A 56,001-nucleotide genomic window follows, 5' to 3' on the forward strand; every position below is an offset into this window, starting at 1 on the left:
GACCTGCGGCTCGGCGACCACGCGGCGCTGCTGGCGGCCGCGGAGGCCGGCGAGCCGGTGCTGGCGTTGTACGTGCTCGACGAGAAGCTGCTGAAGCCGTCGGGCGCGCCGCGACGGGCGTTTCTGTTGGGGTGTCTGGAATCGCTGGACGCCGCGCTGGACGGCCGGCTGATGGTGGTCCACGGCGATCCGGTGCGGGAAGTCGTGCGGGTGGCGCGGTCGGTGGGTGCTTCGGCGGTGCACGTCAGCGCCGATGCCGGTCCTTATGGCCGGCGCCGTGACACTGCCGTGGCGGAAGCCTTGGCGGAGCACGATATTTCGTGGGTGGTCACCGGGTCGCCCTACGCGGTGGCGCCGGGGCGGGTGACCAAACCGGACGGTGATCCGTACCGGGTTTTCACGCCGTTTCACCGCGCGTGGACCCGGCACGGCTGGCGGCGGCCGGCGGACACGGGTGCGTCCCTTGTGGACTGGGTGACGCCTGCTGAGTCGCGGAAGCTCCCTTCACTTCCGGATCTCGGGGAGATGGCGTTGCCTGCGCCCGGCGAACCGGCGGCACTCACGGCTTGGCACGATTTCCTGGACGCGGGCGTGCGTTCCTACGCCACCGACCGCGACCGCCCCGACCGTCCGGGCACCACGCGGATGTCGCCCTACCTGCGCTGGGGTGCCATCCACCCGCGCACGATGCTCGCCGACCTGTCGGGTGATTCCAGCGACGGCGCCCAGGCGCTGCGCTCGGAGCTGTGCTGGCGCGAGTTCCACGCAGACGTTCTCTGGCACCGCCCGGAAACCGCCCGCGAGAACTACGACTCCCGGTTCGACCGCATGGACCACGACTCCGATTCGGACGCGTTCGACGCGTGGTGCGCCGGCCGCACCGGTTACCCGATCGTCGACGCCGGCATGCGCCAGTTGCTGGCCGAGGGCTGGATGCACAACCGGGTGCGGATGGTCGTCGCGAGCTTCCTCGTGAAGGACTTGCACTTGCCCTGGTGGTGGGGCGCGCGGCACTTCATGCGTCATCTGGTGGACGGCGACCTCGCGTCCAACCAGCTGAACTGGCAGTGGGTCGCGGGCTCGGGTACCGACGCGGCGCCTTACTTCCGCGTCTTCAACCCGACCACGCAGGGGGAGAAGTTCGATCCCGACGGGGATTATGTGCGGCGTTATGTGCCGGAGCTGCGTGGAGTGGCGGGGAAAGCGGTGCACAAGCTGAAGGAGCGGCCGCCGGGCTATCCGGAGCCGTTGGTGGATCACGCGCACGAGCGGCAGGTGGCGTTGCAGCGCTACGGAGCCATCACCGGGTCCTGAGGTGCTGAGGTCCTCAGTGGACGGCCCGGCCCCCTGGACCGGGCCGTCCACTCGGATCACAGGCCCGCGATGGCGAGCGCGAGCTTCTGCACGATCTCCGGCTGGCCGTCGAAGTCCTTGTCGGTCGTGTTGATCGAGTAGACGACGCGGCGCTGCAGATCGCGGGTGGCCCAGATGCCGTTGGTGTAGCCGTAGCGGCTGCCGGTCTTGCCCCAGACGGTGACGCCGTTGACGGTTTCGGTCATGAGGCCCTGGCTGTAGATCGCGGGGTCGTCGGTACCGAAGGTGGTCACGGCCGGCACGGTGAACATGCGCTGCAGTACCGGTTTCGGCACGAGCCGGCCCTGGAAGAGGGCGATCAGGAACTTGTCGAGGTCGCCGGTGGTGGAGATCATCTCGCCCGCGGCCCAGGGGATGGACTGGTTCATGCGGGTCAGGTCCACGAGCTGCCCGTTCACGAGCTGGTAGCCGTGGGCGTAGGGCGCGGGCAGGTTCGGGTCGTTGCCGGGCACGGAGGTGTCGCGCAGGCCGAGCGGGCGCAGGATGCGGTCGCGCACCTCGTCGCCGTAAGAGTGGTGCGTGAGCTTCTCGACGAGCAGCCCGGCGACGAGGTAGTTGGTGTTCGTGTACTGCTGGCTCGTACCGGGTGCGAAGACCAGGCCGTGCTGGAACGCCGTGGCCAGCACCTGCTGCGGGGTGAAGACGGTGTAGCGGTGGTCGACGATCCACTGTGGATTCTCGGGCAGGTCGACTCCGGGCAGGCCGCTGGTGTGGTTGAGCAGCTGCGCCACGGTGATCCGCGGGTAGCTCGCGGGTAGCAGGCCCGGCAGGTAGCGCTGCACGGGCGCGTCGAGGTCGAGGCGGTGCTCGGCGGCGAGTTGCAGCACGACGACGGCCGTGAACGTCTTGGTGATGCTGCCGATGCGGAAGTGCGCGTTCGCCGGGACGGGTGCCCCGGTGCTCAGGTCGGCTGTCCCGGAGACGCCGCTCCACGCGCCGGCCGAGCCGCGGACCTGCACGAGCGCGCCGGTGGCCTGGGCGTTGGGCAGGCCGGCGATGGCGCCCGCCAGCGAGGCCGGGTTCATCGGCGGCAGCGTGGACCGCGCCGGCGCTGAATGTCCCGGCGCTGAATGTCCCGGCGCGGCGGGCTCGGCGAGCGCGGCCGGGGTCACGGCGGCGGTGAGCAGGAGGGCGGCGCTCGCGGCCGCGGCGATGCGGATCAGCGGGTTTCTCTTCATGACAGCGAGTCTTTCGACTCGCGAACGACCTGCCATCGGGGAGAAACCCGGGCTCGGCTACCTAAGGGTCAGCTGCGCAGGGTCATTCGTGCACTGTCAGCCGCGCAGGGCCTCGAGCAGCTTCAGCCGGCTGCCCACGCGCAGCACACCGTTGCGGTAGATCCGCGCCCCGACCCACGTCACGAGGGCGATCAGCACCGCCGTCAGCACCAGTGACAGCACGATCTCCCACAGCTGGGCCGAACCCGTGGCAATACGAGCCGGCATCAGGACCGGCGACAGCAACGGAATGAGCGAGAGGATCTTCGTCGCCGCGCCGTCGGGCGACTGAGTGAGGAGGTTGATGCCCGCGATGAACCCGATGACGAGCGCGATGTTCACCGGCGCCACCACCGTCTGCGTGTCTTCCTGGCGCGAGACGAGCGAGCCCGCTGCGCCGTAGATCATGGCGTAGAGCAGGAAACCGAGCAGGTACCACACGACGCCCCACACCACGGCGCCCACGGCGATGCCCGAGATCGACCCCAGGACACCCGTTCCCAGCGCCGCGAGGAGCCCGACCACGGCGAGGATCCCGAGCTGCGCCAGCCCGACCAGCCCGAGGCCGATCACCTTGCCCAGCAACAGGTGCCACGGCCGCACGGCCGCCAGCAGGATCTCCACGACCCGGCTCGACTTCTCCTCGACCACGCCCTGAGCCACGAGCATCCCGTACGTGATGATGCTCAGGTACAGCAGCACCGCCACGACCACGCCGACCACGAGCTTCTGCCCGGCCCGCGGATCGCGTTGCTCCAGCGGCAACACGTCGACGTGGGCCGCGGACACCGCCTGGTGCACGGCGACCGGGTCGAGGTGCGCGGCCGACAGCTGCGCGTCGAGCACCTGCTGCTGCACGATCCCGTCGAGGGTGTGCTGCAGCGTCGGGTCCGCTGTGGACTTCACGGTGACCCGCAGCCTCGAGGCGCTGCCGGACACGAGCGCGTCGACGTCGCCGCTGCGCACCTGCGCGAGCCCGTCCTGTTCGGACGCGACGGTGACCACGTCGATCGTCTCGCCGCCGGCCTTCCCGGCGAGCTGCAGCTGCTGCGCGATCCCTTGTGCCTGACCGGTCAGCGCGACCTTGGTCGTGGTGGCGGACCCGAGGAGAAACGCCTGCAGTGCCACATATCCGACAAGCAGCAGCAACAACACCGCCGTGCTGACCACGAACGCTCGCGTGCGCAGCCGCGTGTTCACCTCGCGTTTTGCCACGAGCCGCACGGCCCGCGCGGCGCTGATGCGGCTCACGTCGGGCCTCCCTGGGCGACGGCGTCGCGGAACAGTTCGGTCAGCGATCGCCGCTGCCGGCTGAACTCCGTGACCGGCCCGGTGGCCAGCGCGGCGGCGAGCACGGCCTGGTCATCGGCGCTCGACGCCAGCTCCAGCACCGTCGTGGCGCCGGAAGACTCGACCACGCGCGCGCCGGGCACGGTCGACGCCCAGCCGGGCCGTGCGCCCGGCGCCGTGACCACGAGCCGGCTGCCGGCGCCGCGCGTGAGGTCCTCGACCGTGCCGACGGCGACCATGCGCCCGTCGCGGATGATCCCGACGCGGTCGCACAGGCGCTCGACCAGGTCGAGCTGGTGGCTGGAGAACACCACGGGCACGCCGGCGGCCGCCTTCTCGCGCAGCACCACGCTCATCACGTCGACGGCGATCGGGTCGAGGCCGGAGAACGGCTCGTCGAGCACCAGCACGCCGGGGTCGTGCACGAGTGCGGCCGCGAGCTGCACGCGCTGCTGGTTGCCGAGGCTGAGCTTCTGCACCTCGTCCTTGCGGCGCTCGCCCAGCCCGAGCCGCGCGAGCCACAGCTCGGTGGCGCGGTGGGCGTCGTTGGTGCTCAGGCCGTGGAGCTCCGCGAGGAACACGAGCTGGTCGAGCACCTTCATCTTCGGGTACAAACCGCGCTCCTCGGGCATGTACCCGATGCGCGTACGGGTTTCGTGCGTCACCGGCTCGCCCGCGAACCGGACCTCGCCGGAGTCGGCCGCGAGCACGCCGAGCGCGATGCGCATGGTGGTGGTCTTGCCGGCCCCGTTGCTGCCGACGAAGCCGAACAGCTCACCCGGCCGCACGTCGAACGTCACGCCGTCGAGGGCGAGCTTGCGGCTGTAGCGCTTGGAGATCGCGTCGATCTCGAGTGCTCCTCCGGGCAAAACCGCCCCCTCTCCGAACACCTGTGTGGACAGTGGTGAGCCCGCGCCGCCAACTCTAGCGAACGGCGCGGGTCCTCTCCCGGTGTTCAGGACAGTCCGGCCAGTGCCTTCTCCACGAGCTCCGCCACGCGGGCGCGCGCGGCGTCGGCCTCGGCGGGGACGAGCGACAGGCGGGTGCGGCGTTCGAGCACGTCTTCGACGTCCAGCGCGCCCTCGTGGCGGACGGCCCAGACGACCTCGGCGGCGGTGATCTGGGTGCCGTCGAACAGCGGGGCGGCGAACGTCCGGTCGACCTCGCCGAGGGCGGCGACGCGGGGAGCTTCCGTGCCGTACTTGGCGATCAGGCGGGCCGGGGCGTCCACAAGGGACAGTCGGGCGCGTGGTGCGGCACCCAGCAACGGCAACCGCGAGGTGCGCGACGGCCCGGCGTGCAGGCCCGAGTGCATCAGCGCGGCGTCGACGGCATCCTCGGCCATGCGCCGGTAGGTGGTGAGCTTGCCGCCGACCACGGTGAGCGCGCCGTCGGTGCCGGTGACCACGGCGTGTTTGCGGGAGAGATCGGCGCTGCTGCCGGCGGAGCCGGCGACCAGGGGACGCAGACCGGCGTAGGAGCCGATCACGTCGGCACGGGACAGCGGCCGGGCGAGCACTGAAGACGCCACGGACAACAGGAAGTCCATATCGGACTCCGGCACCTCGGGCACCGGCGGAAGTTCACCCTCGATGGGCTCGTCGGTGAGTCCCAAGTAGACGCGGCCGTCGACCTGCGGGAGCAGGAAGACGAACCGGTTGCTCTCTCCGGGCACAGCGACGTTCACCGACGTCCCGCCCACCGCGGCGGCGGCCGGCGAGAGGACCAAGTGCGAACCGCGCGACGGCCGCAGCCGCACGGCGTCGGTGAGCGTGCCCGCCCAGACGCCGGTCGCGTTGACGACCTGGCGGGCGTGAAGGTCGTACTCGGCCGAGCCTTCACGCACGCGCACGCCGGTGCCCGAAAGCGACACGGCTTCCAGGTGCGTGAGGATCCGGGCGCCCAGCATCGCGGCCGTGCGGGCGAGGTTCACGACCAGGCGCGCGTCGTCGACGAGGGCGCCGTCGTAGGCGAGCAACGCGCCGCGCAGACCGGCGGGCGCGAGGCCCGGGGCCAGCGCGACAGCCTCGGCCACCGGGATCTGCCGGGGCCTCGGCAGCACCGACGACGGCGTGCGCGCGGCCCGGCGCAGCGCGTCACCCGCGCGCAGGCCGGTGGCGATCACGGCCTGCTGCGCGCGGGAAGTGCTGGGGTACAGGGGGAACAGCTGCGGCATCGCGCGCGTGAGGTGCGGCGCCGTGCGCGTCATCAGGATCCCGCGCTCGACAGCGCTTTCGTGCGCGAGGCCGAACTCGCCCTTCGCGAGGTAGCGCAGGCCGCCGTGCACGAGCTTGCTGGACCAGCGTGACGTGCCGAACGCCAGGTCGTGGGCCTCGACCAGTGCGACCGACAGTCCGCGGGCCGCCGCGTCGAGCGCGATGCCCGCGCCGGTGACGCCGCCGCCGACCACTATGACGTCGACTCGCTCACCGTTCGTGAGCCGGTCCAGCTCACGTTCGCGCCGGCGTGCGTTCAGCGAGCCGGTGCTCATGCCGCCTCCGCGGGAAGGAGTGCGTCGGCGGTGTTCATGCCGCCTCCGCGTTGAGGAGTACGTCGGCGGTGTTCATGGCTTGAGGGCCGCGTCGACGAGGTACCGGAACTCGTCGAGCAACGCCCGCTCGTCGAGGTCCGCGGTGGCGGGCCGCAGCGAGAACGCGAACGACTGCACGACCAGCAGGATCGAGCGCGCTTGCGCGGTGACCTCGGCCTGGCGCACGGAACCGTCGCGGTGCCCGGCTTCGAGCAGCTGGCGCAGCACCTGTTCGGCGAAGATCTGCGTGGCCCCGAGCCGCTCCACGATGTAGGGCAGCACGAGCTCAGGATCGACGTCGAGCAGCGTGCGGAACAGCGGGTCGGCGGCCAGCGCGCTGACGCCGGCCGCCGCGATGAGCACGAGACGCTCGCGGGTGTTGGCCGCGTCGTCGCCCGCGTGGCTGGCGTGTTGGAGCAGGCCGCTGAACTCGCGCGTCATCAGCGCGGCGAGCACACTGCGCACGTCGGGGAACCGGCGGTAGACGGTCATGCGGCTCACGCGCGCGGTGCGCGCGATCTCGGCGAGCGTGGTGCGCCGGACACCGACCGCGAGCACGCACTCGCGCGCGGCGTCGAGCAGCACGTCGTCGGCAACGCGCGCTGAGGTCTGGCGGCTGCGGGCCCCCGCGAGGGCCGAGGGAGTCTCTCCCGGTGGGGAGTGACGTTTGACGTCCATATGTCACACTGTAGTCGTGAGTGATCTCATAAACCACCGTATCCGGCAGTCGTGGACCGGCGACGGCGCTGGCGCCACCTCGCTGCCCGATCGGGCGGTCCGGTGGCTCGGCCAGCGTATCGGCCCGGTGGGTGCTGATCGAGGGCGAAAGCCGGATTTCGTCCCGAACCTGACCGGTTCTGCCCTTCCCGGCCAGGCTCGCGAGGACCTTTCGGCCGTGGTCGGTGCGGAGAACGTGCTGGTCGACGCCGACTCGCGCCTCGAACGCGCCGGCGGTCTGTCCTATCTGGACCTGCTGCGCCGCCGGCTCGGCGACTCGGTGCCGGCGCCCGATGCGGTGGTGCTGCCCGCTTCGCCCGAGCAGGTGCAGGCCGTGCTCGAGGTCTGCGTGCGCCACGACGTGGGGGTCGTGCCGTTCGGCGGGGGCACGTCGGTGGTCGGCGGCGTCGCGGCGCTGCGAGGGGACAAGGCGGCCGTGATCGCGCTCGACCTGGTCCGGCTCGACGCGCTGGTGTCGGTGGACGAGCAGTCGCACCTGGCCGTGCTGCAGGCCGGCGTGCGCGGGCCCGAGGCCGAGCGGCTGCTGGGTGAGCACGGGTTCACCCTCGGCCACGTGCCGCAGTCGTTCGAGCGGGCGACCATCGGCGGGTTCGCGGCGACGCGCTCGGCCGGGCAGGCGTCGGCGGGTTACGGCCGCTTCGAGGACATGGTGGCGGGCGTGCGCGTGGCGACGCCGCAGGGCGAATGGCGGCTCGGCGTCGCACCCGCGTCGGCGGCGGGGCCGGATCTGCGGCAGCTCGCGGTGGGGAGCGAAGGCACGCTGGGCGTGATCACGGAGGTCGCGCTGCGGGTGCGGCCGGTGCCTGTCGCGCGCCGGTACGAGGGCTGGGTGATCGACGGCTGGGATCTTGGCGCTGAGGCCATGCGCGCCCTCGCCCAGAACCACGCGACGGCCGACGTCACGCGACTGTCCGATGTGGACGAGACGGCGGTGTCGTTCGCGCTGAACGCCGGCCTGAAGACTTCCGTGCTGCGGGCGTACCTGGCCGCGCGGGGTGTCAAGCACCCGTGTCTGCTGATCGTCGGCTGGGAGAGCGACGTGCGGGCCCGCCGCCACCGCACGACGCGGTTCCTGCGTCGCGCGGGCGCCCTGCGCATCGGCGCCGCGCTCGGCGAGTCGTGGCGGCACGGCCGGTTCTCGGGCCCACGCCAGCGCGATGCGTTGATGGACCTCGGGGTGTGCGTCGAGACCGTGGAGACCGCCGCGTACTGGTCGAACCTGGACGACCTGCACGACGCCGTGCGGGCCGCGCTGGTGGCTTCGCTGGGCCGCGCGATCGTGATGTGCCACGTTTCGCACGTGTACGAAACGGGCGCCTCGCTGTACTTCACGGTCCTCACCTCCCGCGACGACGCGGACCCCGTCGGCCAGTGGCAGCGCGCGAAGCACGCCGCGTCGGAGGCGATCGTCGGCCTTGGAACGATCACCCACCACCACGCCGTGGGTGTCGACCACGCGCCTTACTTGGAGCCCGAGATCGGCTCGCTGGGGCTGTCCGTGTTGCGCGCCGCGAAGTCCGCTGTCGACCCGACGGGGATCTTGAACCCGGGAAAGCTGCTGGGCTGAGCGTGGTGGCGGAGACGTGGGACAACGGCCGGCACGTGCGGCTGTCCCGCGAGCCGACCGGGTTCCTCGCCGTCCGGGCGGTTCCCGACCCGCGCGTCAGGTGAAGATCTGCTCCGGCTCCACAACCGTGCACTTCAGGCCGTGCTCACCGGCCGGGTCGCCGAGGAGGAGGGCGGCTTCGGACTGGGGGACGTCGGCGACGCGCACGGGCCGGCTGTCGACCAGCAGCGGGTAGCGGACGGCCGATGCGCCGACGTAGGCGTGGACGTTCGGCACCGGGGCCCCGTCCAGCTCGATCGAATGGTCGTCCAGCTGCGCGAGGTGATACCGGGTGCCACGGCCTTCGCAGACGTCCAGCACCGCGCGTTGCTCCGGAGTGACGAACCACAGGAAGTGGTACTCGACCCCAGGCAGCATGGTGAGGGTGGCGGGGCGCTGGTCGTCGACCTTGCGCAGGCCTGACGCCCATACCGCGGCCAACCCCCTGCACCGCACGCGGGCGGCCACGACGGGACCGGTCAGGCCGAGTTCGTCACGCAACCAGGTGATCTTCGACGGGCACGCGTTGGACCCGTACGCCAAAACGGGCAGCCGGTCGCGCCAGCCGGCCGGCGCGGTGTCCAGCGACCACCCGGCGCCGTCAAGGTGGACGAACGACGTACCCGGCCGTCCCCCGGGGTAGGGGACGGCCGGGTAGTCGGCGTCGGTGAAGAGCCTCAGAACTCCACCACGCTGCGCAGGACGTCGCCGTGGTGCATGCGCTCGAAGGCCTGCTCCACGTCGCCGACGCCGATGCGCTCGGTCACGAACTTGTCCAGCGGCAGGCGGCCCTGCAGGTACAGGTCCACGAGCATGGGGAAGTCGCGCGAGGGCAGGCAGTCGCCGTACCAGGACGACTTCAGCGAGCCGCCGCGGCCGAAGAAGTCGATGAGGGGCAGGTCGTTGAGGCGCATGTCCGGCGTCGGCACGCCGACCAGCACGACGGTGCCCGCGAGGTCGCGGCCGTAGAAGGCCTGCTTCCACGTCTCGGGCCGGCCGACGGCGTCGATGACCACGTCGGGGCCGAACGAGTGCGTGGCGTCCTGCATGGCCGCCACCACCGCGTCCTGGCTGAGGCCCTTGCTGTTCACGGTGTGCGTGGCGCCGAAGCCCTTGGCCCACTCGAGCTTCCGGTCGTCGGTGTCGATGGCGATGATCGTGGTCGCGCCCGCGAGGTTGGCGCCGGCGATGGCCGCGTCGCCCACGCCGCCGCAGCCGATCACGGCCACGGAGTCACCGCGCGTCACGGCGCCGGTGTTGATGGCCGCGCCGAGGCCCGCCATCACGCCGCAGCCGAGAAGGCCCGCCACCGCGGGTTCCGCCCGCTCGTCCACCTTCGTGCACTGTCCACTGTGGACGAGTGTCTTCTCGAGAAACGCCCCGATGCCCAGCGCGGGCGACAGCTTCGTGCCGTCGGTGAGCGTCATCGGCTGCTCGGCGTTGAACGTGGAGAAGCAGTACCACGGCTTGCCCCGCTTGCACGCCCGGCAGGTGCCGCAGACGGCGCGCCAGTTGAGGATCACGTAGTCGCCCGGCGCGATGTCCGTGACCCCGGCGCCGACCTTGTCGACCCGCCCCGCGGCCTCGTGGCCGAGCAGGAACGGGAAGTCGTCGTTGATCCCGCCCTCGCGGTAGTGCAGGTCGGTGTGGCAGACCCCGCAGGCCTGCACCGACACGACCGCCTCGCCCGGACCCGGGTCCGGCACCACCACGGTCTCGAGCGCCACCGGCTCGCCCTTCGCGCGGGACACGATCCCCTGGACCTCGTACGGCATGCGCTCACCCTTTCCTGCACTCTTGCTTTGCCCGGGCAGCTAATCACGGAACATGCACACGTGGCCATACCACGATGCGTCGGTTTCCACTCCTGGAAAGCCGGCTCAGGCCGGCGTCACGATGTACACCACCCCGCCCGGCCCGCTCGCCACGCTGCCGTCGGCCGTGTAGCGCTTCGTGCGCTGCCAGATCTTCTCGAACTGGTCGCGCTTGTACACGTTGCGCACGCGGGCGTCGGTGCTGGAGGCCGGGTCGTTGACGATCACGTCGCCGGCCTGGGTGAAGCCGACGACGACCATGATGTGGCCGGAGGTGCCGTAGCCGGCGCCGTCGAGCTCGTCGGAGAGGAAGGACTGCGACGTGATCACGGGGATGCCGCGGGCGATGTAGTCCTCGAGCTCGTTGAGGTCGTGCAGGCGCGTGATGTGGCCGCGCAGGCCGAGAGAGGCGGCGTACGCGGTGTTGAACGGCCAGTTGCCGGTGCCGTCGTAGGCGTAGTCGTAGGTGTTGCGCGCGGCGTAGACGACGGACGGGTCGATGTAGTTCGAAGGGATCCAGCTCATCTGCTGCGCGGTCGGCTTCTTGCCCCAGTACTCGGCGACCATCTCGGTGGACGTCGGGCTGCACCAGGCCTCACCGCCGCCGCCGTACTGCGGGAACTGTCCTTTGTGGATGTTCTGCGCGTATGCCGGCACCTTCAGCTCGATGCCCCGCGCGCGGCCCGGTTTGGTGGCCGGCACGTCGAAGCGGTCCGGGACGTTCGAGGTCACGGCGCCGAGCGTGGACACCGTCGGCGTCACCCGCGTGCCCGCCTCACGGTAGAGGCTCACGCGCAGCTGGTACGTGCGCAGCGTGACGCCCGTCTTCGTGGCCAGCGTGTCGACGTCCACCGACGCGTTGTCGTCGCTCTGACCGTCGACGCTCGTGCGCTGGATGTCGGCGTCGCCGCTGGCCCAGCGGCCCATCACGTACCAGGTCGTCTCGACGCCGGCCGACGTGCGGCCCTTCGCCTCGACCTCCAGCCACGTCTTCGCCGGCGTCTGCGCGTTCCACGACGCGATGAGCTGCGTCGCGTCGAACCCCTGCCGGAACAGCGGCGACGTCCACGAGCCGTACTCGTAGGTCTTCGTCGTGCCCAGCCCCGGCTCGGTGTGCTCGACGGTGCCCGCGGGCCGCGTGATGCGCAGCCCGTCGCGGCCCAGCGTCAGCCCGTCGAGGTGGCCCGCGTGGAAACTCCCGCCGGACCACTCGTGGTAGTTGATCGCCTCGTCGTTCGCCGGGTGCGCCGGCGCCGCGTCCGCGACCTGCGTCGCTCCTGCCGTGACCATGGCGATGGACAATAGCGTGATCAAGCTCCGCATCCGCATGCCGTGCTCCGTCCCCGAGACCCCAGTGTCAGCGAGAGATTTTCGCCGGTTGGAGTGGGTTCGTAAAGAGCCGACCAGAGTAGGGCTGCGAAATCGGTGGCGGTCGCTGGGACGATGATCGGCGACCTCGACGCCTTTCCGGTGACCATGGGCTCCCCTGGGCCGGCTAGAGCACCGCTTGCGTCTGGGTCACCTTCGCGACCAGCTTCCCCTCGTCGTCGTGGATTTCCGTCTCGACGACGACCACGCGGCGGCCCGCGTGCAACGGCCGGGACGACGCGACCGCATGCCCCGAACGGACGGCGCGCAGGAAGTTGGTCTTCGACTCCAAGGTCGTGGTGCCCGAAGCGCCCGAAGGGAGGTTGAGGAAGGCGCACACGGCGCCCGTCGCGTCGGCCAGGGACATGAGTACGCCGCCGTGCAGGACGCCGCCGAGGGTGCACAGCGACTCGGACCACGCCAGCCGGCTGCGGACCAGGTCGGGGGCGTGCGAGAGCGCTTCGATGCCGAGCCGGGAGGCGAACGGCATGGTCTGGTGGAACAGCGAAGTGCCCTCGGCGTCGGTCATGTCCACGACCTAACCGCAGCCGGAGGCCGCTCGTCGATTACCCGCGAGGTAATCAACCGAGCGGGTTCGTGAGCAGCAGCTCCGTGTTGTGGTCCCCGTCGGAGCCGACGCGGCCCAGGTCGACGTGGATGTCGTTGTACGAAAGCTCGCGGTAGAGCGAAGCCAGGGCGGAGGGCGTCCGCGCGGAGTAGTCCACCGCATACGGCGCGGACGCCTCGATGAGGGTGGTGAAGATCGACAGGGTGCCGTCGCCGTTGTCGGCCAGTTCGAGGATGCGCGCGTGCTGCGGGAAGTCGACGTGGGAGGCGGTGTTGATCTCCCAGAAGCTCTGCGCGGGCGTCTTGCCGACGTGCGGGGTGATCTTGTTGAGGTGCGTGTGGCCGTTGACCCATGCCACCACGTTGGGGAAGCGGTTGAGCAGCCCCACGAACGTGTCACCGTTCAGGCGCGGCTCCAGCAGGTGGCGTGAGTCGGGCAGGAGGTTGCCCATGGTGTCGCTGGTGTGGTGGCTCAACAGCACGAACAGCTCGTCGGTCACCGACTGCTTCACCTTGCGGCCGAAGAAGTCGTAGTACGTCGACGAGTTCCGCTTCAAAGTCGACTCCACCCAGTTGAACTGGCCGAGCCCGATCGAACCGTCGGCGAAACCGCCCAGCGTGGTGGTGTCGAGGCTGATGCCGGTGACGCCCGGGGCGATGCGGAACGTGCAGTAGACGTTGCGCCCGTCGGCGTTGTTCGCCGAGAAGCCGTGGCCGACCGGGCCGGGGCCGGTGTTGCCGGACTCGAGGTGCGCGGTCACGAACTCCGCTGTGGTGAACGGCCGCCGACGCGCGTCGGGGGTGACCTCGCGGATCGTGCCGGTGCCGCCGAACAGCTCGGTCAGCGGCACGCTTTTGCCGCTGTTGAGGGCCGCGCCGAGCTTCTTCGCGGTGCTCTCGTCCTTGCCGATCACCTTGTACCGGCTCGTGTACCAGGCCTCGATGCCAGGGATGTCCGGCAGCGTGCCGACCACGCTGTCGTCGTGGTTGCCGAACGTGCAGAACCACGGCACGTCCAGCCCCGGCGCGGTGAACGGCGCGATACCCGCTTCGAGCAGCCCCGGCAGCTGCGGGAAACCCTTCTTCGAGTAGTCGTCGGCGAGCGGGGTCGACGGGTTCCAGAACGCGTCGCTGCCCGAGGCCTGCACGCCTTCGTACCGGCTGGGGTCGCCGGAGTTCGGGGTGACGGCGCCGCCGTTGAGGCTGGTCAGGAACCAGTCGAGCTCCAGAAGCTCGTGGTTGTCGGTGTTGTCGCCGGTGGTCACGAGGAAGTCGAACGGCCGGCCGGTGAACGGTCCCTTCGCGACGCTGTTCACCCGCTGCACCAGCGCGCTCGTCGCGGCCGTGCCGAGGGCTTCCTGCGGCCGGTGCGCCGATCCGACGTACGGGTGCAGGTACTCGAACCGCGCGGGCGACTCGGTGTCGGTGATGTGCAGGTCGGTGAACTGCACGAACGCGCCCAGCGCCGTCCGCCGGTCGTCGCGGCCGTCCTTTGGCGCGGCGAGGTCACCGCGGACCACGAGCGGCCAGCCCGGGCCGCCGGTGAGGCGGGAGTACGTGGCCGTGCCGGGGGAGACGGCGGTGGCGACCTGTTCGAGAGTCGTGCCGGCGGTGCTGACGGTGCGCGAGACCGTGCGCTTGAGCGCCCGGTCCAGCGCGTTGGCGGTCGGGGTGCACAGCAGCAACCCCACGCCCGCGGCACCCGCCGAAGTGAAAGTCCGCCTGGTCAGCTGGGCCATCGTCGCTCCCCGGTGTCGGCTGCCCAGCACGCTGCCGGACGGCGGTGGACCTCCGGTGAACGCAACATGAATCCCGCTCACATTCACCGTGACAGTGCGGCTGACTCTGTCACAGGTACCGCGGTTCGACTACCCGACGAAGGTGGGTTCAGAAGCGAAGCTTCAGCAGTAGAACGCGCACGACGTACTCGTCGCCGCGATCGCCGTGAAGAACAGCACCAGGAAGATCACCGCGGGGATCGCGGCGATGATTCCGCAGACGAGCCCGGCGATGCCCATGCCCTGTCCCGTGTAGCCGGGCTTCTGCGCCTGCACCATGCCCGCCCACGACAGCCCGATCGCGGTGAACGCCGCGATCACGTCCCAGAACGGCACCCAGAACGTGATCAGCGCGAGGATCCCGATGATCATCCCCGCGATCGCCATGCCGCTCGTCCGTAGCGGCACGTAGCCCGGGAACGGCCCGTACGGCATGGGCTGTGGTCCCGAGTACGGCGTCGGGTACGGCCCCGAATACGGCGCGGCGTACGGCACGGGCAGCGGCGCCGAGGACTGCTGCGGAGGCTGCTGGGGCGTCGGATAACCGTCGGCGCCGTAGTACTGGCCCTCTTGGCGGGGCTGCTGCTGGTACGGATCGGTCATCGAGTGCTCCAGGTTCCGGACGTCGGGTACAAGGAGCTTATGGGGGATGCGGTAGTCGTCGGGGGCGGAATCGGCGGATTGACCACCGCGATCGGGTGGCGCGTCACGGTGCTCGAACGCGCCGCCTGCGCGATCGCGAAGGCCGTGCGCCCGGCAGCCCGGTTTTCGCTGCACCTGCCGGCGTCGCTGCCGCCGCGGCTCAGCCCGTCAACCCCGACTCCGTGACCCCGCGCACGAGGTAACGCTGCAGGAACGCGAACAGCAGCACGATCGGCAGGATCGACACCGCCGCGGCCAGGAAGAGCAGGTTCAGCTGCGGGTTCTGTGAGGTCAGCAGGCCGGACAGCGCCACCTGCACCGTCCACGAGTCCGGCGACTGCGCGATGATCAGCGGCCACAGGAACGCGTTCCAGCTGCCGATCACCGAGATCACGGCGATCGCGGCGAAGAAGCCGCGTGAGTTGGGCACCACGATGCGCCGGAACACGCCCCAGCGCGTGAGCCCGTCGACGCGCCCGGCTTCCTCCAGCTCACGCGGGAAGTCCAGGAAGTACTGGCGGAACAGGAACACGCTGAACGCGCTGAACAACCCCGGGATCACCAGGCCGCGCAGGTCCGAGAGCCAGCCCAGCGTGGACACCACGACGAAGCTCGGCACGAACGTGACCGACGTCGGGATCATCAGCGTCGCGAGCACCGCGTAGAACACGGTTTTCGAGTGGAGGTAAGGGATCCGGGCGAACCCGTAGCCGGCGAGTGAGCAGATCACCAGCAGTCCCGACGTCTGCAGCGTCGCCACGATCGCGGAGTTGAGCAGGCTTCGCGCGAACGGCACGTCCTCCAAGGAGAACAGGCGCGTGAAGTTCTCCCAGTGCATCTGCCGAGGCCACAGCGTCCAGCCGGGAGCCGTGATCTCCGCGCGCGAGGCGAGACCGTTGCGCAGCAGCAGGTAGAACGGCAACAGGAACAGCACCGCCGCCACGATCAGCGACGTCCAGCGCAGCGCGGCCTTCACGACGGCGCTGTTCACGAGAGGGCACCACGGTCGAAGCGGAAGAGCCTGCCCTGCGACAATGTCACGAGCGCGATGAGCAACGCCAGCAGCACCGCGCCCGCGCTGCCGCGACCCAGATCCTGGCCGCCCGAACCCAGCGACGTGTAGTAGAGGTACACCAGCGGCGGCCGGGCGAACGGTGGATAACCGCGGGAGTCGCCCATGATGTTGTAGAACTCGTCGAACGCCTGGTACGCGTTGATCAGGTTGAGCAGCAGCACGGCCACGGACGTCGCGCGCAGCTGTGGCAGCGTGATGTGGCGGAACACCTGCCAGCCCGGCTTCGCGCCGTCGAGCCACGCGGCTTCGTAGAGCCGGCCCGGAATTCGTTGCAGTGCGGCGAGGAACAGGATCATGTAGAAGCCCAGCTGTAGCCACAGCCGCGCGGTCACCAGCACGATCCAGTACAGCGGCGGGTCCACCGTGCCCGTCCACGCCACCGGATCGGCGCCGAACAGGCCCAGCACGGTGTTCGCCAGGCCGTAGCGGACGCCGGAGAACAACGACGTCTTCCAGATCAGCGAGGCCACCACGTACGAGCAGGCGAACGGCAGGAAGAACACCGAGCGGAAGAACGCGCGCGCGAACCTCAGCTGGTGCACGCCGACCGCGAGCGCGAGCGACAGCACGAACGTGAGCGGCACGATCACCACCGCGAACACGCTGAACGTGCCGAGACTGGCCAGGAACGGCCCGTCGGTGAGCATGTGCGCGTAGTTGTCCAGCCCCACGAACACGCTCGGCGTCACTGTGTTGCGCGCGTCGAAGAACGACAGGTACACGCTCCAGCCGATCGGCAGGTACGCGAACACGGCCAGCCCGATCAGGAACGGGCCGACGAACCCCCAGAACGCCAGCGCGTCCCGGGTCTTCCGGGCTGGGGCTTTCAAAGCAGCTTCATCCGAACAGACGCTTCAGCTCGGACTGCGCGACGGTCACCGCCGCCTTCGTCTGCGCCACCGGGTCGGCGCCCTCCTTGGCGATCTTCGCGACCGCGTCGGACAGCGCGGTGTTCGCCTGCTGAGTCCACACGGGACCGCTGACGAGATGGCTGTTCTCCTTCACGAACCGCGCGACGTCGGCGGCCGGACCCGAGCGCAGCGTGTCGGCCTTGTCGATCAGGCTCTGACGCGCGGGCACGTGGAAGCCGAAGCGCGTGGCGAACTCAAGCTGGTCGGCGGTCTGGTCGATCCACAGCCACTTGACGAACGCCTTGGCCTCGGCCACGTGTTTGCTCTTCGCGTTCACCATCGCGCCGTACGCGCCCACGGGCACGGAAGGCGCGCCGCTGTTGTCCAGCTTGGGGAAGGGGAGCACGGCGAAGTCGTCGTTGAACGCGTCGCGGATCTTCGGCATGTTCCACAGCCCGGTCCACTGCATCGCGCACAGGCCGTCGATGAACGCGCCCGGGTCGGACCAGTCGGTGGGCGCACCGAGCAGCAGGGAGCTGTTGGCGTTCAACGCGCGCAGCTTGCCCAGCGCCGTGGCTGCGCGCGGGTCGTCGAAGCCGACCTCGCGGCCGCCGGGCTTGAGGTAGTCGAGCCCGGCCGACCACAGCAGCGGGCCGGTCAGCGTGGCGACGCCGCCGTCGTTGCCCACGAACAGGCCCTTCACACCGTCGCGCGAGAGCTTGCCGGCGGCGTCCACCAGCTCGTCGACGGTCTGCGGCGGCTGCACGCCGGCGGCCTGCAGCAGGCTCGGGCGGTAGAAGAGCACCTGCGTGTCGGTGGCCTGCGGGATGCCGTAGACCTTGCCTTCCACGGTCTGCGCGGCCAGTACGGCGGGGCTGAAGTCGTTCTTCACCGGACCGATGAGGTCGTCGAGGGCCACGACCTGGTTCTGCCGCACCCAGTCGATCTTCACCTGGGCCTCGAACACGTCGGGCACGGCGCTGTTCTGCAGCGCGGTCACGATCTTCGAGTCGTAGTCACCCGGGTTCCACTGCACCTTCACGGCCGCGCCCGGGTACGAGGCCGCGTAGCCGCGCACGGCGTCCTGCACGCCGTCTTCGCCGTACGCGTGGTACCACTGCTGCAGTGTCACCTTCGCGGCCGGTTTCGACGGCGGCGGTCCGGCCGACATCGCCGTGGACGGCGGCGGATCGCCCGGGCGCCCGGTGTTCGAACCACACGCGGCCGCGACCGCGCCCACTGCCGCCGTTCCCGCGAGGGTCAGGAACGACCTTCTGCTGCGTGACTGCATCCCAGTATTTCCTCCGACGCGCTCCGACGCCTGCCTTGAGAGCGCAAGACTCTCTCAAGACAGGCGCCGGACGTTCCGCGACTCGCCGGAGAATTACCCGTTAGAGCTGTGAGATGTCGAGCTTTCCCTCTGAGTAGGACGCGCGGATGCGCTTCTTGTCGAACTTGCCGACGCTGGTCTTGGGCACTTCGTCCACGAAGGTCCAGTTCTCCGGCAGCTGCCACTTCGCGACCTTGTCGGTCAGGTAGTCGCGCAGCTGTTCGGCCGTCACGCTCTGGCCTTCCTTCACCACGACGGCCACCAGCGGGCGCTCGTCCCACTTCTCGTCGGGGATGCCGACCACGGCCGCCTCGGCGACGGCCGGGTGGCCCATGACCTGGTTCTCCAGGTCGACCGACGAGATCCACTCGCCGCCGGACTTGATCACGTCCTTGGCTCGGTCGGTGAGGGTGAGGTAGCCGTCGGGGCTGATCTTGCCGACGTCACCCGTGCGCAGCCAGCCGTCGTGGAACTTGTCCGGGTCGATGGCGTCGCCGCCGTAGTAGGCGCCGGCGATCCACGGGCCCTGCACCTCGAGTTCTCCGACGGCTTCGTTGTCCCACGGCAGTTCCTCGCCGTTGTCGCCGATGAGCCGCGCGGCCACCGACGCGGGGAACCGGCCCTGCGTGTAGCGGTAGGCCCAGCGCTCCTCGCCGGTCGCACTGCCCGGCGGCCGCGCGACGCTGCCCAGCGGCGACGTCTCGGTCATGCCCCACGCGTGCAGGATCGGCACACCGTAGCGCTCCTCGAACGCGTGCATCAGCGAAGGCGGCGCGGCCGACCCGCCGACCACGACCTCGCGCACGTGGGAGATGTCCTGCGGGTTCGCGTCGAGGTGGGCGAGCAGGCCCTGCCAGATCGTGGGCACGGCCGCCGCGAACGTCGGCTTCTCGGCCGCCAGCATCGCGGCGATCGGGGCCGGCTGCAGGAAGCGGTCGGGCATGAGCAGCGACGCGCCGACCATCATCGCGGCGTAGGGCAGGCCCCACGACATCGCGTGGAACATCGGCACGATCGCCAGCGCGGTGTCCTCCTGGGCCAGCCGCATGCTGTCGGTCATGCAGACCTGCATCGAGTGCAGCCAGATCGAGCGGTGCGAGTAGACGACACCCTTCGGGTCGCCCGTCGTGCCGGACGTGTAGCACATCGCGGCGGCGGACCGCTCGTCGATCTCGGGCCAGTCGAACTCGCTCGGCTGGGCGGCCAGCAGCTCGTCGTAGGAGTGCACGGTGATGCCGTCGGGCGCCTCCAGCGTCGAGGCGTCGCCGTTGGCCACGACCACGTGTTTGACCGTGGTGAAGTGCGGCAGCTGCTTGGCCAGCAGCGGCACCAGCGTGCCGTCGACGATCACCACGTGGTCCTCGGCGTGGTTCGCGACGAAGGTGAGCTGCTCGGGGAACAGGCGGATGTTCAGGGTGTGCAGCACCGCGCCCATGGCCGGCACCGCGAGGTAGGCGGCCAGGTGCTCCGCGTTGTTCCACATGAACGTGCCGACGCGCTGGTCGCCCGTCACGCCGAGGGTGCGCAGCGCGTTGGCCAGGCGGGCGGCGTGCTGCCCGAGCTCGGCGTAGGTCTCCCGGCGGGCTTCTGAACCGGTCCAGGTGATGACTTCGCTCTTCGCGTGCACCTTCGTGCCGTGCCGCAGGAGCTTCGCCAGCGAAAGCTGCCCGTCCTGCATCGTGCTCAACATGGGTGACTCCCGTGGTGCTCGTTCGCCGGTGAACTGGGGTGCCGCCGACTCTAACGGCGGACGGGGCGCGGGGGCATGGTCAACTCGGGCAACCGTTCGGTCACGGCCATCCCCGTATCGGGTGGCGGCCTCCTGCGTCCATGATCAACTTACTACCGGACTTTTCCTTGCGGGACAACAAAAAATGGCGTCGTAACCGTCTCGAAATAGAGCCTCATTCGGGTGAGGTAATGGTGTCGAAAACGAGGGACGTCTGACGTTTCCGCAGGCCGCGAGGGGTCATCTCGTGACTTGCCCACCGGGTGGTCGGAGGGTGATAAGTGCGTGTCGGTTGAGCGCTCTTCGAGGGTGTGGCGTTTACTGGGGCCGTGGTAAGAGACGGCTGGCCAGCGCTTGCGCTTGCAAGCATCGGAGAAAAGCCGTCGGCCGCGTAAGCGGAGACCTGAGAGGAAAGGACACTACGTTGGCTCTGCCCACGTTGACTCCGGAGCAGCGCGCCGACGCCCTCGCCAAGGCGGCAGAGGCGCGTAAGGCGCGTTCGGAGCTGCTCGCGTCGATCAAGTCCGGCACCACGAGCATCGAGAAGGTGCTCAAGCAGGCCAAGGAGAACAAGACCATCGGGAAGACCAAGGTCACCCAGCTGCTCAAGGCCGTCCCCGGCCTTGGCGCGGTCAAGGTCGCCGCGCTGCTCGAGCAGGCGGGGATCGACCCCGACCGCCGGGCCGCGGGCCTCGGCGAGCGCCAGCGCGAAGCTCTTATCGACGCGCTGAAGTAAGGACCCCGGTCTCCCGCGGGGAAAGTGCGCCGAAGGTGTTCTTCTGGCAACACTTTCCCCGCGGAGCTCCCGGATCCTGGGACGCTGGAGCGGTGACGACCAGTACCGCACCGGCGACCCCGGTCGAGACAACCGTCCGCTACCAGCGTGGCGACTTCCTGTTCGCGACGGCCCGGCGAGCGCTCCTCGCCCAGGGTTCGGTCGCCGCCGTGACCGACATCGATCCACGGCGGCTGGCCAGGACCGTGGCCGAAGAGCTGACCAGCTCGGGCGTGCCGCTCGCGGTCGGGACGCTGCCGTTCGACACCGGCCCGGACACGACTACGCCGGGTCATCTCGTCCTGCCGCGCACGGTCCACCGGGCGCAGGCCGAGGGCGAAAGCAGTGCTGTCGCCGCGTCGGAAGAGCTGCCCGCCCCGAGCGTCACCTGTGAGGTGCCGTCCGAGGAGGGCCACAAGGCCAACGTGCGGGCCGCCGTGGCGGCCCTGCGCGACCGTGGCCTGCGCAAAGCCGTGCTCGCCCGGGCCCTCGAGCTCGAGTTCGCCTCGTCGGTGCCGGTCGAGAAGATCGTGCGCAACCTGGCCCGCGGCAACCCGCGCCACTTCACCTACGCCGCCGAGCTGCCCGGCGGGCGCACGCTCGTGGGCGCCACGCCCGAGCTGCTGCTCTCCCGCGCCGGCGACTCCGTGTTCACGACCCCGCACGCAGGGTCCATGCCGCGCTCGGCGGATCCTGTCGCGGACCGCGCCAACGGCGAGGCCCTCCTGGCGTCCGCGAAGGACCAGGAAGAGCACGCCGTGGTGATCGACTACGTCGTGGAGGCCCTGCGGCCGTTCTGCCGCAAGCTCGACGTGCCGCCGGCCCCGGAGCTCGTGTCGACGCCCGCCATCTGGCACCTGCGCACGGCGATCACCGGTGAGCTCGTCGACCGCGCCGTCACCGCCCTCGACCTCGCCGCGGCCCTGCACCCGACCCCCGCCATCTGCGGCACCCCGACCGCCGCCGCGCGCGACCTGGTCCAGGAGCTGGAGCCCTTCGACCGCGGCTACTACGCCGGCAGCGTCGGCTGGGTCGACGCGGTGGGTGACGGTGAGTGGGCTGTGGCGATCCGCTGTGCGGAGGTGGCGGACACGTCGATGCGGCTGTATGCGGGTGGTGGGATTGTGCCGGCGTCGGATCCGCAGGCGGAGTTCGACGAGACGATCGCGAAGTTCCGGACCCTGCTGGGCGCGATGGGTCTCGACTGACCGGTGAGGCTCAGGGGAGCCAGTGCTCCTCGGTGACGTCCAACGCCTCCGTGGTGAGGGCCGCCACGGCCGCCCGGTGGCCCTCGGCCGCCTTGAGGTCCGCCAGCCGCGTGCGAGCGGGGTCCAGCGCTGGGTCGCCGGAGGACACGAGCTCGGCCGGCGCGTCGTAGGGCGAGAACGTGATGCTCTGCAGCGGGATCTTCAGGCCCTTGCCGGTGGCCTTCATGACGGCCTCCTTGCGGGTCCAGTAAACGAAGAAGGCGGCGGATCGCGAGGCCTCGGGCAGCTCCGCCACGGCCTGCTGCTCGGCCGGGCTCAGGGCGTACTCGATGAGCGACTTGTCGGCCCGGCGCGAAGAGGTCTCGACGTCCAGGCCCACCGGCACGCCGTCCGTGGCGGCCACGCCGATGAGCTGGCCTGAGTGCGAAATCGACAACGTAAGGTCCGAACCGGGCACGCGGGGCCGGCCGTGGGGCTTGCCGCAGTCCTCGCAGGTGGCGTCGAAGACCACGGACTCCACCGGCACGCCCAGGCGCGCCGCCGTGAGCGTCTTCGCCAGCACGCGGCCGGTCAGGAAACGGCGCTTGTCCAGCTCCAGCCGGTAGGCCTCGAAGCGGCCGCGCTCGAGCTCGTCGAGCAGCCGAAGGAAGCGGTCCTCCGCCGCCAGTGGCTCCGACCACCGGACCACGATCTGCGTCACCTGGCACCCTCCTCGTCCACCCTCGATCTTCCCGGCGCCGGGGCGCGTTGTCACGGTAACCGGCCAGGTACTAGGGGGACCCCGAGGCGACGCGGTACCCTCGGCTAAGCAAGCGCTTAGCCGGACGGCTTGGAAAGGGACGACTCGATGGATTTCACCCTGAGCACCGAAGAACGCGAAGTGCGCGACTGGGTGCGCACGTTCGTGCAGCGCGAGCTGGTGCCGCGTGAGCAGGAGGTGCTCCGCCGCGAGCGCGCCGGCCAGCCGGGCGTCACGGCCGAGGAGCTGACGGAGTTGCAGCTCAAGGCCAAGGAATCCGGCTTCTGGGGCGTGCTCACGCCGGAGGAGTACGGCGGCATGGGGCTCTCGGCCGTGATGGCCGCGCTACTGGAGGCCGAGCTGGGCCGCACCTTCGTGCCGTTCCGCTTCGGCGGCGCCGCGGACAACATCCTGTTCCACGCCAACGAGGAGCAGAAGCAGACCTACCTGCTGCCGACGATCTCCGGCGAGCGCAAGTCGTGCTTCGCCATCACCGAACCCGGCGCCGGCTCCGACGCGAAGGCCATCCGCACCACCGCGCGCAAGGACGGCTCCGACTGGGTCATCAACGGCGAGAAGACCTTCATCACCGGCGGCAACGAGGCCGACTTCGTGATGGTCTTCGCCATCACCGACCCGGAAAAGGGCGCCAACGGTGGCGTCACCTGCTTCCTCGTCGACCGCGAGATGGGCTGGAAGTCCGAGTACATCGACACGATGGGCGAATGGGGCCCGGCGGCGCTGGTGTTCCAGGACGTGCGCGTGCCCGAGTCGCAGATCCTCGGTGAGGAGGGCTGCGGCTTCGAGCTGGCGATGCAGTGGATCGGCCAGGGCCGCTACCTGCTGCCCGCCCGCGCGATCGGTTCGTGCGAGCGCCTGATCTCCATGGCCATCGAGCACGCCAACACGCGCGAGACGTTCGGGCAGAAGATCGCCGAACGCCAGGCGATCCAGTGGATGATCGCCGACTCCGGGGTGGAGCTCGAAGCGTTGCGCTGGCTCGTGCTGCACGCCGCGTGGCAGGTCGACCAGAAGATGGACTCGCGCCACGCGCAGTCGATGGCGAAGCTCTACGGCGGCCAGAAGGCCAACGAGATCGTGGACCGCGTGCTGCAGATCCACGGCGGCATGGGCTACACGCGCGAGCTGCCGGTGGAGCGCTGGTACCGCGAGCTGCGGCTGCTGCGCATCTACGAGGGCACCGACGAGATCCAGCGCCGCACCATCGCGCGCAACCTGCTCAAGGGCCACGTGAAGGTCGGTGGCGCGCTCGGCTGAGCCGTAAAAGCCGAGTGTGAAAACGGCATGAAAACCGTGAAGGCCTCGTGGCGGGACGCGTGGTCCGGCCACGAGGCCTTCAGGGGATGAACGGTGATCTCAGTGAATCACTTGCTGCTGTTGCGGAGGGCGATGGGGACGCCGGCCAGGTCCTCTTCGTTGCAGAGCACCTTCACGTCGTAATACGGGGAACCCTGGCGGTCGTCGTAGTCCAAGTGGATCGCCAGGATGTCGAGCGGTTCACCGAGCCACTCCTGAGCTTGACGCAGCCACAAGGCACAGCGTTCGAGTGCGGTGGGCAGATCGTCGTCGCGGAACTCGACCGGGCGGTAAGGCACATCCTGCACCTGGTCGCGGGGATTTGCTGGAGCGGGCAGGCTAGGTGCGAGACCCGAGTCGTCCAATTCCAGGTGGATCGTTTGCTCAGTCACCCTTCGAGCGTCCCCCACGTTCGCCCAATCAGCAAGGCGTAGGTCGCTAAAACCCCGGCTGAACAGGCATGTCCCACACCTGGGCGACCACTTCCAGGCACTGTCGCAGATCGGGAACAGCTACGGCAACGGGGTGTCCGAGCGCCCCGAGCGCCAGCTCCGCGTAGTGCGTGGCCAGCCCTTCGAGCGGCAACGGCCCCCTTGGTGAGTACCAACGGGCAACTCCGCTGCACATCTCCAGCAGTGCCAGGCGCGTCACGGCCGGGTGTGGGGTGTGGAACACGCCCGCGGCGACGCCGTCGGAAATCGCCTGTGCCCACAGGCCCTCGTATTCGTCCCGCAGAGCGACGACTCGCGTACGCGCGGCATCCGAAAGCGCGTCGACCTCGTTGTCCACCACGCGGGTTTCGGCGGGCCGCGCGGCGTGGGCGAGCACGTGAAGCGCGACGAGCGAACGCAGGCGCGCCACCGGGTCGGCCGCGCCGGCGGTGGCCTTGTCCGCCGCGTCGAGCAGCCGCCGCAACGCGGTGGTCATGATCTCGACGAGCAGGTCCTCCTTGGTGCCCATGTAGTGGTACAGGCTCGCCGACGACAGCTCGGCCTCGCTCGCGAGTTCGCGGATGCCGGTGCCGTGGAAACCCTTGGCGGCGAACAGTTTCACGGCCGCCGCGCGCACGCGTTCACCGCTGCTCACAGCCACGTCCCCGTGGTCCGGTCCCACGCGTCGGCGCGCAGGTCCGCCACCTTCCGCAGCTCGCCCTTCGCGACGCGTTCGGACGGGGTGAGCGGTAGTTCGTCGGCGAAGGCCCAGAACCGCGGCACCTTGAAGTAGGCCAGTTTCTCCGCGCAGAACTCCGCCAGCTCCTCGGGTGTCGGCGAACCTTCGCAGACGACGTAGGCCTTCACCTCTTCGCCGCGCAGCTCGTCCGGCACCGCGAGCACCGCCGCCAGGCGTACGGCGGGGTGCAGCAGCAGCGCGCGTTCGACCTCGTCGGCCGAGACGTTCTCGCCGCTGCGCCGGATCATGTCCTTGGTGCGGCCCACGAAGAAGACGCGGCCCTCGGCGTCCATGCTCGCGAGGTCGCCCGTGTGGAACCAGCCGCCGGCGAACGCGCGCGCGGTGGCTTGCGCGTCGTCGTGGTAGCCGTGCATCAGGCCGATACCGCGGATGAGCAGCTCGCCGGTTTCCCCGCGCGGCAGGGGTTTCCCGGCCTCGTCGGCGATCATCACCTCGCGGTCGCGGCTGGGCCGGCCGATGCAGCCGGTGCCCACGGCGACGTCGTGGTCGGCCTCCGGCACACGGATGTCGCCGCCGGTCTCGGTCATGCCGAACGCCTCGTACCACGGCGCGCCCCACCGCTGTTCCAGCTCGGCGTGCAGCTCACGCGGGATGGCCGACGCGCAGATCGCACGCACGCGGTGGTTGCGGTCGTTTTCGTGCGGCGGCTGGCGCAGTAGGAGTGTCGGCATCAGGCCGAGGCAGTAGAACCACGTGACTCGGTGCTCGCGCACCTTGGCCCAGAACGTGGACGGGTGGAAGCGGTCGAGCACCACGAGCGTCGCGCCGCCCGCGAGTCCCAACGCGACGTTCCACTGTGGATCGATGTAGTGGAACGGCTGGGCGGTCAGGAGGATGTCTTCTTCTCCGATGGCGGGGAAGTCCGTGGCGAGGCTGACGGCGAGCGTGGTCCAGTACCGGTGCGGCAGCACGCAGCCCTTGGGCGCGCCGGTGGTGCCGGAGGTGTACTGGATGTTCACGGGCTGCTCGGCGACGACGGCCGTGGCCGGCTTCGCGTCCGAAGCCCGCAGCTCCGCCGGCGTCAGCACTCGCTCCACAGCGGTGTCCGGCGCGATCTTCTCCAGCAGCTCCACGAACTCCTCGGCCCCCACCGCGAACCGCGCGCCGGAGTGGCGCAGCACGTGGGCGCCGTCGAACTCGCGGTAGTTCGTGTTTACCGGCACCAGCACCGCGCCGAGCTTCGCCATCGCGAGCCACAGCAGCGGGAACTCCGGCTGGTTGCGCAGCATCACGGCCACGCGGTCGCCGGGCCGCACGCCCAGCCCGTGCAACGCGGCGGCGAACCGGCCGCTGCGCTCGTCGACGTCGGCGAAGGTGAACCGCTCGCCCGTCGCGTCGAAGACCCACGCCGTGCGCTCCGGCCACAGCTGCGCGGCGCGGTCGAGCAGCGCCACGAGGGTGTCGGCCTGCTGCAGGGTCTTCACGCACGGCTCCGGAACGCCTCGGTGGACTCGCGCACGGCGGCCGAGTGCTCGGTGATCAGCGCGTGGCTGACCTCCAGCTCCAGGGCTGATTCCAGCGCGTGGTCGATGCCGGAGTCGAGCGCCCGCTTGGCCATGGTGGCGGCCTCGGCGGGGTGGTGCGCGATCTTTTCGGCCCAGCCCAGCGCCAGCGTCATGAGCTCGGCGGCCGGTACGGCGGCGTTGACCAGGCCCAGGTCGTGGGCGCGCAGGCCGTCGAAGCGCTCGCCGAGCAGGAGCAGCTCCTTGGCCCTCATGGGCCCGACGAGCAGCGGCAGCAGGCGCGAAGCCGCGCCCGTCACGCTGAGCCCGAGCGAGACTTCGGGGAAGCCGAACACTGCGTCGTCGGCGGCCAGCACCAGGTCGCAGCCGAGCGCGAACTCCGCGCCGGCGCCGAGCGCGTAGCCGTGCACAGCGGCGATCACCGGCTGCGGCAGCGCGCGCAGCTTGCGAGTCACGTCCTGCAGCCGGTCGAGCCGGGCCCGCGAGTCGCCTTCCGGCGTCGGCTCCTTGAGGTCGTGGCCGGCGCAGAAGGCGCGGCCGTTGCCGGACAGCAGAACCACGCGGGCGGTGCTGCGTGCGACGCCGTCCAGCGCGGTCAGAAAGTCGTCCACCAGCACGGGCGCCACGGCGTTCAGCCGCTCGGGGCGGTTCAGCTGGATGTGCGCGATGCCGCCCTCGACGGCGAGGTCCACGGTGCTCATGACAGTGAGCCTAGACGTTCGATCGATCGATCGATAGGGTCGCGTTCATGCGGGTCGACGCGGTGTACGAGAACGCCCGGCTGCTCACCGGGGACAGTGCTACCGGGGAGAGCGCCACCGGGGACAGTGCGCTCGCCGTGCTGCACGGCCGGGTCGTGGCGCTGGGCGAGGACGCCGAGGCGCTGTCGGCGCGCCGGCGGATCGACCTCGGCGGCGCTTACGTGGTGCCCGGGTTTCACGACGCCCACAACCACATGGCGTGGTTCGGCATGGGCCTGGACGACGTGGCGCTGAGCGACTGCCGCAGCGTCGAGGAGGTCTACGACGCAGTGGCACGCCGGGCCGCCGAGCTGCCTGCCGGCAGCTGGGTCATCGGCAGCGGTTACGACCAGAACAAGCTGGCCGGCGGCGCGCACCCCGACCGCCACGGCCTCGACCGCGCCGCGCCCGGGATGCTCGTGCGGCTCAAGCACACGTCCGGGCACATGACCGTGGTCAACTCCGCCGTGCTGCACCAGCTCGATCTCGCGCACGTGCCGGTGGGCGGCGACGTGGTGCTCGACGCTTCCGGGTCGCCGACCGGGCTGCTGCGTGAGCAGGCCCAGCTCCTGCTGCGACCGCTGACCTACCCGGCGCCGATGGAGTCCGTGGTCCGCGGCCTCGACCGCGCGAGCGAGCGGTTCCTGGCCGAGGGCATCACGAGCGTGCAGGAGGCCGGCATCGGCGGCGGGCTGGTCGGGGAGACGCCCGCCGAGCTGGCCGCCTACCAGCTGGCGCGCGAACGCGGGGTGCTGCGCGTGCGGAGCACGGTGATGGTGGCCGCGAGCGTGCTCCACGACCTGCCCGACGGCGCCGGGTTCGGCCTTGACCTGGGCCTGCGCACGGGCTTCGGCGACGAGTGGCTGCGCGTCGGGCCGATGAAGCTCTTCGCCGATGGTTCGCTGGTCGGGCGCACCTGCGCGATGCACGAGCCGTTCGCGGGCGAGCCGGACAACCGCGGCTACTTCCAGGTACCCGAGGAGGAGCTGGCCCGCACGATCCGCATCGCGCACGACGCGGGCTGGCAGATCGCGACGCACGCCATCGGCGACCGCGCCATCACCGTGGTGCTCGACGCGTACGAAGCCGCGTTGGCCGCTTCGCCGCGCGAGGACCACCGGCACCGCATCGAGCACTGCGCGGTGCTTCAGCCGGCGGAGCTGGCTCGGCTGGCTCGGCTCGGGCTCATCGCTTCGCCGCAGGGCCGGTTCGTGAACGAGCTGGGCGACGGCATGCGCGCCGCGCTCGGCGAGTCACGGGTGCCGTGGTGTTACCGCCTGCGCAGCGTCCTCGACGCCGGCTGCGTGCTGCCCGCGAGCTCGGACCGGCCGGTCGTCGACGGCGCGCCGCTGCTCGGCCTGGCCGACATGGTGCACCGGCGCACGTCGTCGGGCGCGCCGTTCTCGCCCGAGGAAGCGCTCACCCCGCAGGAGGCGCTGCGCGCGTACACCTACGGCTCGGCGTACGCGACCTTCGCCGAACACGACCTCGGCACGCTGGAGCCGGGCAAGCTGGCAGACTTCGTAGTCCTTTCGGGTGATCATCTGTCCACTATGGACGCTGTGGAAGATGTCCGCGTGCTCGCCACCGCCGTGGGTGGCGAACTGCGCTACGAGGCATCGTGACCTATCGCTTGCCGACGAACGCACACGCTTCGCGCGCCAACGCGGGCCAGTCGAGCGACGACTCCTCGTCGAGCGTGAACCACTCCTTCATCGGCGTGCCTTTGTTCGCGTCGAACCGCACGCCGTGGCCCTCGGCCACCAGCGCGTCGACGCGGCGCTTCGGCAGCTTTACCACGAGGCGCCCGCGCACGAGCATGGCGAAGATGCGGTTGTCCACGCGCAGGGCACTCGACCCGAACCCGCTTCCGGGCCGTGGCGGCTCGACGCCCTCGGCGTCTTCGCCGCCCAGCAGCTCGTCGATCAGGTTCTCGAACCGGTCTTCGGGGCTCATGTCCGCACCGTAACCGCTACCACCGACAAGATTGGGGCTCCTCGCATGCCCGTCCGCGACGCCGTCTTCGAAGACGCCGAAGAGATCTGCGCGCTCATCGAAGAGCACGCCGTGTACGAGGACAAGCACGACCTGAAGCTCGACCGCGCCGAGATGAGCGGATACCTGTTCGGGCCCGAGCCCAAGGCGTGGGTCGTCCTCGCGACGCTGCCGCACCGCCCGGACGTGGTCGCGGGCTTCGCGTTCTGCAGCTGGAACTTCTCGACGTGGGAAGCGCGGCCGGGGATCTGGCTCGACGACCTGTTCATCCGCCCCGAACACCGCCGCCACGGGCTGGGCCGCGAGCTGCTCGACGAGCTGCGTTCGCGCACCACCGGCCGCGTCGAGTGGGACATGCAGGCGGGCAACGAGAAGGCCGAGGCGTTCTACGAGCAGCTGGGCGCGGAGCCCGTGCCGGGCTGGATCAGGTACCGCTGGCGGCCGTGAGTGCGGCCGTCCGGACCACGCCGGTCCGGACCGAGTCGTTCAGCGTTGAACCACATTCGGGCGCCCCACGGCGTCCGGACGGTGAGGGGCGAGCCCGTATCGTATGCGGTATGGAAGATGGTTCCGTCCGGAGGTCGTCGTCGGTCGAGGACTACGTGCGCGTGATCTACGGGCTCGTCGAGCGCGGTGAGGCCGTGACCAATGCGACGCTGGCGGGACGGCTCGAGGTGAGCCCGTCGTCGGCGTCGGGCATGGTCACGAAGCTTTCGCAGCTCGGCCTGGTGGCCCACGTGCCCTACCGGGGTATCGAGCTGACCGCCGAGGGGCGGCTGCTGGCGCGCTCGGTGCTGCGCCGGCACCGGTTGATCGAGACCTACCTCGTCTCCGAGCTGGGCTACACCTGGGACGAGGTCCACTCGGAGGCCGACGCGCTGGAGCACGCGGTGTCCGACCGGCTGGTCGAGCGCATCGCCGCCAAACTCGGCAATCCCCTGCGCGATCCGCACGGCGATCCCATCCCGGCCCCCGACGGCAGCGTCGAGGAGGTGCCGATGCGCATCCTGGACGACCTGCCGCCCGGTGCCGTCGGCGAGATCGTGCGCGTGTGGGACACGGACCCGGAACTGCTGCGCTACCTCACCGAGCACGCCATCGGCCTGGGCGAACGCATCGAGGTGGTGGAGCGCCAGCCGTTCGGCGGGCCGATGGTCGTGAAGGTGGGCCAGCCGCCGGACGCGGCGACGCACGCGATCGGCAAGGAGATCGCGCAAGCGCTGTCTGTCGCCGTGCGCTGAGCTGTTCTGGGCTGCGGACAGGGCTGAGCCGGCGGCAGGGCTGGGTTGGCGGCAGGCTGGGTTGGCGGCAGGGCTGGGCTGGCGCAGAGCTGGGCCGGCGGCAGGGCCCACCCTCCCAGGGGGCCGCCCAAGATCCATTCTACCTGCGCGCACCGACAAAACCCGGTGCTCACTGGAGTTGTCCACAGGCAACCAAGATCGCCGATTCCGCGCTGAGCAAACCTGCGCTGCCGGGCGTACGCGCCGGTGTCGCTTCTCGGCGGATGTGGGCTACCCCCGCCGGCGCCGACGATGGTCGCCATGACCACCAAACCGTTCCGCTTCGGGATCGTCTCCGGGTACGCCCCCGACCTCAAGGCCTGGACCGACCAGGCCCGCCGGATCGAGGAGCTCGGCCTCGACACCCTGCTCGCCACCGACCCCGTCGGCGACGCCGACCCGCTCACGCTGGTGCCCGCGGCCGCCGCCGTCACCAGCCGCCTCACGCTGGGCACCTTCGTGCTCGCTGACCCGTTCCGCGACGTCCGTCAGCTCGGCTGGCAGGTGTCCACGTTGCACCGCGTGACGGGCGGCCGGTTCGAGCTCGGCCTGGGCGTCGGGCGGCCCGGCGCCGGTGCGTTCGCGCGCGGCCTCGGCCGGGAGTTCGCGTCGCCGGGTGAGCGCATCGCGCGCCTGGCCGACACCATCGCGTTCCTGAAGCAGACGCCCGAGCGGCCGCGCCTGCTGCTCGCCGGCGGCGGGCCGAAGATGCTCGCGCTCGCCGCGCGCGAGGCCGATGTGGTCACTCTGTCGTGGGCACCGCAGACCACGGAATCCGAAGCCGATTCTATTGTGGACAACTTCCGCGAAATGGCGGGCACGCGATTCGCCGACATCGAACTTTCGGTGAACTTGATTGCCGTCGGAAATGCGCCGGCGCCGCAGATCGCGAAGTACACCGGTGTGGACGTACCCGAGCTCGCCGCTGCCGGCGCAGTCACGGTTCTGCCGGAAAACCCGGCTGTAGCAAAGGAAACTCTTCTCCGGTGGCGCGAACGGTGGGGGATTTCCTACGTCACCGTCAATTCCGGCTACGCGGAACCCTTTGCGGAGATCGCTCGTTCTCTCTCCGCAGGCGGGTGAGTGCCCTTCCGATCATGTGGACTCCGGCCTACGCTCCGAGGTTTCGGGAAGCGACATGGTTCGGAGCGTGTGCGATGACCGGTCAGCGAACGTCGACGATGGACAGGGCGGAAACGGCGGAACGGGATCTCGGGCGGCTGCTCGAGGCCGGCCCGTTCGCGGACGCCCTGCGGGCGGCAATCAGGGCGAGGGGGCTAGGACTGGATAGGATCAGATATCGCTTGCGTGGCAGGGGAACTTCCCTCAGTCTCGCGACATTGAGCCACTGGCAGTCGGGGCGGTGCCGCCCGGAGCGGCCGGAATCGTTGCAGGCCCTAAGGAATCTGGAAGACATCCTGGGTGTCCCGCCGAATTCCCTGCGGCGGCTTCTCGGTCCTTCGCGCTCGCGCGCTCAGCACCGATAAGCCACCTTCGGCTGTGTTTTCGGCCTCGGCTCCGCCGAGGCGTGCGAGATCGCCTTTGAGCCGGTTTCCGGATTGAGCGACCGGATCGGCCTGGCGGCCGATCGCGCCGCCCAATCCGGAAACCGGCGCGATCTCGCGTTGTGGGCTTGGCGGGGCGGAAGCGCGCGGCAGGAGCATGTCGAGCAGGGTGCGGGTGGGACTGCTGCCTCTCCTACGATCGAGCGCATGCGTGCGGTCGTGATCGAGGATTTCGGGGTGCTGCCCCAGGTGGTTGAGGTGCCGGATCCGGTGGCGCCGCCTGGCGGGGTGGTGATCGCGGTGGACGCCACGGGTGTGTGCCGCAGCGACTGGCACACGTGGCAGGGCCACGACGAGGCCGTGAAGCTGCCGCACGTCGCCGGCCACGAGCTGGCGGGGCGGATCGCTGCGATCGGTGCGGGCGTGCGCGGCTGGGAGGTCGGCGCGCGGGTGACGGTGCCGTTCGTGTGCGCGTGCGGTAGCTGTGCGCAGTGTGCGCGCGGTGACCAGCAGATCTGCGACGACGAGTTCCAGCCGGGCGCCACCCACTGGGGGTCGTTCGCGGAGCTCGTCGCGATCGAGCACGCGCAGGCGAACCTCGTCGCGCTGCCGGACGCGATGTCGGCGGCGGAGGCGGCCGCGCTCGGCTGCCGCTTCGGCACGGCGTTCCGCGCGGTGCTGCGGCAGGGCGGCGTGCGCGCCGGCCAGTGGGTTTCGGTCTACGGCTGCGGCGGCGTCGGGATCTCCGCTGTGCTGCTGGCCGCGGCGGCGGGCGCGAAGGTCGTGGCGGTGGACGTCTCGCCGGCCGCGCGAGCGCTCGCCGAGCGTTCGGGCGCGGTGCTGAGCGTGGACGCGGGCGCGTTCGAGGGGCCGGAGGCGCTCGCCGAGCACGTCCGGTCGCTGACCGGCGGCGGCACCCACGTGTCGCTCGACTGCCTGGGCTCGCCGGCCACGTGCGCCGCTTCGGTCGGCAGCCTGCGCAAACGCGGCCGGCACGTGCAGGCGGGCCTGATGCCGCCCGCGCAGGGCGTCGCGCCGATCCCGATGCACCGCGTGATCGGCGGCGAGCTGGAGATCGTGGGCATCCATGGCCTGCAGGCGCACGAGTACCCCGAGTTGCTGAGCGTGGTCGAGCGGTCGGGTATCGACCTCGCGGGCCTCATCGGCACCCGGATCGGCCTCGACGACGTGCCGGCCGCGCTGGCCGCGATGAACGACCCCGTGCCCGCGCGCGCCGGCGTGACCGTGGTCGAGATCGGGCAGATCGAGTTTGCGTGACACAGTGTGATGAGTCTTGGCCGTCGCGTCACGTTTCCATCTTGTAGCTGATCGACACCTGGCCTGTGACACACGAGTGTGGGAGTGTCAAAAGCGGCGGTTACGGCGAGGGGTGCCGCCGCAGGAGCGCCCGGCTGGACCCTTCGGGTGGCTCCTGCGGTCTGCCGCTCTCCTGGGACCGAACCGTTTGCGACAATGCTCGCGATGGAACTGCTGCCACGTCCCCGGGTCGAACTCGCGCCTGGCGCGGTCCACGTCCCCGACTGGCTCGACCTCGACGAACAGCGCTCGCTCGTCGAGGCCTGCCGTGGCTGGCGCGACTACCGCCAGACCCGCCTGCCCAGCGGCGCGATGATGTCCGTCCGCATGGTCTGCCTCGGCTGGCACTGGCTCCCGTACCGCTACTCCCGCACCCGTGAGGACGGCTCGCCGGTGGAACCGTTCCCGCCCTGGCTGGGCGACCTCGGCCGGCGCGCGGTGGCCTCGGCGTACGGCGACCCGGCCGGCTACGAACCCGACGTCGCCCTCGTGAACTACTACGACGCCACGGCCAAAATGGGCCAGCACGAGGACAAGGACGAGCGCTCCCTGGCGCCGGTCGTGTCCCTGAGCCTCGGCGACACGTGCGTCTTCCGCTTCGGCAACACCGAGAACCGCAACCGGCCCTACACGGACATCGAGCTGCGCTCCGGCGACCTGTTCGTCTTCGGCGGCCCCTCGCGGCTGGCGTACCACGGCGTGCCGCGCACCCTGCCCGGCACGGCCGACCCGGCGCTGGGCCTGACGGGGCGGCTCAATCTGACGTTGCGGGTGTCGGGTTTGTGAGGTTGTCCTCCGGTAGTACGACGAGCCGGATGGCCATGTCCCGCGCGCCTGGCTCCGCTTCGGTCGTGTACTTCCACAGCAGCGCCCGGAACTCGGTCGCAAACGCTTCCACCTGGTCTTTGGTGAGCGTGAGTCCGGCCCGGTAGATCTGGTTCCAGCCTTCCGAACTGTCGTAGCCGGCGTACGCGCGGACGACGAGGTCGAGGTCGTGGCTCATCTTCAGCGCACCGATCTGCGTGGCGGCCGTGCGCTCGTCGTCGGTCAGTTCGAGGCCGGGCGGGGTGTAGATGTTGGTCATCATCGAGCGCCACCACCGTTCGCGGCCCGCCGAGCGCTCCTCGATCTCGGCGATCAGCTTCTGCTCGGCGAGCTTGCGCAGGTGGTAGCTCGTGGTGCCCGTGCTCTCGCCGAGCGCCTTGGCGACGCTCGTCGAATTCGCTTCGCCGTGTTTGCCCAGGTAGCCGAGGATGTCGCGGCGCACCGGGTTGGCCAGTGCCTTCTGGAGGGCCTTGAGGTCGGGGCCGGTGAGGACCCGCTGTTCCGGTGGTTCCGCCATGCCACTCAGCGTAGTGCAGAGAACCATTGCAGAAAAAGTTTGCAAAAAGTCTCTGCAATTGACTAGCCTGGCCGGGACGAAGGGGAAGTCATGAAGAGGGGTTGGGTGCCGGCGCTCGCCGGAGCGGGATTGCTGCCGTGGCTGGGAATCTTGGCCGCGACTCTGCCCGACACGTATGCGGCGCAGCACTGGCGGCTCGCGTGGATGGGGCTCGACGTGCTGGAGTCGGCCGGCCTGCTGCTCACCGGCTGGTGGCTGCTGCGCGGCGATCGCCGCGCGCCGGCCCCCGCGGCCGCCACGGGGGCGCTCCTGCTGGTCGATGCGTGGTTCGACGTGACCACGGCCGGGCCGGACGTCGCGGCGTCGGTGGCGATGGCGGTGCTCGAGGTGCCACTGGCGGTGTTCTGCCTGGTGTCAGCCTTCGCGGCTCAGCGCGAAGCGCACGCGCTGCCCGGGCCGCAGCTGCGCGGCGACGTCGAGGTCGGGTTCGCGGACGACGGCGGGCACGGGATAGCCGCCGGTCACGGGGTGGTCGGCGAGGAAAAGGATCGGCACGCCCGAGGGTGGCACCTGCAGTGCACCCGGCACGGCGGCTTCCGGCGGCAATTCGCCGGAGCGTGCGCGGTCGAGCGGCGGCCCGTCGAGCCGGACGCCGACGCGGTCGAGGTCGGTGGTCACCGTGTAGCGGGAGGTGACCAAAGTGGACAGTGCTGTCCGCGTGAACCAGTCGAGGCGCGGCCCGGGGGTGACGCGTAGAACCGGTTCTTCCGAAAGCCGGGCCAGCGGAGCCAGGTCGACGACCGGCTGACCGGCGACGACGTCCCCCACCGGAAGGGTCATGCCCGGAGCCAGGGGCGGCGGCCCGAGCCCGCCCATGGTGTCGGTGGCCCGCGCGCCGAGCACAGGCCGCACGTCGAAACCGCCGCGGACAGCGACGTAGCAGCGCAGGCCGCGGGTGGCCGTGCCCAGCGCCAGCTCCTCGCCCACCCGCAGCATGATGGGTCCGTTCGGTGCGGCCGCTCGCCGCCCGGCCCACACCGCGACCTCCGCACCGGTGACGGCGACCAACGCGCCTTCGGAGACCCGCAGCCGCAACCCACCGAGCGTCACTTCCAGGGCCGCGTGCGTCTCGGGATTGCCGACCAGCCGGTTCGCCAGCCGCAACGACGATCGGTCCGCCGCCCCCGACCGCCCGACCCCGACGGCGGCGAGACCGGGCCGGCCCAGGTCTTGAACGGTCGCGAAGGGACCGGTCGCGAGCACTTCCACCTTCCCGGTCATCACACCGCCTCGAACCGCACGCGCGTGCCCGGCGTGAGCCGGTTGGGCGGGTCGCGCTCGACGTCCCAGACCGGCAGCGAAGTCGTCCCCACCAGGTGCCAGCCACCGGGGGACGGGCGGGGGTAGACGGCCGAGTACTCGCCCGCGATGGCGACCGAACCGGCGGGCACGCGGGTGCGTGGCACGGAACGGCGCGGCAGGTGCAGCGCGGGATCCAGGCCCGTCAAGTAAGCGAAACCCGGCGCGAAGCCGCAGAACGACACCACGTACGAAGCCGAGCTGTGCAAGGACACGACCTCCCGCACCGACAACCCCGAAGCCTCCGCGACATCGGCGAGATCCGCCCCGTCGTAGCGCACCGGCACGGTGACGGCACCCGAAGAGCCGGTGGCAACATCCACAGTGGACACCGAAGACAACAACCGCGTCAACGAAGCCACCTCCACCACCGCAGGATCGAACCGCACCAACAGCGTCCGCGCGGCCGGCACCAGCTCCACCACCCCGGCCGGCAGATCCGCCTCCAACGCCGCCTGCAACCCGAGCACGTCCTGAGCCTCCACGAGAACCGCGGAACCGCCGTACGGCAACACGGCCATCACACGAACGACTCCACCGTGACCCCCGCCTCCGTCAACGAAGCACGAATCCGCCGCGCGATGTCCACGGCCCCCGGCGTATCACCGTGCACGCAGAGGGAAACCGCCCTCAGGTCGAGCTTCCCGCCGGCCACATCGAGGACCGAACCCGTCGTTGCCATGGCCGTGGCGCGCGCGGCGACCTCGTCGGCGTCGTGCAGCACCGCACCCGGCAGCTTGCGGGACACGAGCTGCCCCTCCGGCGTGTAAGCCCGATCGGCAAACGCCTCCGCGTACCCCGTCACACCGGCCGCCGAAGCCGCGCGCAGCATCTCGGAGTCCGGCGGGCACAACAGCGCCAACCCGGTGCCGAACTGCCGCACGCCCTCCACGAGCGCCGCCGCCTGCGCCGGATCCACCGCCGCCGTGTTGTACAGCGCACCGTGCGCCTTCACGTACTTCACCGAAGACCCCGCAGCTCGCGCGAAAGCGTCCAACGCGCCGATTTGGTACAGCACGTCGTCCGTGAGGTCCGCGGGTGAGATGTCCAGCGCCCGGCGGCCGAAGCCGGCGAGGTCGCGGTACCCCACGTGCGCCCCGATCGTCACGCCCCGCTCGGCCGCGCGGGCGCACACCCGCCGCATCACGCCGGGGTCGCCCGCGTGGAAGCCGCACGCGATGTTCGCGCTGGTCACGATGTCAAGCATCGCCTCGTCGTCGCCCATCCGCCACGCGCCGAAGCCTTCGCCGAGGTCACTGTTCAGATCCATGTCACTCCCGTCTCGCGCTGGTCTGTCAAGAACATGTACCCCGGCGCGTGCGTGATGGCGAACGGCGGCCGCGAAGCCATCACCGCCGCCTGGGGGGTGACGCCACAGGCCCAGAACACCGGCACGTCGCCGGGTTCCAGGTCCACGGCGTCGCCGAAGTCGGGCCGCGCCAGGTCCGCGATGCCCAGCGCGGCCGGATCGCCGACGTGCACCGGGGCGCCGGGCAGCGAGGGCGACGCCGAGGTGATCCGCACGGCCTCGTCGAGCAGTTCGGCCGGGACCGGCCGCATCGTCACCACCAACGGTCCGTGCAGCCGCCCGGCCGGCGTGCACGGACGGTCGGTCACGTACATCGCCACGCCGCGCCCCTGCGTCAGGTTCCGCAGGGGCACTCCGCCCGCGACCAGCGGCGCCTCGAACGAGTAGGTGCAGCCGATCGAGAACGCCACCATGTCGCTGCGCCGCAGGCCCGTCGCGTCGCCGACCTCGCCGGTCAGCACCCCGTTGTGCCACACGCGGTAGCGCGGCAGATCGGTGCGCAGGTCGGCGCCCGGCGCGAGCCGCGATCCCGGGTCGCCGGGCCGGCTGACGTCGAGCACTGGGCACGCGCGCGGGTTGCGCGCGCAGAACAGCAGCACATCGTCGGCCCAGTCCTGCGGCACGGCGATCAGGTTGGCCTGCGCGTAGCCCCGCGCCCAGCCCTCGGTCGGCCGCTCGGTGCCCGCGCGGAAGAGCGCGCGGGCCTCGGCAGGTGTCAGCGTGGCTGGGTCGCGGAACGTGGTCATGACCCGATCCCGGTCAGTTCCCGTCCGCGGGTTTCGGGCAGGCCCAGCAACGCGAGCGCGGCGATCGCGTACCCGACGGCACCGAGCGCGATCGCGCCACCCGCGCCCATGAACCCGACCACCGCGGGGAACGCGGCACCCACCGCGCGCCCGAAGTTGTACGTGAAGCCCTGGCCAGTGGCCCGCACCTCGGTCGGGTACAGCTCCGCGAGGTACGCGCCGAAGCCGCTGAAGATCGCCGACGTCGAGAACCCCAGCGGGAAGCTGATCAGCAGCATGAGGCCGTTGGCGCCGTAGGGTAGCTGCACGAACAGCACGATCAGCGCCGCCGACAGCACCGAGAACAGCAGGAAGGTTCGCTTGCGCCCCAACAGGTCCGCGAGGTACCCGCCGCAGACGTAGCCGATGAACGCGCCGGGGATCAGCAGCGCGAAGTACCCGCCGGTGCCGACCACGGACAGGCCGCGGGCAGTCTTGAGGTACTGGGGCAGCCACGTGAACAGCGTGTAGTACCCGCCCTGGACACCGGTCGCAAGCAGCGCCGCGAAGAGCGTGGTGCGCAGCAGGCCGGGGCGGAAGATGCCGGCGAGCGAACCGCGCGCCTTGGTCTTCAGAGTCGTCAGCCGGCGTTCGGTCACGTGCTCCGCGTCGGTCACGCGGCGGCGCACCCACAGCACGAGCAGCGCCGGCAGCACACCGACCCAGAACAGCACGCGCCACGCGACGGCGTCGTCGAGCACGCTGAACAGCACGGTGTAGACGATCACCAGCAGGCCCCAGCCCACGGCCCACGCGCTCTGCACGAACGCGACGGTCCGGCCGCGGTAGCGCGCCGAGCAGTACTCGGCGACCAGCGCGGCGCCGACGGCCCACTCGCCACCGAAGCCGAGGCCCTGCAGGCCGCGGAACACCAGCAGCGTCTCGAAGTTCGGTGCGAAACCGCAGAGCACCGTGAAGACCGTGTACAGCGCGATGGTCAGCTGCAGCGTGCGGACGCGGCCGATGCGGTCGGCCAGCACGCCGGCGCCGATGCCGCCGATCGCGGAGACGACCAACGTGGTCGTGCTGAGCAGGCCTGCCTCGCCGGAGGAGATGCCGAAGTACGCCGTGATGGCGGCCAGACCGAACGGCAGGGTCTGGTAGTCGAAGGAGTCGAGTCCGTAACCGCCGAAGGCGGCGAAGAAGGCGCGCTTGCCCTTGGGTCCGAGGGAGCGGAACCACTCGAACGGCCGGGCCGCACTCGTGATGCCTGCTGTCACGTTCGTGTTCATGGGTACCTCGCAGGGAGAGTTCTCATAGTGGCACGAGTCACATGGCAGTCACCGTACGGATCGTTGAACAATTCCACAAGTCTCTCATTTTATCGTTCTCAACCCTGCGGCTACGCTGGGCGACGTGGTCACCGACGAGAGCCCGCTGGGCCTGGAAGCCGACCGCGGCCTGCTGAGCCGCACGAGCACCGCGGAGCGGGTCGCCGGAGTGCTGCGCACGCGCATCGCAGAGGGCTTCTTCCTGCCCGGCGGCCGGCTGTCGGAGCAGGACATCGGCAACGCGCTGGGCGTCTCACGCAACACGCTGCGCGAGTCGTTCCGCCTGCTCACGCACGAGCGGCTGCTCACCCACGAGCTCAACCGCGGCGTCTTCGTCCGCGTGCCGACGGTCGACGACGTGCGCGACATCTACCGTGTCCGCAAGCTCGTCGAGTGCGCCGCGGTCCGCGGGATCTCCGAGCGGCCGGCGTCCTACGACCAGATTGCGGCCACGGTCGCCGAGGGTGACCAAGCAGCCGAAACCGGCCGTTGGCAGGACCTCGGCACGGCGAACATCCGGTTCCACAGCGAGCTCGTCGCGTTGACCGGGAGCGAGCGCGTGGTTGAGCTGATGCAGGGCCTCACGGCCGAGCTGCGGCTGGTGTTCCACGTGATGGCCGACCCGCGGCGGTTCCACGAGCGCTACCTGCCGCGCAACCGCGAACTGCTCGGGCCGCTCGGAGAAGGAGACGGTCGGCGCGCGGAAAAACTGCTCGCGGCTTACCTCTCCGACGCGGAAGCGCAGCTCGTCGAGGCGTACTCGGAGCGTTCGGTGGACGGCGCGAGTCTGTAACTCACGGTGGTGGTCCAAACCGGACTGCCCGCCGTCTCGCGCCGGGGCGGGATCCGTGTCAGGGGCCCGAAAATCGCCGTGACCCGACGGGAAAGTGTGTGCTGCGCCATGGAAAACGTTTGCCACGAGTTGCGCGTCCGTGACGCAGGAACGGCACTACTTCCGTCGGAAAAGGGATGAAGCACTTGCTTACATAGCGTGCTTTCGCGCGGATGGGCACCCGAATGTGGCCGTTCGTGCCGTCCGTAGTCTGGGTGGTGTCAAGATCGCGGACACCTGATTAACGTCTTCATCAGGTCGCGTGAAGCGATGGGCCCCCCACGCCCCGGAACCCCCAGACGGGGCGTGGGCCCCTTCGCGAAGACCGAATCGGGATGGTCGCCCCCAGTGCCCGATCCGGCGTGCGTGGCCAGGAGATGGTGGAGATGGTGGAGCAACGGCGAACCGTGGTCCCCGGGGGGAGATCACGGTTCGCCGCTGCGTTGTTTCCGATTCAGTCCACTTCGGATCCTCAGCCGGCGTACTGGGCGAACACCTTGGTGTAGTCCCACGGCTGCTGCGAGACCTTCGAGCAGCTGTCGTCCGGACCACCCGTGCACGGTCGGTCACGGTTGGCCGACCAGAACGTCAGCCGCGACAGGTGATGCTGGTTCGCGTAACCCAGGATGGTGGTGAAGTCCGCCACGGTCACCGTCTCGTTCTGGTCGGTGATGCCGTTCATGGACGAGATGCCCATGTGCCGGTAGGCGTTGTCGTCGGTGTAGCCGAAGGCGTTCTTGACGACGTTCTTCAGGCCCTCGGCCGCACGTGTGGTGAGGGTGCCCATGTTCTGCCCGGCGCCGCCGAAGTCGAACGGCATGATGACCCAGCCGTCGGCCGCGAAGCCGGACTGCGCCGCGCGGTTGACCAGGCTCGAGTCCGGGCCGCTGGTGCCCGTGCCGAACGTGACGTAGATCTTGATGCCCGGGTTGTTGGCACGCACGGTCTTGAGCGCATCGACGGTGCGCTGCTGCACCGTCGGGTTGCTGTAGGCGTCGGCCTCGATGTCGATGTCGATCGCCTTGAGGCCGTAGGCGTTGATCACCTTCTGGTACGCCGACGCGAGCTCCCCCGCGCTGCCGCACGAGGACTCCAGCTTGTTGCCGCTGTAACCGCCGAACGACGGGATCACGTCGCCGCCCGCGCCGCGCACGGTGTTGATCGTGCCCTGGTCCACGCCGCCGGTGAGCGCACGCGCGCCGTCCCACTGCGGGTTGCAGTAGCCGTTGGACAGCACGAACGCCAGCGTGAACCACTTCACGCCCGTCGCGTTCATGATCGTGGTCGGATTCGGCGGCGCGCCCCAGCCGTTGTAGATGTACGGGGCCACGGCCATCGCGCCGGCCGAAGGCGGCGGAGTCGTGTCGCCGCCGCCGGAAGGCGCGGTCCACTTCTGGTTGGCCGTGCCGGTGCACGTCCAGATCTGCAGGCGCGTGCCATCGGCCGAGCTCTGGCCGGTGGCGTCGAGGCACTTGTTCGCCGCGGTGTTCACGATGTCGTGGTCGGCGCTGACCGTCCACTGCTGCGCGCCGGTGCCGTTGCAGTCGTACAGCTGCACCTTGGCCCCGTCGGTGGTGGCTGCCGAGGCCACGTCGAGGCACTTGCCGAGCGCCCGGATCGTGCCGTCGGAGCCGACGTTCCACTGCTGTGCCGTGGTTCCGTTGCAGCCGTAGAGCTGCACGGCGGAACCGTTGGCGCTGTTCGCGCCGGCGACGTCGACGCACTTGCCGCCGAGGCCGGTGATCTGCCCGGTCGCCGCCTGCGCGTCGGCCGGGATCAGGATGACGGCGGAGGCGGCGAGCAGGCCGCCGAGCGCCGCGAGGACTCTTCTTCTCATCGGGGACTCCTGGGGAGGGTTACGGTGTGGTCCACTTCTGGTTGGCCGCGCCGGTGCACGTCCAGATCTGCGTGCGCGTGCCGTTGGCCGAGGTGTTTCCGGTGACGTCGAGGCACTTGTCGGCGGCGGTGTTCACGATGTCGCGGGACGAGTTGGCCGTCCATTGCTGCGCGCCGGTGCCGTTGCAGTCGTACAGCTGGACTTTCGAACCGTCCGTTGTGGACGCCGCGCTGACGTCGAGGCACTTGCCCAGTGCCCGGATCGTGCCGTCGGAGCCGATGGTCCACTGCTGTGCGCCCGTGCCGTTGCAGTCGTAGAGGTCGACCGCGGTGCCGTTGGCGCTGTTGGCGCCCGCGACGTCGAGGCACTTGCCGCCCAGCCCGGTGATCTGGCCGGTGCGGCCGGTCGGCGGCGTGGTGGTGCCCCCGCCCGCCTGCGTGCCGTTCCACGTGAACGTGGCCGACGTGTGGCCCGGCAGCGTGTAGGTGAACGACTGCCCGCCCCAGTTCACGCGCACGCTCTGGTTGCCCGTGCCCGAGTTGTACGCGATGAGGGCCTTGGACCCGTCCGGGTTCTTCCACGCGACGTTGCGCACGGTGGCGTTGTCGTTCGAGTCGATCCGCACCGCGCCCGGCTTCACGAACTTGGTGAGGTGACCCATCGTGTAGTACTCGACGGTGTAGTCGACCTGGCCGTTGCGGCCGTCTCCGTTGTGGACGGTCACGAGGCCGGTGCAGGTGTCACAGCCGCCGTTGTGCGGGTTGTGGGCCTGGTCCATCGCGAGGCTCCACTTGGTGACCGTGCGGCTCCAGTTGCGCGTGTAGTCGACGATGTTGTTCATGTCCTCGGCCTGCTGGTTCGACACCCAGGTGCCGCCGGAGTGCTCGGTCGAGTACGCGTTGACGTTCGGATACTGGTTGTGCACGGTCGTCTGCTGCGACACGTTGCCGCCGTACCCATGCCACGCCATGCCACCGAAGTTCGGGTCGTCGCGGATGGCCGGGTCGTCCATCGTCGGCGCGGCGAAGGACAGGTACTGGTCCCAGTTCCAGTCCAGCGCCAGGACCTTGGTCGACAGCCCCGCCGTGTGCAACGCGGGCAGCAGGTTGTTCTTGGTGAAGTAGGCCAGGCCCGAGCCGTTCCAGTTCGTGGACGGGTAGCTCGCGCAGCACGTCGGCTCGTTCTGCACGGTGAGGTAGTTGATCGGCACGCCCGCGTTTTGATACGCCTGCACGTACTTCACGAAGTACTGGGCGTAGGCGTTGTAGTACTGCGACTCGACCCAGCCGAGCTTGTAGTCGTCGTTGTCCTTCATCCACGGCGGTGCGCTCCACGGAGAAGCCATCACCTTCAGCTGCGGGTTGAGCTGTTTGGCCTGCTGCGTCAGCGGCAGCACGTCCACCTGGTCGTGGGCGATGGAGAAGTGCTGCAGGTTCGGGTCGGTCTGCCCGGCGGGCATGTCGTCGAACGTGTAGCTGTAGCGCGCCAGGTCCGACGCGCCGATCGGGTTGCGCAGGAAACTGATGCCGATGCCGGCGTTGGGATCGAACAGCTTCTGCATCACCTGGTTGCGGGTGCTCGCGGACAGCAGGTTGCTGGAGTTCAGCAGGTATGCCGCGCTGTCGGTGAAGGACGCGCCCGCGCCTTCGAACTGCTGGTAGGTGGTGTTCTCGTTGACGTTGATCGTGGCCTGGCCACTGCCGGTGCCGGCGGAGAACGCGATGGGCGTCTGCTGCTGCAGGCCGCGCGTCACGTTCACGCCCTTGGCGTCGTCGGTGGTGGTGAGCCAGATGTTCACGGCCTCGCCGGCGGCCTGCGCGGTCGGGACGGCCATTGTGGACAGCGCCAGGGCCGCCGCGCCGAGCAGCGGGAGCAGGTGGCGTTTGCGCATGCCTACGACACCGTCCACTTCTGGTTGGCGGTGGCGGCGCACGTCCAGATCTGCAGGCGGGTGCCGTTGGCGGAGCTGTTGTCCGTGGCGTCGAGGCACTTGCCGGAGGCGGCGTTCACGAGATTGCCGGTCGAGTTCCGGCTCCAGCGCTGGACCGCGCCGCCGGTGCAGTCCCAGATCTGCGTCTTGGTGCCGTTGGCGGTGCCGGCGGCGTCGAGGCACTTGCCGAGTGCGCGGATCGTGCCGTCGGAGCCGACGGTCCACTGCTGCGCGGTGGTGCCGTTGCAGTCATACAGCTGCACGGCGGTGCCGTTGGCGCTGTTGGCCGCAGCGACGTCCACGCACTTGCCGCCGAGGCCGGTGATCTGGCCGGCGCCACCGGTCGGCGGGTCGGTCTGGCCGCCGCCGACCCAGGTGCTCGCCGACGACTCGCCGACGCTCACCGCGGTGTTGTGGTTCTCGATCGGGTTCACGTGCGTGTTCGGGAACACGACGTAGGTGACCGGTCCCTCGGTGCCGCCGGTGCTCGGGTCGGGGTCGATGCCGAGGCTCACGGCCGTGGCGTAGGACGCTTCGCCGATGATGCTCGTCGGGCCGGTGTCACCGACGACCGCGTAGGTGACTTTGTTGTTGTAGATGACGGCGACCACCGAGCCACCGTCGATCCCGTACTGGCGGTAGTCCCAAGTGGACGTTGGCTGCGGCAGCACGATGTAGGGCAGCTGCGCCGCGTTCAACGGCTGGTCGGTGGACGTGTGGAATGCCGTGTCCGGGTAGAAGCAGCAGTCGGTGTTCTCGTTGCACTGCGTCGTGCGCTGGCCGTCGCAGTCGATGTCCATGTCGGCTTTGAAGAACACGGCACCGCTGGACTGGCAGACGGGGACGGTGGCGGCGCCGCCTTCGTCGTAGCTGTACTTGCCGTTGGAGATCTGCTGACAGGAGTTGGTCTTGGCGAGCAGCTGGGCCGCGGTGGGGGCTGCGGTTGCGGCGGCCGGTGCCGCTGGTGTGGCTGGTGCCGCTGAGGCTGTGGTGCCGGAGAGGAAGGAAAGCGCTAACAGGACACACCCTGCCAGCGCGACGAGGAATCGCCGCATGTGTTTCTCCTTGGGGGAAGGGGAGATCCCGGTGAGGACCGGGTTTTCCACAGGCGAGGCGAGTTGTGGACAACATCGCCGTCCGTGGCCGTGTGGCCACTTTTTGTCACACCTCGCCGGTAGAATGGAATGGGGACGCCCCCCTTGGGAGGGCGGGGGCTGTCTGTCGGGCGGTTTGGGGTGGGGAGAAAAGCTCGGTGGGGACGGGAAAGCTCGGTGGGGACGGGGAAAGCCCGGTGGGAGCGGGAGAGCCCGGTGGGGAACGGGTGGATCGAGCGCGTTCGCGGACACCCCGGCGGATGCCTCTCGGGTGGAGGCGGGCCGGTGGGGATCCGGGGCGCCGGGTGGCGTGATCCGGTCGGGGTCACGCCACCCGGGCGAACGGGGAGCCGGTGGGGACCGGAGTGGAACACCGCGCGAGGCTGCCGGAGGAGGGAGAGGAGGCGAGCAGCCCCGCGCGGCGGCTTTGAAGGGCACCGGGAAACGCGTCGGCTTTTGTTGTGGCGCAGCGCGTACCGGCGGTCAGTAGATCAGGGTGCGGTCCACTTCTGGTTGGCCGCGCCCGTGCAGGTCCAGATCTGCAGGCGGGTGCCGTTGGCCGAGCTGTTGCCGGTGGCGTCGAGGCACTTGTTCGCGGCCGGGTTCACGATGTCGTGCGCCGAGGTGACTACCCATTGCTGGGCGCCGGAACCGTTGCAGTCGTATAGCTGCACGGGAGTTCCATCGCTGGTGCCGGCCGAGGTGACGTCCATGCACTTGCCCAGCGCCCGCAGGGTGCCGTCGCTGCCGACGGTCCAGTTCTGCGCCGCGTTGCCGTTGCAGTCGGTGATCTGGATGGGTGTGCCGTTGGCGCTGTTGGCGCCCGCGACGTCCACGCACTTGCCGCCGATGCCGGTGATGCGCCCGGTGCTCCCGCTCGGCGGCGTGGTGCCGCCGCCGGTGCTCGTGGTCACGTGCACGTAGTCGACGACCAGCTGCTGCGGGAACTGCGTGCTGCCGTTGGGGTCGCCGGGCCAGTAGCCGCCCACGGCGAGGTTCATGATGATGAAGAAGTTGTGGTCGTAGACCCAGCGGTTGCCGTTGAGATCGGCCGGCGTGCGGGTCTGGTAGACGTTGCCGTCGACCGTCCAGACGATCTTGTTGGGCGACCAGTCCACGGCGTAGGTGTGGAAGTCGTCGGAGAAGTTGGGGCCGCTGTAGCCGGCGCCGATGCCGCCCGCGCCCGAGTAGCCGGGGCCGTGGATGGTGCCGTGCACGGTGTTGGGCTCGAAGCCGACGTTCTCCATCACGTCGATCTCGCCGTCGGCCGGCCAGTTGCCGCCGCCGAGCATCCAGAACGCGGGCCACATGCCCTGACCGCGCGGGAGCTTCATGCGGGTCTCGAAGTGGCCGTAGGCCTGGCTGAACTTGCCGGAGGTGTTGAGGCGCGCGGACGTGTACTCGCAGCGGCCGTACCAGCAGTTGTAGTTGCCCGGGTTCTCGCGCTTGGCCGTGATCACCAGGTGGCCTTGCCCGTCGAGCGCGGCGTTGTTCGTGCCGGACGTGTAGTACTGGCGCTCGTGGTTGTTGACGTTGTCGCCGGTTTCGTAGTTCCACTTCGATCCGTCGGCCGGGCTGCCTGCGGACCCGTTGAAGTCGTCGGTGAAGCTGGCCGCCGCCGCGGCTTCTGTGGGCGCGAAGACGGCGGGCGTCGCCTGCACTCCGACGGCCAGCAGCGAAGCGGCCGCGAAGAGCCCGGCCCAGCGGGAACGTCTCAGAGAACGTGAGATGGACATCGTTGTCACCTCTTCTTGCGGAGGGGACCGCGCTTTCACGCGCAGCACAAAAACGCGGTGGGGCGGAGGAGAGCACGGCGGGGGGGGGACCGTGCGGTTCTCGGCCGAGCGCTTCGTGTCCACTCCGGAGGTGGACCGCAGGCGGGCGGCAGGGGTCGGACTAATCGGACTACTTTGTTGTGCCTGGCAACAAAGTAAAAGCAGTATGCATGGTCCGTACCACTGCGGCAATGGCGGATGTGAGAATTTTTTCAACCCGAATTAAGGGGCGCCGGTTGTCGCCCAGGTGATCGACGGTGATCACCGGCCGGTCACCTGGGGTTCTCGGGGATGTTCGCTGGGTGACAACGGGGTTCTAGGCCGCGCCCGCGCCCGAGCGGATCGCGGGGGCCGGCTTGACCAGAAGTCGCGGATCGGCGCCCTGTTCCAGGAGGTCGGCGACGGGCAGGGTGGCGGCGCCCGTCGCGACGGCGTCGAGACCCAGGTGCCCGAGCTGGATCGTGGTCTCGCCGAACGGGTGGCTCAGCGCGTGGGCCGACGCGGTGGAGCGGATCAGCGGCAGCAGGCGCTCGCCGAGGGCGAGGCCGGCCCAGCCGCCGACGACGATGCGCTCCGGGTTGAACAGGTTGATCAGGTTCGCGATGCCGGCACCGAGGTAACCGGCCGTCTCCTCGAGGACCTTCTGGGCCGACTTCGAGCGGTCGGCCGAGGCGAGGAGCGCGGCGAACTGGTCCTGCTCGGTCTCGCCGGGCACGGGCTTGCCGCGGGCGCGGCGGTAACGCGCGAGCACAGCCTCGGCGCCGATGTAGGCCTCGAGGCAGCCGTGCGAACCGCAGCGGCAGGCCTGCCCGCCGTAGACGATGGTGGTGTGACCCCACTCGCCGGCGCTGCTGGTGGAGCCGCGGTAGGTGGCGCCGTCGGCGATCACGGCCGCGCCGACGCCCGAGCCGATGAGCACGATCACCGCGTGGCGCGCGCCGCGCCCGGCGCCGAACCACATCTCGGCTTGGCCCTGGGTTTTGGCACCGTTGTCGACGAACACGGGCAGCTCGATGCCGGCCGCGCGCAGGTCGTCGGCCAGCGCGACGGAATCCCAGCCGATGGTGGGCGCGTGCACCAGCACGCGTTCGCCCTGCTCGACCGTGCCGGGCACGCCGACGCCCACGCCGATCACGGCCGACTCCTCGGCTCCGGCGGACGTGATCACCTCGCGCAGCCCGGAGACGACGGCCGCGACGACCGCGGCCGGTTCGGTGCGCGCCGGTGACAGCTCGTGCTCGACTGTGGCCAGCCGTTGCATCGCGAGGTCGAACAGCTCCACGCGCACGCCCGTCTCGCCGATGTCGACGCCCGCGACGTAGCCGTACGCCGGGTCCACGCGCAGCAGCACGCGCGGCCGTCCGCCGTCGGATTCGACCAGGCCGGCCTCGGTGATGAGCCGTTCCTCGCCGAGCTCGGCGGTCACGTTGCTGACCGTCGCCGCCGAAAGGCCGGTGAGCTGGCTCAGTTCGTGCCGCGACAGCGGGCCGTCGAAGTACAGTTTCGACAGCAGCAGGGAACGGTTGTGCCGCCGCAGATCTCGGACGGTCGTGCGCTTGGTCGCCATGTGACACCCATCTGGCCTCGAACTCTCCCGGCACCAGGATGCCTGATCACCGTAAGTTGTGGCCATGTATTAACTAGTGAACTAAGTCCCGAACATATGGACGTCTGGCAGAATCCCCCAGGTGACGAGGGTGCTCCGGCAGACAACCCGTGATCTGAGGCGGCACAACCGCGCGGCGCTCCTGTCGTCGCTCTACCTGAGGGGGCCGGTCAGCCGGCTCGAACTCGTCGCCGAGTCCGGGCTCAGTCCCGCGACCGTGACGAACGTGGTCGCGGAGCTCATCGGCGACGGTGTGGTGGCCGAGGCCGGTTCCGTCGAGTCCGATGGTGGCAGGCCGCGCACGCTGCTGCGCGTCCGGCCCGAATACGGGCAGGTCGTAGGCGTCGACGTCGGTGAGACCCACGTGCGCGCCGGGCTCTTCGACTGCGCGCTCGGGACGCTCGCGACCGTGCAGCACCCGCTCGCGGGCAGCAACCCCGACCCGGCGGAAGTGGTGGAGCTCGCGCGGGCCGGCGTCGCCGAGGTGCTGTCGGCCGGTGCGTCTCGTGTGCTCGGCGTGGGCGTCGGCGTGCCAGGCGCGGTGCGGGACGGCGGCATCGTGCACGCCCCCACGCTCGGCTGGGCCGGCGTCGCCTTCGCCGACCTGCTGCGCGCTCACGCACAGTTCGCCGACGCGCCCCTGCACCTCGACAACCGCGCCCGCACGCTCGGCCAGGCCGAGATGTGGCTCGGCGCCGGTCGCGGAGCCGGCCGCGCCGTGATCGCGCTGCTCGGCGTGGGCGTCGGCGCGGCCTTCGTCACCGACGGTGGGTCTTTTCCCGGCATCACGACCAGTGAGTGGGGCCACACCGTGGTGCAGGCAGCGGGCGCTGCCTGCCGCTGCGGTTCGCGCGGCTGTCTGGAGGCCTACGTCGGTACCGAGGCCGTGGTCCGCCACTACGCCGAGAGCCCGGGCGCCCGGCCGCTGCCCGGCGTGGACAGCGAGAGCCGGCTCGCCGAGCTCGTCGCCCTGGCCGAAAGGTCTGGTCCAGCTGCCGAAACACTCGCCGCGACGGGTGAATACCTGGGCATCGGCATCGCGAATCTGATCAACCTCCTGGCGCCCGACCGGGTTGTGCTGGCAGGCTCGGCGGGAGCGATCATGGGCCCGGCGATCCTGCCGCACGTCCGTGACGCCGCCGCCCGGCACGCGCTCGGCTACCTCGCCGAGGCGACCGTGGTCGAGCTCGGGGAGCTGGGCCCGGAGGCTGTCGCGCTGGGTGCGGCGACGTTGCCGATCGCGGCGTTGCTGGCGTCGGGCGGGCGTTCAGCCGGCTGAATCTCCTTGCCCTGCAAGGAGATCGACAGGCGGACACCGAGCGTGAGCCTTTCTTTCAGTACTTAAACTTAGGCACAAAATGTTACCGCCGTGTTATTGACGTGACCCGAGTCACCCGGGTTGACTCCCTCCTGTCGCGCGGCCGGACCGAGCTCTGAAGAGCACGGGCGGAATCCGTAGCACCAGGACCTAGGAGGACGAATGCGAGTGAAGCGCTCCGTCGTCGCAGCGCTCGTCGCCGTGGTGGCAGCCGCGGTGCTCGCCGCTTGTGGCGGCGGCTCGAGCAGTGCGGGTGGCGGCGGCAACGCCGCGGCCGTGCTGAACGTCGGCATGCCGAACGGCCCGCAGGCCGAGAACAACAACCCGTTCCTGGAGACCTCGGCGGCAGCGTCGCTCGGGTACCGCTACGTGATCTACGAGCCCCTCGTGATGCTCAACCGCGTGAAGCCGCAGGAAGCCGGCAAGCCGTGGCTGGCCACGAAGTGGGACTGGTCGGACAACTACAAGAAGCTGGTCCTGACCATCCGCGACGGAGTCAAGTTCTCCGACGGCACGCCGATGACCGGCGACGACGTGGCCTACACGTTCCAGCTGCTGCGCGACAACAAAGCGCTGAACATCGACTCGGTGCCCTACAAGGACATCACCGCGAGCGGGAACCAGGTCACCCTGGGCTTCGACACCTCGCAGTTCGTGAACCAGGTCAAGATCTTGCAGACGATCGTGGTGCCCAAGCACATCTGGTCGCAGATCAAGGACCCGTCCACCGACACCGTGAAGAACCCGGTGGGCACCGGCCCGTTCACGCTGAAGTCGTTCACCCCGCAGACGATCACCGTGAGCCAGCGCACCGGCTATTGGCAGCAGGCGCCGGCGGTCAAGGAGATCCGTTACACCTCCTACAACGACAACAACGCGCAGGTCGCCGCTCTCACCAGCGGTGCGGCCGAGTGGAGCTTCGTCTTCATCCCGAACTACAAGACCGTCTACGTGAACAAGGACCCGCAGCACTACAAGCTGTGGTTCCCGGCCCAGCTCGCGGTGCACGGCCTGTGGTTCAACACGGAGAAGGCGCCGTGGAACAACGCGAAGCTGCGCCAGGCGATCAACAAGGTCATCAACCGCGACGACATCTTCAACCAGGGCGAGGCCGGCTACTTCTACCCGAAGAACGACCAGGTCACCGGCATCCCGACGCCGGCGGGTGACTCGTTCATCGCGTCGCAGTACAAGGGCCAGACCGTGAAGGTCGACGTGCCGGGCGCCAAGTCGCTGCTCACCGGCGCGGGCTTCTCCTACAACGGCAACCAGCTCGTGGACCCGAGCGGCAAGCCGGTGACCCTCAAGCTCACCGTGCCCTCGGGCTGGTCGGACTACATCACCGACCTCGAGATCATCAAGGACAACCTGTCGCAGATCGGCATCACCGCCACCGTCGAGAAGATGAACCAGGACGCGTGGACGAAGTCCGTCGACACCGGTGACTTCGAGGGTCTGCTGCACTGGACCAACGACGGTGCCACGCCATACGACCTGTACCGCGACGTGATGGACGGCAACCGCTACAAGCCGACCGGCCAGGGCGGCATCAACGGCAACTACGGCCGCTTCAAGAACGACCAGGCGACCCAGGCACTCGAGACCTACGCCAACGCCGCCGACGACGCGAGCCGCGCCACCGCGATGAACACGTTGCAGCAAATCATGATCGACCAGCAGCCGATGGTCCCGCTCATGGCGGCCAACTCCGGCGGCGAGTACAGCACGAAGAACTGGACTGGCTGGCCCGACGAAGCCAACCCGTACGGCCCCGCGCAGCCGACCCTGCGCAACGCGCTGGACATCGTCATGCACCTGAAGCCCGCGGCCTGATCTATGGCCGAGGACAACGCAGTGGCCACCCGGGAAGCCACCTCAGCCTCGCTCGAGGCGGGGGTGGCCTCCCCGGCCGGCGAGATCGAAACCGGGGCCTCGGACACGATCGTGCTCGAGGCCTCCGGGCTGACCAAGCACTTCCCCGTGCGCAAGCGCGGGCGCGAGGTGCTCACGAAGGGGCGCCGCAGCGTTCAGGCCGTCGACGACGTCCACCTGGTGCTGCGGCGCGGCCGCGTGACCGCGCTGGTGGGCGAGTCCGGCTCGGGCAAATCGACCGTGGCGCGGCTGCTCGCCCAGCTCTACCCGCGCACGAGCGGCGACATCCGGTTGCACGGCAAGTCCACGACCGTGAAGGGCGGCAAGGCTTTCCGGGCCTACTGCCGCAAGGTCCAGATGATCTTCCAGGACCCGTTCGCATCGCTGAACCCCGTGCACACCGTGCGCTACCACCTCACGCGGGCGTTGAAGATCCACGACCGCGCGGGCAAGTCCGACGCTGACCTGGAGCAGGCGCTGCACGAGCTGCTCACGCGGGTGCAGCTGACCCCGCCGGAGCGCTACGTCGACAAGTTCCCCCACGAGCTTTCCGGTGGCCAGCGCCAGCGCGTCGCGATCGCGCGGGCGCTCGGCGCCGACCCCGAGGCACTGCTGGCCGACGAGCCGGTCTCCATGTTGGACGTCTCCATCCGCCTCGGCGTGCTGAACCTGTTGCGGGACCTGAAGGAACGCCTGCATCTCGCGATCCTCTACATCACGCACGACATCGCGTCGGCGCGCTACTTCGCCGACGAGACGCTGGTGATGTACGCCGGGCGCATGGTGGAGGGCGGCGATTCCGAGACCGTGACGCAGCAGCCCGCGCACCCCTACACGCGGCTGCTGATCGAATCGGCACCCGACCCCGACCGGCTCGACCCGGGCGCGGAAGCCGCACTGGGTGAAGCGCCGAAGGAGAAGGGTTCCGGCGAGCCGCCGAGCCTGATCGCGCCGCCGTCGGGCTGCCGGTTCCACCCGCGGTGCCCAGTGGCGATGGAACGCTGCAAAATCGACCTGCCGCCGCGGTTCGAGGTGGACGACGCCCCCGGCCACTGGGCCGCGTGCTGGCTGTACGACTCGGCGGTGCGCCCGTGAGGTACCTGCTCCAACGGCTCGGCTTCTACCTGTTCACCGCGTGGGCCGCCGTCACGATCAACTTCTTCATCCCGCGGCTGATCCCGGGTGACCCGGTGCAGTCGCTCATCACGAAGAACCAGGGTACGCTCAGCGCGGACGCGATCCAGTCGCTGTACGTCCTGTTCGGACTCGACAAGAACGAAAGCCTGATCACCCAGTACTTCCACTACTGGGCGCAGCTCTTCCGCGGCGACCTCGGGCTGTCGTTCACCTTCTTCCCCTCGCCCGTGTCCGAAGTGATCGGCGACAGTCTGCCGTGGACGATCATCCTCGTCGGTTTCACCACGGTGGTGGGCTTCCTGATCGGCACCGGCCTCGGTGTCGTCGCGGGTTGGCGGCGCGGGTCCTGGGTGGACGGTCTGCTGCCGGTCACCACGTTCCTCTCGTCCATCCCGTACTTCTGGCTCGGCCTGATCGCGATCACGCTGCTGGCCGGCCCGGGCAGCTTCTTCCCGGCGTCCGGCGGCTACGACCCGGGCCTGGTGCCCGGCTGGGGTGGTGACTTCATCGGCAGCGCGATCCAGCACAGCCTGCTGCCGGCGATCACGATCCTCATCAGCTCCATGGGCAGCTGGATCCTCGGCATGCGCAACATGATGGTCACCGTCGCGTCGGAGGACTACATCACCGTCGCGCACGCCAAGGGCCTCAAGGAACGCCGCGTGATGGTGAGTTACGCCGCCCGCAACGCGCTGCTGCCGAGCGTGTCGGGGTTCGCGCTGGCGCTGGGTTTCATCGTGGGCGGCACGCTGCTGGTGGAGATCGTGTTCTCCTACCCCGGCGTCGGCTACGAGCTGTTCCAGGCCGTCGGCTCGCAGGACTACCCGCTGATGCAGGGCATCTTCCTCATCATCACGCTCTCGGTGCTGGTGGCCAACCTGCTCGCCGACGTCGCCTACCTCGTGCTCGACCCGCGCACCCGGAAGGAGGGCTGAGTCGTGGCAGTTCCCGTAGCCGACCTCAAGGCCGCCGCGCCCGAGCCGCTCCCGGCCGACGCGATCGCCGGGCCCGCGGCCAAACGCCGGCGCTTCCGGTTCCTGACCGGCGGCAAGACGATCACCGGTCTCGTCCTGCTGACCTTCTTCGTGGTCATCGCGATCATCGGGCCGTGGCTCGCGCCGTTCGACCCGTCCGCGCGCAGCAACGACCTGCTCGAATCTCCTTCGGGCAAGCACTGGTTCGGCACCACGCACCTCGGTCAGGACATCTTCAGCCAGGTCATCGTGGGCACGCGCAGCGTGATGCTCGTGGGGCTCACGGCCGGCATCGTGGCGACGATCCTCGCCGTGATCGTCGGTGTCACGTCCGGCTATCTCGGCGGGACGCCGGGTGAGGGCCTGTCGGCATTGTCCAATGTGTTCCTCGTGATCCCGGCGCTGCCGCTGATCATCATCATCGGCACAGCGCTGCCCAGTGGCGGCGACTACCTGGTGGCCGTGATCATCGGCTTCACCTCCTGGGCGTGGGGCGCACGGATCCTGCGAGCGCAGACGCTTTCCTTGCGAAGGAGGGAATACGTCGAGGCATCGCGGGCGAGCGGCGAGTCGACGTGGCGGATCATCTTCTTCGAAATCCTGCCGAACCTCACCGCGGTGATCGCGTCGAGCTTCGTGGGCACGGTCGTGTTCGCGGTGATGTCGGAGATCACGCTGGCGTTCGTCGGCGTCTCCAGCTTCTCGGAGTGGAACTGGGGCACCATCCTGTTCTGGGCGCAGAGCCAGCAGGCGCTGGCGCAGGGCGCGTGGTGGTGGTTCGTGCCGGCGGGGCTCGCGATCGCGATCCTCGGCACCGCGTTGTCGCTGCTGAACTTCGGCATCGACGAGTTCGTGAGCCCGCAGCTGCGGTCGAGCGGCAAGACCAAGGCGAAGAACGCCGAGGGCAAGACGGTGCGCCTGCGCGTCGGCTTCACGCCCGTGCTGGGCCGGGAGAAACAATGATCGAACCCGTACTCGAGATCAAGGGCCTGGACGTCGACTACGGCCTCGGTGCCGACGCTGTGCACGCGGTGCAGGACGTGCACCTGACGCTGCACCGCGGCGAGGTGCTCGGTCTGGCCGGTGAAAGCGGCAGCGGAAAGTCCACTTTGGCCTACGGCCTGACTCGGCTGCTCCCGCCGCCGGGCGTGATCCGCGGTGGCAGCGTGGTCTACGACCCCGGCGACGGCGAGCCGTACGACGTGCTGAAGCTGACGCCCAAGCAGTTGCGCGACTTCCGCTGGGCCGAAACGTCCATTGTGTTCCAGGGCGCGATGAACTCGCTCAACCCGGTGCACAAGGTTTCGGTGCAGCTGATGGACGTGATCAAGGCCCACGATCCGCGCAGCACCAAGTCAGCCCGGCTCGCCCGGGCACGTGAGCTGCTGCGCCTGGTGGGCATCGCGGCCGACCGGCTCGACGCGTACCCGCACCAGCTTTCCGGCGGCATGCGCCAGCGCGTGATGATCGCGATGGCGCTGGCGCTGGAGCCGCGCGTGGTGATCATGGACGAGCCCACCACGGCACTCGACGTGGTGATGCAGCGCCAGATCCTGGCGCAGCTCGTGGAACTGCGCGAGCGGCTGGGCTTCTCGGTCCTGTTCATCACCCACGACCTGTCGCTGCTGGTGGAGTTCTCCGATCGCATCGCGATCATGTACGGCGGCCGGATCGTGGAGCAGGCCCGCGGCGTGGACCTGTACCGCGATTCGCTGCACCCGTACAGCGACGGTCTGCTGCACTCGTTCCCCGCGCTGCGCGGGCCGCGGCGTGAGCTCACCGGCATCCCCGGCTCGCCGCCCGACCCGCGGTCGCTGCCGGTCGGGTGCGCGTTTTCGCCGCGGTGCCCGCACGCGTTCGATCGCTGCACCACCGAGGTGCCGGTGCTCGGCGTGCCCGCCGACCGTGACGATCCCGCGCGCAGCGTGGCGTGCTGGCTGCACCCGGCCGACTCCGTCGCCGCCGTCAAGTCGTAGATAAGGAGACCCCTTGACCGAGACCACCGACGCTGCGACCCGCGAGCAGCAGGCGCTGATCGACTCGCTGCCGCCGGACTTCCGGTGGGGCGTGGCGACGGCCGCGTACCAGATCGAGGGCGCGGTGGCCGAAGACGGGCGCACA

At 69.9% G+C, this 56,001-nt stretch carries 54 protein-coding genes (2 of these 54 cut by a window edge); 21 read left to right on the forward strand and 33 right to left on the reverse strand.

Features of this window, described 5'->3' with window-relative positions; translation table 11 throughout:
• Positions 1 to 1,314, forward strand: the 3' portion of a protein-coding gene (locus AB0383_RS25540) for a deoxyribodipyrimidine photo-lyase (RefSeq protein ID WP_366188720.1). The gene continues 27 nt to the left of window position 1, outside the view; the window shows 1,314 of its 1,341 coding nt (coding positions 28-1,341); the start codon falls outside the window, past its left edge; its stop codon occupies positions 1,312 to 1,314.
• Between the two features lie 56 nt (positions 1,315 to 1,370).
• Here AB0383_RS25540 and AB0383_RS25545 read toward each other — a convergent pair whose 3' ends face one another.
• The 5 genes from AB0383_RS25545 to AB0383_RS25565 form a co-directional block, all read right to left on the reverse strand.
• A complete protein-coding gene (locus tag AB0383_RS25545) occupies positions 1,371 to 2,552 on the reverse strand; it encodes a serine hydrolase domain-containing protein (RefSeq protein ID WP_366188721.1) in 1,182 nt (393 codons plus the stop codon).
• A 96-nt stretch (positions 2,553 to 2,648) separates the two neighbouring features.
• Positions 2,649 to 3,842: an ABC transporter permease gene (locus tag AB0383_RS25550; RefSeq protein ID WP_366188722.1), complete on the reverse strand. Its 1,194-nt coding sequence runs from the start codon at positions 3,840 to 3,842 to the stop codon at positions 2,649 to 2,651.
• The gene (locus tag AB0383_RS25555; protein WP_366188723.1) at positions 3,839 to 4,750 is read right to left on the reverse strand and encodes an ATP-binding cassette domain-containing protein; all 912 of its coding nucleotides are present in this window, start codon (positions 4,748 to 4,750) and stop codon (positions 3,839 to 3,841) included. Before AB0383_RS25555 ends, AB0383_RS25550 begins: the two co-directional genes overlap by 4 nt.
• Before the next feature lie 86 nt (positions 4,751 to 4,836).
• Entirely contained in the window at positions 4,837 to 6,372 is a 1,536-nt protein-coding gene (locus AB0383_RS25560) for a glycerol-3-phosphate dehydrogenase/oxidase (RefSeq protein WP_366188724.1), read from the reverse strand.
• Positions 6,373 to 6,444: 72 nt separating this feature from the next.
• A complete protein-coding gene (locus AB0383_RS25565; protein ID WP_364180408.1) occupies positions 6,445 to 7,089 on the reverse strand; it encodes a TetR/AcrR family transcriptional regulator in 645 nt (214 codons plus the stop codon).
• A 16-nt stretch (positions 7,090 to 7,105) separates the two neighbouring features.
• On the opposite strand from AB0383_RS25565, the gene AB0383_RS25570 reads away from it, so the two are divergent.
• Complete coding sequence (locus tag AB0383_RS25570) at positions 7,106 to 8,716, forward strand: FAD-binding oxidoreductase (RefSeq protein ID WP_364180409.1); 1,611 nt, start codon at positions 7,106 to 7,108, stop codon at positions 8,714 to 8,716.
• Positions 8,717 to 8,812: 96 nt separating this feature from the next.
• Here the strand turns inward: AB0383_RS25570 and AB0383_RS25575 are convergent, their stop codons facing one another.
• From AB0383_RS25575 to AB0383_RS25600, 6 genes are all read right to left on the reverse strand, one after another.
• Complete coding sequence (locus tag AB0383_RS25575) at positions 8,813 to 9,340, reverse strand: gamma-glutamylcyclotransferase (protein ID WP_364180530.1); 528 nt, start codon at positions 9,338 to 9,340, stop codon at positions 8,813 to 8,815.
• Between the two features lie 92 nt (positions 9,341 to 9,432).
• The gene (locus AB0383_RS25580) at positions 9,433 to 10,530 is read right to left on the reverse strand and encodes an S-(hydroxymethyl)mycothiol dehydrogenase (RefSeq protein WP_364180411.1); all 1,098 of its coding nucleotides are present in this window, start codon (positions 10,528 to 10,530) and stop codon (positions 9,433 to 9,435) included.
• Positions 10,531 to 10,635: 105 nt separating this feature from the next.
• Positions 10,636 to 11,898, reverse strand: coding sequence for a peptidase C39 family protein (locus AB0383_RS25585; RefSeq protein ID WP_364180413.1), 1,263 nt, complete (start codon positions 11,896 to 11,898; stop codon positions 10,636 to 10,638).
• Positions 11,899 to 12,064: 166 nt separating this feature from the next.
• Positions 12,065 to 12,466 carry a PaaI family thioesterase gene (locus AB0383_RS25590; protein ID WP_364180414.1) on the reverse strand — a complete coding sequence of 134 codons (402 nt, stop codon included), beginning with the start codon at positions 12,464 to 12,466 and terminating at the stop codon, positions 12,065 to 12,067.
• Between the two features lie 52 nt (positions 12,467 to 12,518).
• Positions 12,519 to 14,243 carry a TIGR03767 family metallophosphoesterase gene (locus AB0383_RS25595; RefSeq protein ID WP_366188725.1) on the reverse strand — a complete coding sequence of 575 codons (1,725 nt, stop codon included), beginning with the start codon at positions 14,241 to 14,243 and terminating at the stop codon, positions 12,519 to 12,521.
• Positions 14,244 to 14,405: 162 nt separating this feature from the next.
• Positions 14,406 to 14,885: a DUF4190 domain-containing protein gene (locus tag AB0383_RS25600; RefSeq protein WP_364180417.1), complete on the reverse strand. Its 480-nt coding sequence runs from the start codon at positions 14,883 to 14,885 to the stop codon at positions 14,406 to 14,408.
• A 39-nt stretch (positions 14,886 to 14,924) separates the two neighbouring features.
• Here AB0383_RS25600 and AB0383_RS25605 point away from each other — a divergent pair, with 39 nt between their 5' ends.
• Positions 14,925 to 15,110, forward strand: coding sequence for a hypothetical protein (locus AB0383_RS25605; protein ID WP_364180419.1), 186 nt, complete (start codon positions 14,925 to 14,927; stop codon positions 15,108 to 15,110).
• Here AB0383_RS25605 and AB0383_RS25610 read toward each other — a convergent pair.
• From AB0383_RS25610 to AB0383_RS25625, 4 genes are all read right to left on the reverse strand, one after another.
• Positions 15,085 to 15,867, reverse strand: a complete 783-nt coding sequence (locus tag AB0383_RS25610) for a carbohydrate ABC transporter permease (RefSeq protein ID WP_366188765.1) — start codon at positions 15,865 to 15,867, stop codon at positions 15,085 to 15,087. The two genes, AB0383_RS25605 and AB0383_RS25610, sit on opposite strands and share 26 nt — an antisense overlap.
• 44 nt (positions 15,868 to 15,911) lie before the next feature.
• A complete protein-coding gene (locus AB0383_RS25615) occupies positions 15,912 to 16,829 on the reverse strand; it encodes a sugar ABC transporter permease (RefSeq protein ID WP_364180421.1) in 918 nt (305 codons plus the stop codon).
• Between the two features lie 7 nt (positions 16,830 to 16,836).
• Positions 16,837 to 18,141, reverse strand: a complete 1,305-nt coding sequence (locus tag AB0383_RS25620) for a sugar ABC transporter substrate-binding protein (RefSeq protein WP_366188726.1) — start codon at positions 18,139 to 18,141, stop codon at positions 16,837 to 16,839.
• A gap of 100 nt (positions 18,142 to 18,241) precedes the next feature.
• Positions 18,242 to 19,870 (reverse strand): long-chain fatty acid--CoA ligase, encoded by a 1,629-nt coding sequence (locus AB0383_RS25625; protein ID WP_366188727.1) that lies wholly within the window; start codon positions 19,868 to 19,870, stop codon positions 18,242 to 18,244.
• Between the two features lie 463 nt (positions 19,871 to 20,333).
• On the opposite strand from AB0383_RS25625, the gene mihF reads away from it, so the two are divergent.
• Both mihF and AB0383_RS25635 read left to right on the forward strand, forming a co-directional pair.
• Positions 20,334 to 20,645 carry an integration host factor, actinobacterial type gene (mihF, locus tag AB0383_RS25630; RefSeq protein ID WP_220244543.1) on the forward strand — a complete coding sequence of 104 codons (312 nt, stop codon included), beginning with the start codon at positions 20,334 to 20,336 and terminating at the stop codon, positions 20,643 to 20,645.
• 92 nt (positions 20,646 to 20,737) lie between these two features.
• The gene (locus AB0383_RS25635; RefSeq protein WP_364180426.1) at positions 20,738 to 21,892 is read left to right on the forward strand and encodes an isochorismate synthase; all 1,155 of its coding nucleotides are present in this window, start codon (positions 20,738 to 20,740) and stop codon (positions 21,890 to 21,892) included.
• Between the two features lie 10 nt (positions 21,893 to 21,902).
• Here AB0383_RS25635 and AB0383_RS25640 read toward each other — a convergent pair whose 3' ends face one another.
• Complete coding sequence (locus AB0383_RS25640) at positions 21,903 to 22,592, reverse strand: 4'-phosphopantetheinyl transferase superfamily protein (RefSeq protein WP_364180428.1); 690 nt, start codon at positions 22,590 to 22,592, stop codon at positions 21,903 to 21,905.
• A 147-nt stretch (positions 22,593 to 22,739) separates the two neighbouring features.
• Between AB0383_RS25640 and AB0383_RS25645 the strand changes: the two genes are divergently transcribed.
• Positions 22,740 to 23,909, forward strand: a complete 1,170-nt coding sequence (locus tag AB0383_RS25645; RefSeq protein WP_366188728.1) for an acyl-CoA dehydrogenase family protein — start codon at positions 22,740 to 22,742, stop codon at positions 23,907 to 23,909.
• Positions 23,910 to 24,016: 107 nt separating this feature from the next.
• On the opposite strand, the gene AB0383_RS25650 is transcribed toward AB0383_RS25645, so the two are convergent.
• From AB0383_RS25650 to AB0383_RS25665, 4 genes are read right to left on the reverse strand one after another with little or no spacing between them, the layout of a single operon-like run.
• Positions 24,017 to 24,340, reverse strand: a complete 324-nt coding sequence (locus AB0383_RS25650; RefSeq protein WP_366188729.1) for a hypothetical protein — start codon at positions 24,338 to 24,340, stop codon at positions 24,017 to 24,019.
• Between the two features lie 46 nt (positions 24,341 to 24,386).
• Complete coding sequence (locus AB0383_RS25655) at positions 24,387 to 25,034, reverse strand: TetR/AcrR family transcriptional regulator (protein ID WP_364180434.1); 648 nt, start codon at positions 25,032 to 25,034, stop codon at positions 24,387 to 24,389.
• Positions 25,031 to 26,563, reverse strand: coding sequence for an ATP-dependent acyl-CoA ligase (locus AB0383_RS25660; RefSeq protein ID WP_366188730.1), 1,533 nt, complete (start codon positions 26,561 to 26,563; stop codon positions 25,031 to 25,033). The genes AB0383_RS25655 and AB0383_RS25660 overlap by 4 nt, the downstream gene beginning before the upstream one ends.
• The gene (locus tag AB0383_RS25665; RefSeq protein WP_366188731.1) at positions 26,560 to 27,303 is read right to left on the reverse strand and encodes an enoyl-CoA hydratase/isomerase family protein; all 744 of its coding nucleotides are present in this window, start codon (positions 27,301 to 27,303) and stop codon (positions 26,560 to 26,562) included. Before AB0383_RS25665 ends, AB0383_RS25660 begins: the two co-directional genes overlap by 4 nt.
• Before the next feature lie 47 nt (positions 27,304 to 27,350).
• On the opposite strand from AB0383_RS25665, the gene AB0383_RS25670 reads away from it, so the two are divergent.
• Complete coding sequence (locus AB0383_RS25670; protein ID WP_364180439.1) at positions 27,351 to 28,967, forward strand: amidohydrolase; 1,617 nt, start codon at positions 27,351 to 27,353, stop codon at positions 28,965 to 28,967.
• 1 nt (position 28,968) lies between these two features.
• Here AB0383_RS25670 and AB0383_RS25675 read toward each other — a convergent pair whose 3' ends face one another.
• A complete protein-coding gene (locus tag AB0383_RS25675) occupies positions 28,969 to 29,298 on the reverse strand; it encodes a hypothetical protein (RefSeq protein ID WP_366188732.1) in 330 nt (109 codons plus the stop codon).
• Between the two features lie 45 nt (positions 29,299 to 29,343).
• Here AB0383_RS25675 and AB0383_RS25680 point away from each other — a divergent pair, with 45 nt between their 5' ends.
• The 4 genes from AB0383_RS25680 (at position 29,344) to AB0383_RS25695 (ending at position 32,104) form a co-directional block, all read left to right on the forward strand.
• A complete protein-coding gene (locus AB0383_RS25680; protein ID WP_364180443.1) occupies positions 29,344 to 29,784 on the forward strand; it encodes a GNAT family N-acetyltransferase in 441 nt (146 codons plus the stop codon).
• Positions 29,785 to 29,894: 110 nt separating this feature from the next.
• On the forward strand, positions 29,895 to 30,578 hold the full coding sequence (locus AB0383_RS25685; RefSeq protein ID WP_354874811.1) for a metal-dependent transcriptional regulator: 684 nt from the start codon (positions 29,895 to 29,897) through the stop codon (positions 30,576 to 30,578).
• A gap of 300 nt (positions 30,579 to 30,878) precedes the next feature.
• Complete coding sequence (locus tag AB0383_RS25690) at positions 30,879 to 31,700, forward strand: LLM class flavin-dependent oxidoreductase (protein ID WP_364180445.1); 822 nt, start codon at positions 30,879 to 30,881, stop codon at positions 31,698 to 31,700.
• A 74-nt stretch (positions 31,701 to 31,774) separates the two neighbouring features.
• Entirely contained in the window at positions 31,775 to 32,104 is a 330-nt protein-coding gene (locus tag AB0383_RS25695) for a transcriptional regulator (protein WP_354874815.1), read from the forward strand.
• Here the strand turns inward: AB0383_RS25695 and AB0383_RS25700 are convergent.
• The gene (locus tag AB0383_RS25700) at positions 32,015 to 32,281 is read right to left on the reverse strand and encodes a hypothetical protein (RefSeq protein WP_364180533.1); all 267 of its coding nucleotides are present in this window, start codon (positions 32,279 to 32,281) and stop codon (positions 32,015 to 32,017) included. The two genes, AB0383_RS25695 and AB0383_RS25700, sit on opposite strands and share 90 nt — an antisense overlap.
• 48 nt (positions 32,282 to 32,329) lie before the next feature.
• Between AB0383_RS25700 and AB0383_RS25705 the strand changes: the two genes are divergently transcribed.
• On the forward strand, positions 32,330 to 33,400 hold the full coding sequence (locus AB0383_RS25705) for an alcohol dehydrogenase catalytic domain-containing protein (RefSeq protein WP_366188733.1): 1,071 nt from the start codon (positions 32,330 to 32,332) through the stop codon (positions 33,398 to 33,400).
• Positions 33,401 to 33,604: 204 nt separating this feature from the next.
• Entirely contained in the window at positions 33,605 to 34,225 is a 621-nt protein-coding gene (locus tag AB0383_RS25710) for an alpha-ketoglutarate-dependent dioxygenase AlkB (protein ID WP_366188734.1), read from the forward strand.
• Here AB0383_RS25710 and AB0383_RS25715 read toward each other — a convergent pair.
• The 6 genes from AB0383_RS25715 to AB0383_RS25740 form a co-directional block, all read right to left on the reverse strand.
• Positions 34,194 to 34,781: a helix-turn-helix domain-containing protein gene (locus tag AB0383_RS25715; RefSeq protein WP_366188735.1), complete on the reverse strand. Its 588-nt coding sequence runs from the start codon at positions 34,779 to 34,781 to the stop codon at positions 34,194 to 34,196. The two genes, AB0383_RS25710 and AB0383_RS25715, sit on opposite strands and share 32 nt — an antisense overlap.
• A gap of 414 nt (positions 34,782 to 35,195) precedes the next feature.
• Entirely contained in the window at positions 35,196 to 36,062 is an 867-nt protein-coding gene (locus tag AB0383_RS25720) for a biotin-dependent carboxyltransferase family protein (RefSeq protein WP_364180452.1), read from the reverse strand.
• Positions 36,062 to 36,661, reverse strand: coding sequence for a 5-oxoprolinase subunit PxpB (pxpB, locus tag AB0383_RS25725; protein WP_364180453.1), 600 nt, complete (start codon positions 36,659 to 36,661; stop codon positions 36,062 to 36,064). Before pxpB ends, AB0383_RS25720 begins: the two co-directional genes overlap by 1 nt.
• On the reverse strand, positions 36,661 to 37,410 hold the full coding sequence (locus AB0383_RS25730; protein WP_366188736.1) for a 5-oxoprolinase subunit PxpA: 750 nt from the start codon (positions 37,408 to 37,410) through the stop codon (positions 36,661 to 36,663). Before AB0383_RS25730 ends, pxpB begins: the two co-directional genes overlap by 1 nt.
• Entirely contained in the window at positions 37,401 to 38,195 is a 795-nt protein-coding gene (locus AB0383_RS25735) for a putative hydro-lyase (protein ID WP_366188737.1), read from the reverse strand. Before AB0383_RS25735 ends, AB0383_RS25730 begins: the two co-directional genes overlap by 10 nt.
• Positions 38,192 to 39,466, reverse strand: a complete 1,275-nt coding sequence (locus AB0383_RS25740; protein WP_366188738.1) for an MFS transporter — start codon at positions 39,464 to 39,466, stop codon at positions 38,192 to 38,194. Before AB0383_RS25740 ends, AB0383_RS25735 begins: the two co-directional genes overlap by 4 nt.
• Positions 39,467 to 39,590: 124 nt before the next feature.
• Here AB0383_RS25740 and AB0383_RS25745 point away from each other — a divergent pair, with 124 nt between their 5' ends.
• A complete protein-coding gene (locus tag AB0383_RS25745) occupies positions 39,591 to 40,298 on the forward strand; it encodes a GntR family transcriptional regulator (RefSeq protein ID WP_364180461.1) in 708 nt (235 codons plus the stop codon).
• A gap of 511 nt (positions 40,299 to 40,809) precedes the next feature.
• On the opposite strand, the gene AB0383_RS25750 is transcribed toward AB0383_RS25745, so the two are convergent.
• The 5 genes from AB0383_RS25750 to AB0383_RS25770 form a co-directional block, all read right to left on the reverse strand.
• Positions 40,810 to 42,174 carry a ricin-type beta-trefoil lectin domain protein gene (locus AB0383_RS25750; RefSeq protein ID WP_366188739.1) on the reverse strand — a complete coding sequence of 455 codons (1,365 nt, stop codon included), beginning with the start codon at positions 42,172 to 42,174 and terminating at the stop codon, positions 40,810 to 40,812.
• Between the two features lie 19 nt (positions 42,175 to 42,193).
• Entirely contained in the window at positions 42,194 to 44,065 is a 1,872-nt protein-coding gene (locus AB0383_RS25755; RefSeq protein ID WP_366188740.1) for a ricin-type beta-trefoil lectin domain protein, read from the reverse strand.
• Between the two features lie 2 nt (positions 44,066 to 44,067).
• Entirely contained in the window at positions 44,068 to 45,159 is a 1,092-nt protein-coding gene (locus AB0383_RS25760; RefSeq protein ID WP_366188741.1) for a ricin-type beta-trefoil lectin domain protein, read from the reverse strand.
• 530 nt (positions 45,160 to 45,689) lie between these two features.
• Positions 45,690 to 46,934 carry a family 16 glycosylhydrolase gene (locus AB0383_RS25765; protein ID WP_364180467.1) on the reverse strand — a complete coding sequence of 415 codons (1,245 nt, stop codon included), beginning with the start codon at positions 46,932 to 46,934 and terminating at the stop codon, positions 45,690 to 45,692.
• Between the two features lie 355 nt (positions 46,935 to 47,289).
• A complete protein-coding gene (locus AB0383_RS25770; protein ID WP_364180469.1) occupies positions 47,290 to 48,540 on the reverse strand; it encodes an ROK family transcriptional regulator in 1,251 nt (416 codons plus the stop codon).
• 121 nt (positions 48,541 to 48,661) lie between these two features.
• On the opposite strand from AB0383_RS25770, the gene AB0383_RS25775 reads away from it, so the two are divergent.
• The 7 genes from AB0383_RS25775 to AB0383_RS25805 form a co-directional block, all read left to right on the forward strand.
• Entirely contained in the window at positions 48,662 to 49,858 is a 1,197-nt protein-coding gene (locus tag AB0383_RS25775; RefSeq protein ID WP_366188742.1) for an ROK family transcriptional regulator, read from the forward strand.
• Positions 49,859 to 50,059: 201 nt separating this feature from the next.
• A complete protein-coding gene (locus tag AB0383_RS25780) occupies positions 50,060 to 51,730 on the forward strand; it encodes an ABC transporter substrate-binding protein (RefSeq protein WP_364180473.1) in 1,671 nt (556 codons plus the stop codon).
• Between the two features lie 21 nt (positions 51,731 to 51,751).
• On the forward strand, positions 51,752 to 52,864 hold the full coding sequence (locus AB0383_RS25785) for an ABC transporter ATP-binding protein (protein WP_366188743.1): 1,113 nt from the start codon (positions 51,752 to 51,754) through the stop codon (positions 52,862 to 52,864).
• Positions 52,861 to 53,841, forward strand: a complete 981-nt coding sequence (locus tag AB0383_RS25790; protein ID WP_220244519.1) for an ABC transporter permease — start codon at positions 52,861 to 52,863, stop codon at positions 53,839 to 53,841. The genes AB0383_RS25785 and AB0383_RS25790 overlap by 4 nt, the downstream gene beginning before the upstream one ends.
• A gap of 3 nt (positions 53,842 to 53,844) precedes the next feature.
• Positions 53,845 to 54,843: an ABC transporter permease gene (locus tag AB0383_RS25795; protein ID WP_366188744.1), complete on the forward strand. Its 999-nt coding sequence runs from the start codon at positions 53,845 to 53,847 to the stop codon at positions 54,841 to 54,843.
• Positions 54,840 to 55,856 (forward strand): ABC transporter ATP-binding protein, encoded by a 1,017-nt coding sequence (locus tag AB0383_RS25800; protein ID WP_366188745.1) that lies wholly within the window; start codon positions 54,840 to 54,842, stop codon positions 55,854 to 55,856. The genes AB0383_RS25795 and AB0383_RS25800 overlap by 4 nt, the downstream gene beginning before the upstream one ends.
• A gap of 13 nt (positions 55,857 to 55,869) precedes the next feature.
• A protein-coding gene (locus AB0383_RS25805) for a GH1 family beta-glucosidase (protein ID WP_364180481.1) crosses the window boundary here: on the forward strand, positions 55,870 to 56,001 show its 5' portion. The gene runs 1,275 nt beyond the window's last position; the window shows 132 of its 1,407 coding nt (coding positions 1-132); it begins with the start codon at positions 55,870 to 55,872; its stop codon lies beyond the right edge, outside the window.

The sequence above is a fragment of the Amycolatopsis sp. NPDC051373 genome, assembly GCF_040689465.1.
Lineage (GTDB): Bacteria > Actinomycetota > Actinomycetes > Mycobacteriales > Pseudonocardiaceae > Amycolatopsis.

Excerpts from the sequence above, each read along its gene's own strand:
- AB0383_RS25545 (WP_366188721.1), bottom strand. The coding sequence starts at position 2,552 with ATGAAGAGAAACCCGCTGATCCGCATCGCCGCGGCCGCGAGCGCCGCC.
- AB0383_RS25560 (WP_366188724.1), bottom strand. The coding sequence starts at position 6,372 with ATGAGCACCGGCTCGCTGAACGCACGCCGGCGCGAACGTGAGCTGGAC.
- AB0383_RS25565 (WP_364180408.1), bottom strand. The coding sequence starts at position 7,089 with ATGGACGTCAAACGTCACTCCCCACCGGGAGAGACTCCCTCGGCCCTC.
- AB0383_RS25580 (WP_364180411.1), bottom strand. The coding sequence starts at position 10,530 with ATGCCGTACGAGGTCCAGGGGATCGTGTCCCGCGCGAAGGGCGAGCCG.
- AB0383_RS25585 (WP_364180413.1), bottom strand. The coding sequence starts at position 11,898 with ATGCGGATGCGGAGCTTGATCACGCTATTGTCCATCGCCATGGTCACG.
- AB0383_RS25590 (WP_364180414.1), bottom strand. The coding sequence starts at position 12,466 with ATGACCGACGCCGAGGGCACTTCGCTGTTCCACCAGACCATGCCGTTC.
- AB0383_RS25595 (WP_366188725.1), bottom strand. The coding sequence starts at position 14,243 with ATGGCCCAGCTGACCAGGCGGACTTTCACTTCGGCGGGTGCCGCGGGC.
- AB0383_RS25600 (WP_364180417.1), bottom strand. The coding sequence starts at position 14,885 with ATGACCGATCCGTACCAGCAGCAGCCCCGCCAAGAGGGCCAGTACTAC.
- AB0383_RS25605 (WP_364180419.1), top strand. The coding sequence starts at position 14,925 with ATGGGGGATGCGGTAGTCGTCGGGGGCGGAATCGGCGGATTGACCACC.
- AB0383_RS25620 (WP_366188726.1), bottom strand. The coding sequence starts at position 18,141 with ATGCAGTCACGCAGCAGAAGGTCGTTCCTGACCCTCGCGGGAACGGCG.
- AB0383_RS25625 (WP_366188727.1), bottom strand. The coding sequence starts at position 19,870 with ATGTTGAGCACGATGCAGGACGGGCAGCTTTCGCTGGCGAAGCTCCTG.
- AB0383_RS25645 (WP_366188728.1), top strand. The coding sequence starts at position 22,740 with ATGGATTTCACCCTGAGCACCGAAGAACGCGAAGTGCGCGACTGGGTG.
- AB0383_RS25665 (WP_366188731.1), bottom strand. The coding sequence starts at position 27,303 with ATGAGCACCGTGGACCTCGCCGTCGAGGGCGGCATCGCGCACATCCAG.
- AB0383_RS25670 (WP_364180439.1), top strand. The coding sequence starts at position 27,351 with ATGCGGGTCGACGCGGTGTACGAGAACGCCCGGCTGCTCACCGGGGAC.
- AB0383_RS25675 (WP_366188732.1), bottom strand. The coding sequence starts at position 29,298 with ATGAGCCCCGAAGACCGGTTCGAGAACCTGATCGACGAGCTGCTGGGC.
- AB0383_RS25680 (WP_364180443.1), top strand. The coding sequence starts at position 29,344 with ATGCCCGTCCGCGACGCCGTCTTCGAAGACGCCGAAGAGATCTGCGCG.
- AB0383_RS25685 (WP_354874811.1), top strand. The coding sequence starts at position 29,895 with ATGGAAGATGGTTCCGTCCGGAGGTCGTCGTCGGTCGAGGACTACGTG.
- AB0383_RS25690 (WP_364180445.1), top strand. The coding sequence starts at position 30,879 with ATGACCACCAAACCGTTCCGCTTCGGGATCGTCTCCGGGTACGCCCCC.
- AB0383_RS25695 (WP_354874815.1), top strand. The coding sequence starts at position 31,775 with ATGACCGGTCAGCGAACGTCGACGATGGACAGGGCGGAAACGGCGGAA.
- AB0383_RS25700 (WP_364180533.1), bottom strand. The coding sequence starts at position 32,281 with ATGCTCCTGCCGCGCGCTTCCGCCCCGCCAAGCCCACAACGCGAGATC.
- AB0383_RS25705 (WP_366188733.1), top strand. The coding sequence starts at position 32,330 with ATGCGTGCGGTCGTGATCGAGGATTTCGGGGTGCTGCCCCAGGTGGTT.
- AB0383_RS25710 (WP_366188734.1), top strand. The coding sequence starts at position 33,605 with ATGGAACTGCTGCCACGTCCCCGGGTCGAACTCGCGCCTGGCGCGGTC.
- AB0383_RS25715 (WP_366188735.1), bottom strand. The coding sequence starts at position 34,781 with ATGGCGGAACCACCGGAACAGCGGGTCCTCACCGGCCCCGACCTCAAG.
- AB0383_RS25720 (WP_364180452.1), bottom strand. The coding sequence starts at position 36,062 with ATGACCGGGAAGGTGGAAGTGCTCGCGACCGGTCCCTTCGCGACCGTT.
- pxpB (WP_364180453.1), bottom strand. The coding sequence starts at position 36,661 with ATGGCCGTGTTGCCGTACGGCGGTTCCGCGGTTCTCGTGGAGGCTCAG.
- AB0383_RS25730 (WP_366188736.1), bottom strand. The coding sequence starts at position 37,410 with ATGGATCTGAACAGTGACCTCGGCGAAGGCTTCGGCGCGTGGCGGATG.
- AB0383_RS25735 (WP_366188737.1), bottom strand. The coding sequence starts at position 38,195 with ATGACCACGTTCCGCGACCCAGCCACGCTGACACCTGCCGAGGCCCGC.
- AB0383_RS25740 (WP_366188738.1), bottom strand. The coding sequence starts at position 39,466 with ATGAACACGAACGTGACAGCAGGCATCACGAGTGCGGCCCGGCCGTTC.
- AB0383_RS25750 (WP_366188739.1), bottom strand. The coding sequence starts at position 42,174 with ATGAGAAGAAGAGTCCTCGCGGCGCTCGGCGGCCTGCTCGCCGCCTCC.
- AB0383_RS25755 (WP_366188740.1), bottom strand. The coding sequence starts at position 44,065 with ATGCGCAAACGCCACCTGCTCCCGCTGCTCGGCGCGGCGGCCCTGGCG.
- AB0383_RS25760 (WP_366188741.1), bottom strand. The coding sequence starts at position 45,159 with ATGCGGCGATTCCTCGTCGCGCTGGCAGGGTGTGTCCTGTTAGCGCTT.
- AB0383_RS25765 (WP_364180467.1), bottom strand. The coding sequence starts at position 46,934 with ATGTCCATCTCACGTTCTCTGAGACGTTCCCGCTGGGCCGGGCTCTTC.
- AB0383_RS25770 (WP_364180469.1), bottom strand. The coding sequence starts at position 48,540 with ATGGCGACCAAGCGCACGACCGTCCGAGATCTGCGGCGGCACAACCGT.
- AB0383_RS25780 (WP_364180473.1), top strand. The coding sequence starts at position 50,060 with ATGCGAGTGAAGCGCTCCGTCGTCGCAGCGCTCGTCGCCGTGGTGGCA.
- AB0383_RS25800 (WP_366188745.1), top strand. The coding sequence starts at position 54,840 with ATGATCGAACCCGTACTCGAGATCAAGGGCCTGGACGTCGACTACGGC.